Source organism: Novosphingobium sp., assembly GCF_027486195.1.
GTDB lineage: Bacteria > Pseudomonadota > Alphaproteobacteria > Sphingomonadales > Sphingomonadaceae > Novosphingobium.
This window is the reverse complement of record NZ_JAIXPP010000087.1, coordinates 1-57,362: the sequence shown is the minus strand read 5'-3', so window position 1 is coordinate 57,362 and position 57,362 is coordinate 1. Positions and strand designations below refer to the sequence as shown.

The 57,362-nt window shown below is 65.6% G+C and carries 50 protein-coding genes; 30 read left to right on the top strand and 20 right to left on the bottom strand.

All coding sequences use genetic code 11. From position 1 onward, the window contains the following. Nucleotides 1-31 precede the first annotated feature (31 nt). Nucleotides 32-1,675 (top strand): lysine--tRNA ligase, encoded by a 1,644-nt coding sequence (locus tag Q0071_RS16170; RefSeq protein ID WP_298171732.1) that lies wholly within the window; start codon nt 32-34, stop codon nt 1,673-1,675. A gap of 361 nt (nt 1,676-2,036) precedes the next feature. On the opposite strand, the gene Q0071_RS16165 is transcribed toward Q0071_RS16170, so the two are convergent. Further along, nucleotides 2,037-2,714: a 2OG-Fe(II) oxygenase gene (locus Q0071_RS16165; RefSeq protein WP_298171729.1), complete on the bottom strand. Its 678-nt coding sequence runs from the start codon at nt 2,712-2,714 to the stop codon at nt 2,037-2,039. Between the two features lie 381 nt (nt 2,715-3,095). On the opposite strand from Q0071_RS16165, the gene Q0071_RS16160 reads away from it, so the two are divergent. After that, nucleotides 3,096-3,410 carry a winged helix DNA-binding protein gene (locus Q0071_RS16160; protein WP_298171727.1) on the top strand — a complete coding sequence of 105 codons (315 nt, stop codon included), beginning with the start codon at nt 3,096-3,098 and terminating at the stop codon, nt 3,408-3,410. Between the two features lie 4 nt (nt 3,411-3,414). Here the strand turns inward: Q0071_RS16160 and Q0071_RS16155 are convergent, their stop codons facing one another. After that, on the bottom strand, nt 3,415-4,857 hold the full coding sequence (locus Q0071_RS16155) for a Mur ligase family protein (protein ID WP_298171724.1): 1,443 nt from the start codon (nt 4,855-4,857) through the stop codon (nt 3,415-3,417). 54 nt (nt 4,858-4,911) lie between these two features. Here Q0071_RS16155 and Q0071_RS16150 point away from each other — a divergent pair, with 54 nt between their 5' ends. The 7 genes from Q0071_RS16150 (at nt 4,912) to Q0071_RS16120 (ending at nt 11,520) form a co-directional block, all read left to right on the top strand. Further along, nucleotides 4,912-5,736, top strand: coding sequence for an LD-carboxypeptidase (locus Q0071_RS16150; protein WP_298171721.1), 825 nt, complete (start codon nt 4,912-4,914; stop codon nt 5,734-5,736). 29 nt (nt 5,737-5,765) lie between these two features. Then, nucleotides 5,766-6,701: an ACP S-malonyltransferase gene (gene fabD / locus Q0071_RS16145; protein ID WP_298171718.1), complete on the top strand. Its 936-nt coding sequence runs from the start codon at nt 5,766-5,768 to the stop codon at nt 6,699-6,701. A gap of 51 nt (nt 6,702-6,752) precedes the next feature. After that, nucleotides 6,753-7,139 (top strand): GxxExxY protein, encoded by a 387-nt coding sequence (locus Q0071_RS16140; RefSeq protein ID WP_298171715.1) that lies wholly within the window; start codon nt 6,753-6,755, stop codon nt 7,137-7,139. Nucleotides 7,140-7,203: 64 nt separating this feature from the next. Then, nucleotides 7,204-7,968, top strand: coding sequence for a 3-oxoacyl-[acyl-carrier-protein] reductase (gene fabG, locus Q0071_RS16135; RefSeq protein WP_298171711.1), 765 nt, complete (start codon nt 7,204-7,206; stop codon nt 7,966-7,968). 5 nt (nt 7,969-7,973) lie between these two features. Then, entirely contained in the window at nt 7,974-8,510 is a 537-nt protein-coding gene (locus tag Q0071_RS16130; protein ID WP_298171708.1) for a hypothetical protein, read from the top strand. Nucleotides 8,511-8,725: 215 nt separating this feature from the next. Further along, nucleotides 8,726-9,853: a DNA polymerase III subunit beta gene (gene dnaN, locus Q0071_RS16125; protein WP_298171705.1), complete on the top strand. Its 1,128-nt coding sequence runs from the start codon at nt 8,726-8,728 to the stop codon at nt 9,851-9,853. A 251-nt stretch (nt 9,854-10,104) separates the two neighbouring features. Then, a complete protein-coding gene (locus Q0071_RS16120; protein WP_298171701.1) occupies nt 10,105-11,520 on the top strand; it encodes a methyl-accepting chemotaxis protein in 1,416 nt (471 codons plus the stop codon). 5 nt (nt 11,521-11,525) lie between these two features. Here Q0071_RS16120 and Q0071_RS16115 read toward each other — a convergent pair whose 3' ends face one another. The 3 genes from Q0071_RS16115 to Q0071_RS16105 all read right to left on the bottom strand — a co-directional run bounded on the left by Q0071_RS16115 (nt 11,526) and on the right by Q0071_RS16105 (nt 15,215). Further along, entirely contained in the window at nt 11,526-12,539 is a 1,014-nt protein-coding gene (locus Q0071_RS16115; protein ID WP_298171697.1) for an NAD(P)-dependent alcohol dehydrogenase, read from the bottom strand. Then, complete coding sequence (locus tag Q0071_RS16110) at nt 12,536-14,284, bottom strand: D-aminoacylase (protein WP_298171694.1); 1,749 nt, start codon at nt 14,282-14,284, stop codon at nt 12,536-12,538. The genes Q0071_RS16115 and Q0071_RS16110 overlap by 4 nt, the downstream gene beginning before the upstream one ends. Before the next feature lie 112 nt (nt 14,285-14,396). Further along, nucleotides 14,397-15,215 (bottom strand): alpha/beta hydrolase, encoded by an 819-nt coding sequence (locus tag Q0071_RS16105; RefSeq protein WP_298171691.1) that lies wholly within the window; start codon nt 15,213-15,215, stop codon nt 14,397-14,399. Between the two features lie 158 nt (nt 15,216-15,373). On the opposite strand from Q0071_RS16105, the gene Q0071_RS16100 reads away from it, so the two are divergent. Further along, nucleotides 15,374-18,079: an EAL domain-containing protein gene (locus tag Q0071_RS16100; protein ID WP_298171688.1), complete on the top strand. Its 2,706-nt coding sequence runs from the start codon at nt 15,374-15,376 to the stop codon at nt 18,077-18,079. 9 nt (nt 18,080-18,088) lie between these two features. Here Q0071_RS16100 and Q0071_RS16095 read toward each other — a convergent pair whose 3' ends face one another. Beyond that, entirely contained in the window at nt 18,089-18,856 is a 768-nt protein-coding gene (locus Q0071_RS16095) for a DUF4197 domain-containing protein (protein ID WP_298171684.1), read from the bottom strand. 122 nt (nt 18,857-18,978) lie between these two features. Here Q0071_RS16095 and Q0071_RS16090 point away from each other — a divergent pair, with 122 nt between their 5' ends. Beyond that, nucleotides 18,979-19,986: an NADP-dependent oxidoreductase gene (locus Q0071_RS16090; RefSeq protein WP_298171681.1), complete on the top strand. Its 1,008-nt coding sequence runs from the start codon at nt 18,979-18,981 to the stop codon at nt 19,984-19,986. Between the two features lie 15 nt (nt 19,987-20,001). On the opposite strand, the gene Q0071_RS16085 is transcribed toward Q0071_RS16090, so the two are convergent. After that, nucleotides 20,002-21,423: a M20/M25/M40 family metallo-hydrolase gene (locus Q0071_RS16085; RefSeq protein ID WP_298171678.1), complete on the bottom strand. Its 1,422-nt coding sequence runs from the start codon at nt 21,421-21,423 to the stop codon at nt 20,002-20,004. Nucleotides 21,424-21,649: 226 nt separating this feature from the next. Here Q0071_RS16085 and Q0071_RS16080 point away from each other — a divergent pair, with 226 nt between their 5' ends. Both Q0071_RS16080 and Q0071_RS16075 read left to right on the top strand, forming a co-directional pair. Next, on the top strand, nt 21,650-24,052 hold the full coding sequence (locus Q0071_RS16080; RefSeq protein ID WP_298171675.1) for a TonB-dependent receptor: 2,403 nt from the start codon (nt 21,650-21,652) through the stop codon (nt 24,050-24,052). Between the two features lie 14 nt (nt 24,053-24,066). Then, nucleotides 24,067-25,122 (top strand): hypothetical protein, encoded by a 1,056-nt coding sequence (locus Q0071_RS16075; protein ID WP_298171672.1) that lies wholly within the window; start codon nt 24,067-24,069, stop codon nt 25,120-25,122. Between the two features lie 6 nt (nt 25,123-25,128). Here Q0071_RS16075 and Q0071_RS16070 read toward each other — a convergent pair whose 3' ends face one another. Continuing rightward, on the bottom strand, nt 25,129-25,656 hold the full coding sequence (locus Q0071_RS16070) for a hypothetical protein (protein ID WP_298171669.1): 528 nt from the start codon (nt 25,654-25,656) through the stop codon (nt 25,129-25,131). Between the two features lie 112 nt (nt 25,657-25,768). Between Q0071_RS16070 and Q0071_RS16065 the strand changes: the two genes are divergently transcribed. Next, the gene (locus Q0071_RS16065) at nt 25,769-27,649 is read left to right on the top strand and encodes an FAD/NAD(P)-binding protein (protein WP_298171666.1); all 1,881 of its coding nucleotides are present in this window, start codon (nt 25,769-25,771) and stop codon (nt 27,647-27,649) included. Between the two features lie 4 nt (nt 27,650-27,653). After that, nucleotides 27,654-28,274, top strand: coding sequence for a glutathione S-transferase family protein (locus tag Q0071_RS16060; RefSeq protein ID WP_298171663.1), 621 nt, complete (start codon nt 27,654-27,656; stop codon nt 28,272-28,274). A 79-nt stretch (nt 28,275-28,353) separates the two neighbouring features. Here the strand turns inward: Q0071_RS16060 and Q0071_RS16055 are convergent, their stop codons facing one another. Next, nucleotides 28,354-30,615, bottom strand: a complete 2,262-nt coding sequence (locus tag Q0071_RS16055) for a TonB-dependent receptor (protein ID WP_298171660.1) — start codon at nt 30,613-30,615, stop codon at nt 28,354-28,356. Between the two features lie 365 nt (nt 30,616-30,980). Between Q0071_RS16055 and lepA the strand changes: the two genes are divergently transcribed. Next, the gene (gene lepA, locus Q0071_RS16050; protein ID WP_298171657.1) at nt 30,981-32,783 is read left to right on the top strand and encodes a translation elongation factor 4; all 1,803 of its coding nucleotides are present in this window, start codon (nt 30,981-30,983) and stop codon (nt 32,781-32,783) included. 18 nt (nt 32,784-32,801) lie between these two features. Here lepA and Q0071_RS16045 read toward each other — a convergent pair whose 3' ends face one another. The 5 genes from Q0071_RS16045 to Q0071_RS16025 form a co-directional block, all read right to left on the bottom strand. Next, entirely contained in the window at nt 32,802-33,575 is a 774-nt protein-coding gene (locus tag Q0071_RS16045) for a glucose 1-dehydrogenase (protein WP_298171653.1), read from the bottom strand. An 81-nt stretch (nt 33,576-33,656) separates the two neighbouring features. Then, entirely contained in the window at nt 33,657-34,979 is a 1,323-nt protein-coding gene (locus Q0071_RS16040; protein ID WP_298171650.1) for an MFS transporter, read from the bottom strand. Nucleotides 34,980-35,026: 47 nt separating this feature from the next. Next, complete coding sequence (locus tag Q0071_RS16035) at nt 35,027-36,019, bottom strand: hypothetical protein (protein WP_298171647.1); 993 nt, start codon at nt 36,017-36,019, stop codon at nt 35,027-35,029. Nucleotides 36,020-36,022: 3 nt separating this feature from the next. Continuing rightward, nucleotides 36,023-36,673, bottom strand: coding sequence for a 5-oxoprolinase subunit PxpB (gene pxpB / locus Q0071_RS16030; RefSeq protein WP_298171644.1), 651 nt, complete (start codon nt 36,671-36,673; stop codon nt 36,023-36,025). Between the two features lie 2 nt (nt 36,674-36,675). Then, nucleotides 36,676-37,542 (bottom strand): 5-oxoprolinase subunit PxpA, encoded by an 867-nt coding sequence (locus Q0071_RS16025; protein ID WP_298171641.1) that lies wholly within the window; start codon nt 37,540-37,542, stop codon nt 36,676-36,678. A gap of 128 nt (nt 37,543-37,670) precedes the next feature. Here Q0071_RS16025 and Q0071_RS16020 point away from each other — a divergent pair, with 128 nt between their 5' ends. Next, on the top strand, nt 37,671-38,786 hold the full coding sequence (locus Q0071_RS16020; protein ID WP_298171638.1) for a CaiB/BaiF CoA-transferase family protein: 1,116 nt from the start codon (nt 37,671-37,673) through the stop codon (nt 38,784-38,786). A gap of 6 nt (nt 38,787-38,792) precedes the next feature. Here the strand turns inward: Q0071_RS16020 and Q0071_RS16015 are convergent, their stop codons facing one another. Both Q0071_RS16015 and hppD read right to left on the bottom strand, forming a co-directional pair. Further along, on the bottom strand, nt 38,793-39,338 hold the full coding sequence (locus Q0071_RS16015) for a VOC family protein (RefSeq protein ID WP_298171636.1): 546 nt from the start codon (nt 39,336-39,338) through the stop codon (nt 38,793-38,795). Then, nucleotides 39,335-40,450, bottom strand: a complete 1,116-nt coding sequence (gene hppD / locus Q0071_RS16010) for a 4-hydroxyphenylpyruvate dioxygenase (protein ID WP_298171634.1) — start codon at nt 40,448-40,450, stop codon at nt 39,335-39,337. Before hppD ends, Q0071_RS16015 begins: the two co-directional genes overlap by 4 nt. A 209-nt stretch (nt 40,451-40,659) precedes the next feature. Here hppD and kynB point away from each other — a divergent pair, with 209 nt between their 5' ends. The 6 genes from kynB (at nt 40,660) to Q0071_RS15980 (ending at nt 46,067) form a co-directional block, all read left to right on the top strand. After that, nucleotides 40,660-41,298 carry an arylformamidase gene (kynB, locus tag Q0071_RS16005; protein WP_298171631.1) on the top strand — a complete coding sequence of 213 codons (639 nt, stop codon included), beginning with the start codon at nt 40,660-40,662 and terminating at the stop codon, nt 41,296-41,298. Continuing rightward, complete coding sequence (kynU, locus tag Q0071_RS16000) at nt 41,295-42,536, top strand: kynureninase (protein ID WP_298171628.1); 1,242 nt, start codon at nt 41,295-41,297, stop codon at nt 42,534-42,536. The genes kynB and kynU overlap by 4 nt, the downstream gene beginning before the upstream one ends. Before the next feature lie 82 nt (nt 42,537-42,618). Continuing rightward, nucleotides 42,619-43,437: an SDR family NAD(P)-dependent oxidoreductase gene (locus tag Q0071_RS15995; RefSeq protein WP_298171625.1), complete on the top strand. Its 819-nt coding sequence runs from the start codon at nt 42,619-42,621 to the stop codon at nt 43,435-43,437. Nucleotides 43,438-43,502: 65 nt separating this feature from the next. Further along, entirely contained in the window at nt 43,503-43,793 is a 291-nt protein-coding gene (locus Q0071_RS15990; protein WP_298171622.1) for a DUF1330 domain-containing protein, read from the top strand. A 41-nt stretch (nt 43,794-43,834) separates the two neighbouring features. Beyond that, nucleotides 43,835-45,127, top strand: coding sequence for an MFS transporter (locus tag Q0071_RS15985; protein WP_298171617.1), 1,293 nt, complete (start codon nt 43,835-43,837; stop codon nt 45,125-45,127). Nucleotides 45,128-45,158: 31 nt separating this feature from the next. Then, nucleotides 45,159-46,067, top strand: a complete 909-nt coding sequence (locus Q0071_RS15980) for a CmcJ/NvfI family oxidoreductase (protein WP_298171614.1) — start codon at nt 45,159-45,161, stop codon at nt 46,065-46,067. 1 nt (nt 46,068) lies between these two features. Here the strand turns inward: Q0071_RS15980 and Q0071_RS15975 are convergent, their stop codons facing one another. Beyond that, nucleotides 46,069-46,764 (bottom strand): hypothetical protein, encoded by a 696-nt coding sequence (locus tag Q0071_RS15975; RefSeq protein ID WP_298171611.1) that lies wholly within the window; start codon nt 46,762-46,764, stop codon nt 46,069-46,071. Between the two features lie 57 nt (nt 46,765-46,821). Next, a complete protein-coding gene (locus Q0071_RS15970) occupies nt 46,822-47,916 on the bottom strand; it encodes a LuxR family transcriptional regulator (RefSeq protein ID WP_298171608.1) in 1,095 nt (364 codons plus the stop codon). Between the two features lie 65 nt (nt 47,917-47,981). On the opposite strand from Q0071_RS15970, the gene cysD reads away from it, so the two are divergent. The 5 genes from cysD to Q0071_RS15945 all read left to right on the top strand — a co-directional run bounded on the left by cysD (nt 47,982) and on the right by Q0071_RS15945 (nt 53,244). Beyond that, nucleotides 47,982-48,920: a sulfate adenylyltransferase subunit CysD gene (gene cysD / locus Q0071_RS15965; protein ID WP_298171605.1), complete on the top strand. Its 939-nt coding sequence runs from the start codon at nt 47,982-47,984 to the stop codon at nt 48,918-48,920. 123 nt (nt 48,921-49,043) lie between these two features. Further along, entirely contained in the window at nt 49,044-50,996 is a 1,953-nt protein-coding gene (cysN, locus tag Q0071_RS15960; RefSeq protein WP_298171600.1) for a sulfate adenylyltransferase subunit CysN, read from the top strand. Between the two features lie 30 nt (nt 50,997-51,026). Next, complete coding sequence (locus tag Q0071_RS15955) at nt 51,027-51,761, top strand: 3'(2'),5'-bisphosphate nucleotidase CysQ (protein ID WP_298171595.1); 735 nt, start codon at nt 51,027-51,029, stop codon at nt 51,759-51,761. A 34-nt stretch (nt 51,762-51,795) separates the two neighbouring features. Then, the gene (locus Q0071_RS15950) at nt 51,796-52,281 is read left to right on the top strand and encodes a flavin reductase family protein (RefSeq protein ID WP_298171592.1); all 486 of its coding nucleotides are present in this window, start codon (nt 51,796-51,798) and stop codon (nt 52,279-52,281) included. Nucleotides 52,282-52,548: 267 nt separating this feature from the next. After that, entirely contained in the window at nt 52,549-53,244 is a 696-nt protein-coding gene (locus Q0071_RS15945; protein ID WP_298171589.1) for a Crp/Fnr family transcriptional regulator, read from the top strand. Nucleotides 53,245-53,248: 4 nt separating this feature from the next. On the opposite strand, the gene Q0071_RS15940 is transcribed toward Q0071_RS15945, so the two are convergent. Further along, nucleotides 53,249-54,268 (bottom strand): proline iminopeptidase-family hydrolase, encoded by a 1,020-nt coding sequence (locus tag Q0071_RS15940; RefSeq protein ID WP_298171586.1) that lies wholly within the window; start codon nt 54,266-54,268, stop codon nt 53,249-53,251. Between the two features lie 171 nt (nt 54,269-54,439). After that, nucleotides 54,440-55,126 carry an OmpW family outer membrane protein gene (locus tag Q0071_RS15935; RefSeq protein WP_298171583.1) on the bottom strand — a complete coding sequence of 229 codons (687 nt, stop codon included), beginning with the start codon at nt 55,124-55,126 and terminating at the stop codon, nt 54,440-54,442. A 263-nt stretch (nt 55,127-55,389) separates the two neighbouring features. Here Q0071_RS15935 and ccoN point away from each other — a divergent pair, with 263 nt between their 5' ends. Further along, on the top strand, nt 55,390-57,033 hold the full coding sequence (gene ccoN / locus Q0071_RS15930) for a cytochrome-c oxidase, cbb3-type subunit I (protein ID WP_298171580.1): 1,644 nt from the start codon (nt 55,390-55,392) through the stop codon (nt 57,031-57,033). A 24-nt stretch (nt 57,034-57,057) separates the two neighbouring features. Further along, a partial coding sequence (locus tag Q0071_RS15925; RefSeq protein ID WP_298171577.1) for a cbb3-type cytochrome c oxidase subunit II occupies nt 57,058-57,362 on the top strand: 305 nt, incomplete at its 3' end.

Sequence of the window (57,362 nt, the reverse complement as noted above, 5' to 3'; positions counted from 1 at the left end):
TTGGGGGGCCATCCGCAAAAGGAACCCCGCTATGGAAAACGCTGAAACCGCCGCCCCGCTTGATGTCTTCACCGCCAGCCAGACCTCCAAGGCCTGGCCGTTTGAGGAAGCACGCAAGCTGGTCAAACGCTTCCCCGGCGGCAAGCGCGATGCGAGCGGTGATCTCGTCCCCGTGCTGTTCGAGACGGGCTACGGCCCCTCGGGCCTGCCGCATATCGGCACGTTCCAGGAAGTGCTGCGCACCACGCTCGTGCGCCGCGCTTATGAGACGCTGACGGGCGGCCACCCCACGCGCCTGATCGCCTTCTCCGACGACATGGACGGGTTGCGCAAGGTGCCGGACAACGTGCCCAACAAGGCCGTCCTTACCGCGAAGCTCGGTCATCCGCTCACCCGCATCCCCGATCCCTTTGGCACGCACGAAAGCTTCGCGCACCACAACAACGGGATGCTGTGCGATTTCCTCGATCGGTTCGGCTTCGAGTACGAATTCGTCTCGGCGAGCGATCGCTACAACTCCGGCGCGTTTGACGAGGCGCTGAAGAACGTCCTGCGCAAGTTCGATGCGATCATGGGCATCATGCTCCCCACCTTGCGCGAAGAGCGCCGCCGCACCTATTCGCCCGTCCTCCCGATCAGCGACAAGACCGGCGAAGTGCTGCAGGTGCCCGTTGAAGTCGTCGATGCCGAGGCTGGCCTCGTGCGCTTTGAAGATCAGGGCGAGATGGTCGTCCAGTCGATCCTCGGCGGCAAGTCCAAGCTGCAGTGGAAGGTCGATTGGGCCATGCGCTGGTGCGCGCTGGGCGTCGATTACGAGATGTGCGGCAAGGATCTGACCGATAGCGTCACCCAGTCGGCCCGCATCACGCAGGTCCTTGGCGGAAAGCGTCCCGAAGGCCTGATCTACGAGCTGTTCCTCGATGAGAACGGCGAGAAGATTTCCAAGTCCAAGGGCAACGGCCTCACCATCGAGCAATGGCTCGAATACGGCAGCGAGGAGAGCCTCGGCTTCTACCTGTTCCGCGAACCCAAGAGCGCCAAGTCGCTCCACGCCGGGATCATCCCGCGCGCGGTCGATGAATACTGGCAGTTCCGCGAAAAGCTGCCCAGCCAGCCCACAGAGCAGCAGCTCGGCAACCCGGTCTGGCACTTGCTGCGCGCCAATGGCTACCACGGCGGAGACGGCGATACGCTGCCCGTCACCTACGGCCTCCTGCTCAACCTCGTCGGCGTGCTCGGCGCGCAGGCGACGCGGGCGCAAGTCTGGTCCTACCTCGCCAACTATGTCGAAAACGCCGATCCCGCCGCGCACCCCGCGCTCGATACGCTGGTCACGTCAGCCTTGGCGTATAACCGCGATTTCGTCGCCCCGACGCTGAAGCGCCGCAAGCCCGAACCCAATGAGGCCGCCGCCCTCGCTGCGCTCGATGCCGAACTGGCCGCGACCGACGACAGCGCCACCGCCGAAGACCTCCAGACCATGGTCTACGAGATCGGCAAGGACCCGCACTACGGCATCGGCGCGCTGCGTGATTGGTTCAAGGCGCTCTACGAAACGCTGCTGGGTTCGAGCCAAGGCCCCCGCATGGGCAGCTTTATCGCCCTCTACGGGATCGAGGGGACGCGGCGGTTGATCGCGGAAGCGCTGGAAGGCGTGGAACTGCCGGAGGGGTGAGGGCGAGGCATACTGCGTCACCGCAATGACGCTAAAGGGGGGCGCGAATGGGCAATGGCATGGGCTTCGCGGGCATTTTGGCGATTGCTCTTGCAGGCCAATTTGCTTGGTTTGTGCTCCAGGCCCTGAAGACTGGCTCCATAGTGCCGATCCGTTACGTCGGCGCTCTATTTGGCACGCGTCAGGGTATTGCGAGGAGCCAAAACCCAATTCGCTTTTGGGCGGAACTTGGATGGGCCTCGCTACTTGCCGTGGCCATGCTTGGCGGAGGTGCCTGGGCTTTAGTTGGCGCCCATCTGGCACCGCGCTCCGACCAAAGCTCTAGTGTTGAAGGCTATCTGCGGCCCGCCAATTCACGCCCCTAACACCAAGGCCGCGCGCGGTACCACTTCGTCACGATATACTTGATGCCCTGCTCCACCGGCCGCCCGGCGTGCAAGGTCAGCGGGTTCGGTTTCCCGTCGCGGCCCATATTGTTCCACACCAGCAGCGCGCCCTTCTGCGGCGGGACCGAAATCGGCACTTTGGGAAATTCGGTCGCGCCGCCTGCCTCGACGTCCGAAAGGTAGCCCATCGCCGTCCACGTGCGCTGCCCGCCGCGGCCCTCCTCGGTCGGCCAATAGCTGGCCGAGGTATCGAAGTGATCGAAGTGCGCGCGGAATTGCTGGCCGGGCTCATAGCGCTGGCCCTGGATCACCTCACCATGCGCGTGCTCGATCCCCATGAGATCGTCGATCCTGCGCTCCAGCATGCGGATGAACGGATCATCGGGATCGACATCACCGGTGTAGCTCGTCCGGCCGCTATCGGCATTGCCATGATAGGTGGGGGAGGGCCGCGCCACCGCATCGACCATGCGGATCAGCCGCGCGCATTCTTCTGCGGTGAAGAAATCCGCCACGCCATAGATCTCGATTCCATCGACCGGCAGGCGATAGACGCTCGGATCAGCCTCAAGCCGCGCGCGCACCCGCTCGCCCACTTTGGCGAGTGCAGGGGCATCCTGGGTAGCGGGCTTGGGACGGCGAAATCCGATCATGCGCTGCTCATGCCGCAGCGGCCGTTCTCTGCCAAGTGGCAGGTGCTCAAACCCGGTCCGGATACCGTATCACCAACCTGACATCGATGAGTTATGAAAAATAACTAAAGTTGCAACCAATTTGGACCAGATTTCTTGGCGGCAGGCTTACCAATATTGGGCAACATGGTTACATATATAGCCTGATTGATAGCTGATTGATCATAAGATTCCCAAGGGTCGCGTAACGACAAGACTGACCGCGAAAACAGTCAGCGCCATGTTTCCGATAGCCCGGCGGCGGGGGCGAAAGAGCTTGGCGGCGAACGTCCCTTGGCATGCGAGGAGTTGGCATTGGACGGTCATGTCGATTTGGATGCGGAGACACTCCGCATTGCAAAATTGCTTTATGAAGCGCGCCGCCGCCGCGATGCGGCAAGCCCGGTCAAGGGCCTTTTCGGAGAGCCCGGCTGGGATATTCTTCTGGACTTGTTCATTGCCCGCAAGACCCGCACGGCCTTGCAGGTTTCCAGCGTCTGTGCAGGCGCGGGCCTGCCTTCGACCACCATTCTGCGCTGGATAGCCCGGCTTGAGCGTGAGGGGCTGATCGTCCGCGTGGCCGATCAGGAAGATGCCCGCCGCCGCTATGTCAGCCTGACAACGCGGGGCCTCCGGCTCACCACATCGCTGCTCGACGCGGTCGGTCCGCTGGGCTGATGGCCTAGGCCAGTTGCGCCAGCAGGTCGCGGGCGAAGGCCGACAAGGTGTCATCCCGCGCGCCCATGATCACGATGCGGTCACCGGGCGCAGCCAGTTCGGCAATGCGCAGGGCGCAGTCGGCGCGGGCCGGGATGTGCTCGGCAGTGCCGCCGTGGGCGCGGATCATGTCCACGATGCGCTCGCTGCCCACCGATCGGTCCACCGTGCCGCCGAAGTAGACCGGATCGCACAGGATCGCGGTGTCTCCGGCGCAGAGCCGCGTTGCCAGCACTTCCGCCAGTTCCGCCCCCATCTGGCGCAGCGGGCCATAGCCGTGCGGCTGGAAGAACGCGATTACCCGGCCGGGATGTGCTTTCAGCGTGGCCAGCGTCGCGGCGATCTTTTCCGGATTATGCCCGAAATCATCGATCACGGTCACGCCGGCCGGGCTTGTCCCGACCACGTCGAACCGGCGCGCAAGGCCTGCGTAGGTTCCCAAGGCCTGCACCGCATCGCCCAGCGGCACGCCCGCCGCGTGTGCCGCGGCCAGCGCCGCCAGCGCGTTGGAGAGATTGTGCCGACCCGGTACCCCCAGCGCCAGCGCATGGCGTTCGCCGGTGCGGCGCAGCTCGATCAAGGCTGAAATCCCAAGGGGCGATTCGGCCACGCTGCCCTCCACCACGCCGAGATCGGCCTCGCTCGCCCCTATGCCGAAAGTGAGCGCGTCGTCTAACGCCCGGCTGGCCAGCGCAGCGCTTTCCGCGTCGTCGAGATTGACCACCGCCGTACCGGACCGCGCCAGAAAATCGCCAAACAGGCCGCGCAGTTCCTCCAGGCTCTTGTGATCGAGGCTGACGTTGTTCAGCACCGCAATGCTCGGCCGGTATGCGGCGATCGAACCGTCGCTTTCGTCGACCTCCGAAACGAACGGGCCGTCCGGCGCGCCGACCCGCGCGCTGGCAAAGGGCGCGTCAGGCCCCGCGAAGTTCTTCATCACCGCGCCGTTCATGATCGTGGGATCGCGCCCGCAGGCGGTGAGGATCCATCCGAGCATGCCGGTCACGGTCGATTTGCCGCTGGTCCCGCCCACGGCAATGCTCATCGGCGCCGCGTTGAACAGGGTGGAGAGCAGTTCGGCCCGGCGCATGCGGCGGCATCCCAGCTCTGCTGCGCGCACCATTTCCGGCACGGTATCCTCCACCGCGGCGGAGGCGACGAGGATCTGCTCCGCCGACGTGATGCCGCTGCCGTCCTGCGGATGCAGCGTGAAGCCAAGGCTTTCCAGCCAGGCAAACTTTTCCGGCGTGCGCCCCTGATCGCGGCTGCGGTCCGATCCCGCGATCTGCGCGCCCTGGCCCTTCAGTATCAGCGCGAGCGGCAGCATGCCCGAACCGCCGATGCCGCAGAAGAACCAGGGCTGTGCGGTGAGGTTCACACTCTCGTTCGCCGTGTCGTCGATGCTCATGGCGCGAAGCGGTATGCGGCCTTGTGCCCGGGCGCAACCGGGTTAGGAAGCGCTATGCCAAGGATTGCCATCTGCGCGCCCGCCCGCCCGATCACGCAGCAGGACGCCGCAGCCGTTTCCGCGCTGGCGGCGGACATTCCGGGCCTTGCGCTTTCGTTTCATCCGCAGTGCTTTCTGGAAGCGGGGCATTTCGCCGGCACCGATGTGCAGCGCCTTGAAGCCTTGCTCGAATGCGCGAACGATCCTTCGTTCGATGCCGTCTGGTTCGCGCGGGGCGGCTATGGCTCCAACCGGATCGCCGCCGCTGCCGTCGCCGGGCTGGGCGAAGCTGCCCGCAGCAAGACGTATCTAGGTTATTCCGATACCGGCTACCTCCTCGCCGCGCTCTACCGCGCGGGTGTCGGGCAGGCCGTCCACGCCCCGATGCCCGGCGATATCCGCCGTGAGGGCGGGCATGAGGCCGTGCGGCGCACCTTGCACTGGCTTGCCGGAGACCGCTCCGGCGTCGAGCGGGCGCAGGATGGCCGCCCCCGCGCCGCCTTCAATCTCACCACGCTCGCCATGCTCTGCGGCACGCCGCTGCTGCCCGATCTTTCAGGGCACGTGGTGATGGTCGAGGAAGTCTCCGAGCATCTCTATGCAGTGGACCGGCTGTTCTTCCACGTGACCGCGCAGCTTCAGGGCATAGCCGGGTTGCGGCTTGGCCGCGTCGGCGATGTGCCCGAAAACGATGTCCCCTTCGGCGCCGACGAGGAGGCGATTGCGCGCGATTGGTGCGCCCGCAGCGGCATTCCCTATCTGGGCCGCGCCGATATCGGGCATGATGTTGATAACAAGATTGTCGCATTCGGGCTTGAGGGCACCCCCGCGAATCACTAGGCGCGCTCCGTCACAGCAGGAGTGTGTTGATGCGGGCATTCGTTTTTCCGGGGCAGGGCAGCCAGAAGCTGGGCATGGGCGCAGACCTCGCCGCCGCCAGCGCCGCCGCGCGTGAAGTTTTCGAGGAAGTCGACGACGCGCTCGGCCAGAAGCTTTTTGCGCTGATGACCGAGGGACCGGAAGACGAACTGACCCTCACCGCCAATGCCCAGCCTGCGATCATGGCCAATGCCATCGCCGTGCTGCGCGTGCTGGAAAAGGAATGCGGCCTCGTCCTGGCTGACAAGGCCCAGTTCGTCGCCGGCCACAGCCTCGGCGAGTACACCGCGCTCTGCGCCGCCGGAGCCTTCAGCCTCGCCGATACCGCCCGCCTGCTGCGCCTGCGCGGGTCCGCGATGCAGGCCGCCGTGCCGGTGGGCGAGGGTGCGATGTGCGCGCTGCTTGGCGCCGAGATCGATCAGGCCGCCACGCTGGCTGAAGCCGCCGCGCAAGGTGAGGTCTGCACCGTCGCCAATGACAACGCGCCCGGCCAGGTCGTGCTTTCGGGCCACACTGCTGCGATCGAGCGCGCCATCGGCATGGTCAAGGAGCACGGCATCAAGCGCGGCATGCTTCTCCCCGTTTCCGCGCCCTTCCACTGCCCGCTGATGCAGCCCGCCGCCGATGCCATGGCAGAGGCGCTGGCGCAGACCCCGCCAGGCCCTCTGCGCGTCACCCTCATGGCCAATGTCACCGCCGCCGCCGTGACCGACCCCGCCGAAGTCCGCCGTCTCCTCGTCGAACAGGTCACCGGCCGCGTCCGCTGGCGCGAGAGCATGGTCGCACTGGGCGCGGCGGGCGTGGAGCACTTCGTCGAGCTTGGCGGCAAGGTCGTCGGCCCGATGATCACTCGCACCGTAAGCGATGTCGCAGTTGCCAGCCTCATCGGCATGGCCGATATCGAAGCCTTCGCGAAGGAAATCTAGGCTGTTTCTCGCAGAGACGCTAAGGGAAAGAAGGTCGCAGAGAAGCAAGGAATGCGGGTTGATCAGATCAGCGCAACGGTTGTCGATGAGGCAATTCGTATCCATCGAGAGCTAGGCCCGGGATTGTTCGAGTCCGTCTACGAAAGCATCCTGGCGGGTCGGCTCGAGGCGAGGGGTTTGCGTGTTGACCGCCAAATGACCTTGCCTGTCGAGTTTGACGGTCAACGCTTCGATGCGGCATTCAGGATCGACATGCTGATCGAAGGGTGCCTTGTTTTGGAGATCAAGGCGGTCGAGCAACTGACCAAGGCGCATGAGAGGCAATTGATCACTTATCTGAGACTGATGAAGCAGCCCGTCGGGCTGCTTCTGAATTTTTCTGGCGCGACAATGAAAGAAGGGATTCGTCGGCTCGTAAACAACTACACGCCCGCGTGAGCTCTCCGCGATCTTCCTTCTTCTCTGCATCTCTGCGAGAAACAAAACCATTCAGGAGCAACCCATGGAACACCGCCTCTTCGATCTCACCGGCATGACCGCCCTCGTCACCGGCGCTGCCGGCGGCATCGGCTCGGCGATCAGCCATGCCCTCGCAAAGCAGGGCGCACGCCTTGCGCTTTCGGGCACCAACCCGTCCAAGCTGCGTTCGTTCCGCGAGGAACTGAACGACACCTACGGTCACGACCACGTCGAGATCACCTGCGATCTCTCGAACACCGAGCAGGTCGAGCATCTGGTGCCTGCCGCGATCGATACGCTCGGCAAGGTCGATATCCTCGTCAACAACGCCGGCATCACGCGCGATAACCTCGCCATGCGGATGAAGGACGAGGAATGGGACGCCGTGATCCGCGTCAATCTCGAAGCCGCCTTCCGCCTGATGCGCGCGGCCTCCAAGCCGATGATGAAGGCCCGCTTCGGGCGCATCATCACCATCACCAGCGTGGTCGGTGCCACTGGCAATCCGGGGCAGGTCAACTATGCCGCGGCCAAGGCCGGCCTCGTCGGCATGTCGAAGAGCCTTGCGCAGGAGCTCGCCACGCGCGGCATCACCGTGAACTGCGTCGCCCCCGGTTTCATCCGCACCGCGATGACCGATGTGCTCCCCGATGCACAGAAGGACGCGCTCAACGCGCGCATCCCGATGGGCCGCATGGGCGAGGGCAGCGATATCGGCGCGGCGGTCGCCTTTCTCGCCAGCCGCGATGCTGGCTACATGACCGGGCAGACGTTGCACGTGAATGGCGGCATGGCGATGCTCTCCTGATCGCCATGCGGCGCCCGTTGGCCTCTCTGGCGCCGCTCTTGCTGGCGCTGGCCGCCATGCCCTTTGCAGCGCAGGCCCGCGCGCCCCAGGCGCTTGCCTGCGCGGTGATTGCCGCGCCCGAAGGGCTCGATGCGCAGCTCGCCGACAGCATGCTCACGCTGGATGAGGCGCGCAGCAAGCCCGCGCTGGATACGCTCCATGCCCTCGTCGATCGCTGCGCGGCAGACCAGTTTCTCGGCGAGAAGGAGCGCGATGCCTATTTCGGCTACGTGCTCGGCCGGATGGCGCGCGATGGGCTCGATTCCCGGCTGAAGGCTGAGGGCATTCCGTCCGACCTCATCGACAAGGCGCTCGATATCGGCCCCGGCAATGCCAACAACCCGGCCACGCAAGTCACGCAGGGAGACTTGCGCCGCGTCTCCACTGCGCTCAGTGAGTCCGGCCGCGATCCGGCCAAGGTAACCCCTGTCGGCTGGGGCCTGATTACCGCATGGATTGCCGCCACCGCGCATATGTTCGATGCGTTGCGGGTGCTCGATTGAGGTTGCGGAGCAAGCCCGCCGTTTTCGCTGCATTTATGCACAGCTTCGCCGCTGCGAAGGCGGCTTGCGCTTGCCCGTGGCGGGGCGTGCGTTAAGGAAGATAGTCCAGTAACAACCCGTCTTCGCCCGCGATTCCTTAGGCGCGGAGACGCCAGCTACACAGCCCTCAACGGTCCCGTGCCGGGACCCGCAAGGGCGGGGGACACGAGACGAGAATGAAGGCCACGATCGAACGCGCGACCTTGCTACGCTGCCTGTCCCATGTGCAATCGGTGGTGGAGCGTCGCAATACCATCCCGATCCTCTCGAACGTGCTGATCGAGGCTTCGCCCGATGGCTCGGTCCGCCTCATGGCAACCGACCTCGATCTCCAGATCATCGAGACGATGCCTGCGCGGGAAGTGGAGCGTGGCGGCGCGATCACGGTTTCCGCGCACCTCCTCTTCGATATCGCGCGCAAGCTGCCCGATGGCAGCCAGGTCAGCCTTGATGCCGCCGATGGCCGCATGGTCGTCAAGGCCGGACGCAGCCGCTTCCAGCTGCCCACGCTGCCGCGCGATGATTTCCCGGTGATCGTCGAAGGCGATCTGCCGACGAGCTTCGAAGTGCCCGCGCGCGTCCTCGCCGAACTGATCGACCGCACCCGCTTCGCGATCTCGACCGAGGAAACCCGCTACTATCTCAACGGCATCTTCCTCCACGTGGCGGATGAGGCGACTCCGGTGCTCAAGGCCGCCGCGACCGACGGCCACCGCCTTGCACGCTACACCATTGCCCGGCCTGACGGCGCTGAGGGCATGCCGGACGTGATCGTGCCGCGCAAGTGCGTGGGCGAGCTGCGCAAGTTGCTCGATGATGTGCTTGATACCGCCGTGCTGCTTGATCTTTCGGCCAGCAAGGTGCGCTTCACGCTGGGCGGTGAACACGGCGTGGTGCTCACCAGCAAGCTGATCGACGGCACCTTCCCGGACTACAGCCGCGTGATCCCCACCGGGAACGACAAGCTGCTCCGCCTTGATCCGCGCAGCTTCTTCGAAGGCGTGGATCGCGTCGCCACGATCGCCACTGAGAAGACCCGCGCGGTCAAGATGGCGCTCGAGAACGACAAGGTCACGCTCTCAGTCACCAGCCCGGAAAACGGCACCGCAGCCGAAGAGATCGCCGCCGAATACCGCGCCGCGGGCTTCGAGATCGGCTTCAACGCCAATTATCTCAAGGACATCCTCAGCCAGATCGACGGGGACATCGTGGAACTCCACCTCGCCGATGCTGGCGCGCCGACGCTGATCCGTAAGGACGACAAGTCGCCCGCGCTCTATGTGCTGATGCCGATGCGGGTGTGATCGCGGGCGGTGCAGGGGCTTTTTCAAGGCTCCCGGCACCGACTCTGATCACGCGAACCTTCCCGAAAGGGCAGGCTTGGCCGATGGAAGTAACTCTTAATCGATAACGTCGCTGAATCTCGCGGGCAATTCGCCGGTCACCGACTGGCTGCTTCCATGGCCCGCTAGGCATTGGCGCGTAGCTGCTATTTTGGCGTTTCGAAGTGTTGCCAGTTTATCCGAACCGGACACAAACCGGATGGATAACGACGATGGACAACCGCGACATCGCAAAAAAGCTGGCCTTCTTCTCTATCGGCCCGGACGACACGGTCCGTCTTCCAGGAGTGGGGAAAGCCGTCGCCAGCGCGGGACCAGCTGCGCTTGACAAGCTTTACGACCGGATCGCCGCCACGCCCGAAACGGCCGGCTTCTTTGTTTCGAAAGCTGCCATGGGATCGGCCAAGGCCAAGCAGATCGCCCATTGGCAGGCCCTCTTCGCGGGCGGTGCGACGGCCGATTATTTCCAGCGCGCCGAACGGGTCGGCAAAGTCCACGCGCGCATCGGCCTTTCCCCGCAGTGGTACATCGGGGCCTATGCCAGCGTGCTCGAACCCATCATTGGCGCGATGGTCGGCCCGCTCTCGCGCGGCAGGGCAAAGCGGATCGCCACACTTATCAAGATGGCGCTGCTCGACATGGAAATCGCAGTCGAGACTTACTTTGCGGTGGAGGAGGAGCGCCGGCGCGCGGTTATCGATGCCCTTGGCGCGGCACTCCAGCGCATGACCGATGGCAACTTCAGCACGCCGCTCGAAGCGCTGCCGCCCGAATTCGCTGCGATCCAAAATGATTTCGAGACGATGCGCGCGCAGGTCGGCACCGCGCTCGGCGATGTCGCGCAGACTTCCCGCGCGGTCGACGTCGGCGCGCAGGAGATCCGGCAGGCGTCGGACGACCTCGCCCGGCGCACCGAGCAGCAGGCCGCCAGCCTCGAGGAAGCCTCTGCCGCGATGACCGCGCTGGCCGCCAGTGTCGGCAGTACGGCGGGCGATGCCGCGCATCTCCACGATTCCGTGCAGGCCGCGCATGGCGACGCGCAGGCTGGCGGCGGCGTGGTCGACGAAGCGGTCCAGGCGATGACCGACATCTCCGTTTCCGCGCAAGAGATCGGCAAGATCATCAGCGTGATCGATGGCATCGCCTTTCAGACCAATCTTCTCGCGCTCAACGCCGGGGTCGAGGCGGCGCGCGCCGGGGATGCCGGGCGCGGGTTCGCGGTCGTGGCCAACGAGGTCCGCGCGCTCGCTCAGCGCTCTGCCGAAGCTGCGCTCGATATCAAGACGCTGATTGGGCAGAGTTCGGTGCAAGTGGAACGCGGCGTCGCGCTTGTCGGCCAGACCGGCGATTCCTTCGCGAGGATCGTGCGCAAGGTCGGCGAAATCGCGCAGCTTGCCAGCAACATCGCCTCAGCCGCCAGCGCACAGGCCACCAACATCGGCCACGTCCGCGAGACCGTGCGCGAGCTTGACGTCATGACGCAGCAGAACGCAGCGATGGTCGAGGAAGCGACCGCCGCCTCGCGCAATCTGGCGGGCGAGGCGGATCGCATGGCCGCGCTCGTCGGCCGTTTTGCGCTAGCGGATGCCGGTCAGGTCGGCGCGGCGGAGCTTCGCCGCGCCGCCTGAGCCCGTCAGATATCGACGACGATCTTGCCGAAGTGGGTGTTGCTCGCCTGATGGCGGAAGGCATCGCCAAGGCTCGCCAGCGGGAAATGGCTGTCGATCACCGGGCGGATACCGTTCGCTTCCACCCCGGCGATCATGTCGAGCTGCATTGCCCGGCTGCCCACGGTCAGCCCCTGCACGCGCAGGTTCTTGGCCATCAGCAGCGCGGTCTGCACCGGCCCGGCAAAGCCTGCCAGCACGCCGATCAGCGCGACATGGCCGCCCACGCGAGTCGCCATCATCGATTGGTCGAGCGTGCCAGCGCCGCCGATCTCGACCACGCAATCCACACCCGCGCCGCCGGTCAGTTCCAGCGCCTTGAGGCCCCAGGCGGGCACCTCCTTGTAGTTGATCAGCTCGTCCGCCCCCAGCGCGCGCATCCGCTCCAGCTTGGCGTCCGACGAACTGGTCGCGATGACCCGCGCCCCCGCCGCCTTGGCGAACTGCAGCGCGAAGATCGAAACGCCGCCGCTGCCTTGCACCAGCACGGTCGAACCCGGTTTCACCGCGCCATCGAAAAACAGCGCGCGCCACGCGGTCAGGCCCGCGCAGGTCAGCGTTGCCGCTTCGGCGGCGGAATAGCCCTTGGGCACGCGAGTAAACCAGCCCTGCGGCGCGACGATTTCCTCGCGCGCATAGCCGTCGATGCCGTCGCCGGGCACCGTGGTGAAGGCGGTGGCTGGCGGAGTGCCGTCATCCCAGTTGGTGAAGAAGGTCGAGACGACAAGATCGCCCGGCGCATAAGCCGTGACGCCATCGCCCACCGCCACAACTTCGCCCGCGCCGTCCGACATCGGAATGCGCCCGGCGGGAGCTGGCAGCATGCCTGTCACCACCGCGAAGTCATGGAAGTTGAGCGAGGAGGCGCGCAGGCGCACGCGGATTTCGCCCGGACCGGGATCGCCGCAATCGGGCACCTGATCGAGGTAGAGGCTGTCGAGCGTCGCCGGGGCGCCGATACGGATCGTTGCATTGCTCATTCTGCGGCCTCCAGCATTTCGGCTTGTTGCGGCCCGCGCACGAGCACACCCGGCACCGCACCCGTCCAGGTGCCCTGCTCGAAGGTCACCTCGCCCGATTTGATCGTGTAGAGATAGCCGTCCGCCTTCTGCAGCAGCCGCTTGCCGCCTGCCGGCAGGTCGAACGCCAGCCAAGGCTTGCCCAGCTTCAGCGCCTCCATGTCGATCACGTTGATATCTGCGAGCGCGCCGGGCGCGATCACGCCGCGATCGTTCATGCCATAGAGCCGCGCCGTATCGTGGCACTGGCGCTTCACCGCCTGCTCAAGGCTGAGCCGCCCACCGCGTTTGCGATCCCGCACCCAGTGCTGGAGCATGAAGGTGGGCGAAGCCGCATCGCAGATCGTGCCGCAATGCGCGCCGCCGTCCGAAAGCGAGTTCACACAATCATCGCGCGACTGGAGTTCCTCAAGGAAATCAAGGTTTCCGTCAGCGTAGTTGAGGATCGGCAGATAGATAAACCCGGTGCCGCCATCCGCCAGCATCAGGTCATAGGCATAGCTTTCCGGCGTCACACCAGCCGCCGCCGCCCGCGCCGCGATGCTCGCGTCCGCCTGCGGCTCGTAGTCGAAGCCTTCGTCCATCTCGTACTGGTTCGCCCAGCCTTCGCCGATCACGCGGTAGAGGTGGACGATGTCGCTTTCGGGATAGACGTTGCTTTCCGAAAGGATGATCTTCTTGAAGACCGGATCGGCAAGGTGGGTGAGCTGGTCTTCCCACGGCATCGCCGCAAGCGCGGCCCAGGTCGGGCGGAACATGAAGGGATGCACCGTCCCGCGCCAGTTCATCACGATGCCGTTGCCGCGCAGCGCGATCTGCGCGACGATGTTTGCGCCCGCCGCGTTCTGGCGGGTCATTTCCTCGATCTGTTCGGAAAGCGGCAGTTCCTTGGCGATCGACTGCAGCGCGGCGAAGGTGACGGGGAGGCCCGTCTCGCGGCTCATCGCGCCCATCCAGCCGAACTCGTCCCATTCGCGCTTCATGTCGCTCGCCATCTCGAACACGCCGTGGCCCACGCGGCCCATGGCGCGGCCGATGCGGATCAGCTCCTCGGCGGTGGCGGTCGTGCCCGGCACCACTTCGCCGTCGATCGACTTGTGGATCACCGTGCGGCTGGTCGAGAAGCCGAGCGCGCCCGCGCGCACGCCTTCTTCGACAATTTTGGCCATGGCTTCGATGTCTTCGTCGGTCGGAATCGCACCCGGCTTTTCGCGGTCGCCCAGCACATAAGCGCGCACCGCGCCGTGCGGGACATGCGTTGCCACGTCCACACTGCGCGGCAACCGCTCCAGCGCATCGAGGTATTCGGGGAAGCTCTCCCAGTCCCACTTGAGCCCTTCGGCCAGCGCGGTGCCGGGGATATCCTCCACGCCTTCCATCAGCCCGATCAGCCATTCATGCCGGTCCGTTGCGGCGGGCGCAAAGCCCACGCCGCAGTTGCCCATGACCACCGTGGTCACGCCATGCCACGAGCTCGGCGCCATTTCCTGATCCCAGGTCGCCTGCCCGTCATAATGCGTGTGAATGTCGACCCAGCCCGGCGCAACGACCTTGCCGCCCGCGTCGATCTCGCGCTTCGCGGTGCCGGAGACCTTGCCCACGGCGGCGATCAGGCCGCCCTGCACGGCCACATCGCCGGTAAAGCGCGGACGGCCGGTGCCATCAACGATGGTTCCTCCCCGGATGATGAGGTCATAGGTCGGCATCAGCAGGCTCCTCTATCCCCGCGCAGCCGACTCATCGCGGAGGGCCGTCGCGTTTAACTGGCCGATTAAGTCAGAGGATCGTGCCGGGGTCAACGCCCGCGGCTATTCGCGGTTACGCGTCGAGAAACCCGGTCAGCTTTTTGATGAAAGCATCGGGGCGGGCCAGCATGAACAGGTGCCCGCCGCCCTCGCTCAACTCCAGCTTGCTGCCGGGGATCGCGTTGTGGAGGAAATGCAGGTTGGCGGGCGGGATGAGCTGGTCGTCTTCATCGCCCATGACCATGACCGGCATGCTCAGCAGCGGCAGGAACGGCGCGCTGCTCCAGCCCGCATAGGCCGCCAGCTGGCAGCTCCAGCCCAGCGGTGAGGGCGCCGTTGCGGCATTGAGCGAGACCCGGTCCGCTCCCCCGCCGTTGTAGAACATCGCAAGGTTGCGGCGCAGTGCCTTCTCGACAGAATATTCCATCGGATCAAGCATCTGGCTAAGCATGGAGGCATTGCCGGGGATCATCGTGCCCCCCGCCGAGGTTGCCGCAAGCACCAGCTTGCCGGTGCGCGCGCGGTGCTGGAAAGCAAACTGCTGCACCACCGCGCCGCCCCAACTGATGCCGAGCAGATCGACCGAATCGATCCGCAGCCGGTCGAGCAGCGCGGCGAGTGTCAGCGCCATGTGCGGGATCGTGTAGGGGAAGATCGGATCGGGCGACTGGCCGATTCCCGGCATGTCGAAGCTGATGATGCGGCGATCGGGCAGGCGGCTCGCAATCGGCTCGAGCATTTCCATGTTCATGCCGATGCCGCTCAGGATCACGAGCGGGCGCGGCGCGGCGCGCGCGGTCTTGCTCTGGGCTGCGGGCTGGACATGCCATTGCCCCACCCGCAGACGCCGCCCGGCGACGCCGATCATCGTAAAGCTGGCAGTCGTGGCCACGCGAATTCCTTGGTAATCAGGTAAATCAAAGCGTTGCCTGCGCCCTAGCACCGCACGGTGACGAGCAAAAGCAAACCTAAGGAATTCTGCGGAAAAAAGGTCCGATCTGGGTGGGTGCTTAACGGTTTCTCAAAGCAGTTAAGCGCAATTGACGGATGATGAGCCAATCGCCCGAGGACAACGCCGCATCGCAGGCCGAACCGACGCGCGCCGCGCGCGATTTCGCGCGTACGCAGCGTCGCCGCGAGCGCGTGCCGACCGCGGCCGTCAGCCGGGCCGATGTGGCCGGGGCGGCATTCCTGTTCGGCACCGGGCCTGGCCGCGGCCTGATCGCGCGTGAATGGCCGCACATGGCGCTGCCGATGGTGCTCGGCGTCTTGGGTCTTGCCCTCGCCAACTTCTCGATCCGCCCGATCATCGCGCCGCTGCTCGCGCTGCTGGCCTCTGCGCTGCTGTTCGTCGCGCGCTTCACCTCGAACTACGAGGAAAGCCGCGATCACTCGACCGCCGTGCGAATGGCGCTGATGGGGGCCTCGATTGGCATTCCGCTGTTCATTTATGGTTATGCCATCGGCATGTGGGCGGGCAGCGGCGTGGTTCCCTGGGTGCAGGCACTGGCGCTGCTGGTCACCATCTCGCTCCTGGCCACGGTGACCGAATCGGGCCGCCTTGCCGGCATGCTTACCGCCCAGGTCGCGATGTGGTCCGGCGTTACCTGGGTCTCCCATTTCGGGGCCGGCATCCTGTCGCTGCTCATTGGCGGCGTGATCGCGGTGGCCGCTTACCTGCGCCAGCGCGAGATCGATCTCAAGGTCCGCCTCGCGGTGGAAGAAGGCGTCCGCATCCAGACCCGCGCCGAGGAGATCCTCGCCGATTATGAGGAGACGGGGCAGGGCTGGTTCTGGGAAACCGACCGCCGCGGCCTTATCACCTACATATCGCGGCCGGTTGCGGACGTGCTCGGCCGCAAGGTCGATGATTTCATCGGCCGCCCCTTTGCGGAGCTGTTCAACCTTTCCGAGAAATCGGGCGAGGGTGAACGCACGTTGGCCTTCCATCTCTCGGCGCGGTCCAGCTTCTCCGAACTGGCGGTGCGCGCTGCGGTCTATGACGAGGAACGCTGGTGGTCGGTCACCGGACGTCCGACGTACGACGCCTTCAACAACTTCCAGGGCTTCCGCGGCTCGGGCACCGATCTCACCGAAAAGCGCCGCTCGCAGGAACATGCTTCGCGCCTCGCGCATTTCGATTCGCTCACCGGCCTCTCGAACCGATTCCAGATGTCGCAGACGCTGGAGAAGATCCTCACCGCGCCCAATGAGCAGAACCGCGCTTGCGCGGTGTTCCTTCTCGATCTCGACCGGTTCAAGCAGGTCAACGATACGCTCGGCCACCCCGCCGGCGATGCGCTGCTCAAGCAGGTCGCGCAGCGCCTTGAGCGCGTCATCGGCACCGTCGGCCGCGTCGGGCGCCTGGGCGGCGACGAGTTCCAGGTCATCCTTGCCGGCAAGATCGCGCGCGAACAGCTCGCCCATCTGGCAGAACGCATCATCGAACAGATCAGCCAGGCCTATTCGATCGATGGCAGCCGCGTGATGATCGGCGGCTCCGTCGGCATCGCGCTCGCGCCCGATGACGGCTTGACCAGCGAGGCGCTGATCCGCAACGCGGACCTTGCGCTCTATGCCGCCAAGGATGGTGGGCGCGGGCGTTTCCACTTCTACGCTGCCGATCTCCACAGCGATGCGGAAGAACGCCGCCAGCTGGAAGAAGACCTGCGCGATGCGATCACGCAAGGCGATCTTGAGCTCTATTATCAGCCCGTCGTGCAGACCGCGACCGAGCGGATCACCGGCTTCGAAGCGCTGCTGCGCTGGAATCACCCGCAGCACGGCTTCATTTCGCCAGCCAAGTTCGTGCCGATCGCGGAAGATGCCGGCCTCATCGTCTCGATCGGCGAATGGGCGCTGCGCACCGCCTGCCAGGATCTCGCCAAGTGGCCTTCGGACGTGCGCGTCGCGGTCAACGTATCGCCGCTGCAGTTTGCCAATCCGGCGCTGCCCTCGATGGTCACGAGCGCGCTGGCTTCGGCTGGGGTCGAGCCCGACCGGCTCGAACTCGAGATCACCGAAAGCGTCTTCCTCGGCGATGATACCGGGACCGAGGCCATGTTCCGCTCGCTCAAGGGTATCGGCGTCCGCCTCGCGCTCGATGATTTCGGCACCGGCTATTCCTCGCTCGGCTATCTGAAGCGCGCGCCGTTCGACAAGATCAAGATCGACCAGTCCTTCGTGCGCGGCGCGACGCAGGCCGGCAGCCGCAATGGCGCGATCATCGCCTCGATCGTCAGCCTTGCCGAAGCGCTCGGCATGGAAACGACCGCCGAGGGCGTCGAGACCCTCGACGAGCTCGATCTCGTGCGCATGCTCGGCTGCAGCCATGTGCAGGGCTATATCTACGAACGCCCGCTCTCCGCGCCTGCCACGCTGACCCGCCTTGCCACAGGCCTCATGGCCATCGCGCGCGGCCCCCGCTCGGCCCGCGCCGCGCGCCAGGCCATGCTCCGCCGCGTGGTGCTCGATCACGCCGGGCATCGCTACAACGGCACCGTGCGCAACATGTCGCTCACCGGCGCGCTGATCGAGGGGCTGTGGAACGTACCGGCCGGCACGATCTTCCGCATCCAGCTTTCAGACGGCCACATTGTCACTGCCACCTGCCGCTGGGCGAGCGACGACCGCATGGGTGTCGAATTCTCGCAGCCCCTTCGCCTCGACGAGGACGGCCGCATTGCTGCCGTGGCGATCAAGTCCACCTTGGCACCGCTGCCCGATCCCCTCGCGAACCAGCGCAAGGTTGGGTGAAGCCAGACTTCAACCGCGTCCGAAGATCTTCGCGATCAGCTTGCTGCCGGTCCCCAGCGGATTGCGCCGGATCTCGCGCTCCTGCTCGCCAAGGTAGAGGAACACCCCGTCGATCGCCTTCTGGGTGACATAGCCGGTCAGGTCCCGCGCGCCGAACTGGCCCGCGATCAGGCTGTTCTTCGCACTGAACCGGTCGAGCGCCTGAAACGCCTTCACGCCCGACAGGGACTTTGCAACCACCGGCGTCATCGTCTGCTGCAGGTCCGGCCCCATCGTGCGGCGGAAGTAATCGGTGGCAGAGGTATCGCCGCCGGTCACGATCCCCAGCGCGTCTGTCACCGTCATCCGCGAGATCGCACTCTTCAGTAGCGGCAGCGCCTTGCCCACCGCGCCTTCCGCTGCAGCGTTGAGCTTGCCCGAAAGTCCATCGGTCACGCCCGCACGGTCGAGCGCCCCGAGCAGCCCGTTGAGGCGGCCCAGCGGACCCGGCAAGCCGATACGCACGCGCGGATCATCGGCAAACCCGCCCGGCCGGCCCAGCTGCGCAACCACCCGCTCCGCTGCCTTGCCCAGCGCCAGCTTGAGCCCGCCCGAAGCCTCGCTGCTGGTCACCCCAGGCGGCGGCGCGGTGTTGGCCGCAGTGCTCGCCGGCGCGGACGGGCCGAGAATGCGCCCCAGCAAGGCACCCGCATCCTGCGCCGATTGTGCCGCTGCGGTTCCCGCCATCAGCGCCGCGATGGCCGCCCCCAGCCAGACTGTCCTCGTGCGCATGATCATGGTTTCCTCCTTCAGCCGCGCCCCCAGTCTGCGCCGCCGGGGCGAGCTAGTCAAAATGGCAATGGCGATGCCAGCGCCCGCCACCTAGCCAGAAGCTTCGTCCACCCGCCACGGAGTTTCCCATGCCGCACACCAACCGCCGCGTCTTCATCCGGCAGTACCGCGAGGGGATGCCGCTGCTCGAAGATTTCGGCATCGAGGATGTCGAGATCGCGAACGTCCCCGCAGGCCACGCGGTGGTGAAGGTCGATACGCTTTCGATGGACGCATGGATCCGCACCACGCTCACTCCGGGCAGCTTCCACGAGACCGCGCCGCTCGGCTCGACTGTCCGCGCGCTCGGCGTCGGGCAGGTCGTGGAAAGCGCCGATCCATCGCTCGCTGCGGGGGACTGGGTCTATGGCATGCTCGCCGCGCAGACCCGTGCGCTGGTGCCCGCTGCCGCGCTCACCAAGCTCGATCTTTCAAACAGCCTAAAGCCCGCGGACTATGTCGGCCCGCTCGGCCTCACCACCGGCCTCACCGCCTGGGTCGGCCTCATTGCGGTGGCGGAGGTCAAGGCGGGCGACACGGTCCTCGTGTCCGGCGCTGCGGGCGCGGTCGGCTCGATGGTGGTGATGCTCGCCAAGGCGCGCGGGGGCCGGGTGATCGGCATCGCCGGCGGGCCTGACAAGTGCCGCTTCCTCACCGAAAGGCTCGGCGCCGATGTCGCCATCGACTACAAGAATGCCGACCTCGCTGCCGAAGTGGCAGCGGCAGCCCCCGGCGGAATCGACGTGTTCTTCGACAATGTCGGCGGCGAAATCCTCGATGTCGCGCTGGCAAACCTTGCGCCCGCCGATGCGCGCATCGCGATCTGTGGGGCGATCTCGCAGTATTCGGACCTCGGCAACGTGCGCGGACCCAGGAACTACCTCAAGCTTGCCGAGCGCAACGCGGCAATGAAGGGCTTCGTCGTCACCCACCATGCCGCCCGCTTCGCCGAGGCGAAGGCGGAAATCGCCGCGCTGATGCAGGAGGGCAAGATCGACCTGCCCGAGCACGTCGTGGAAGGCATCGATCACTTCGCCGAGGCGCTGTTGCTGCTGTTTGCCGGCGGTCACACCGGCAACTTGCTGGTGCGGCCCTAGCGCGTGGGCCGCGGCTCATTCCTGCGCGGCATAGACCTTGACGAGATCGTGCAGGAAATCGCGCGCGATATAGGCTGATGCCACCGAGTGCCGCTCGTTGAGGCCGTGGAGGCCGTTGCCATCGGGATCGCCGAGCGGTCCGGGCACACCATAAGTCGGAATGCCGAGCGGCCCGAGGTAGGTCGCATCCGTCGCGCCGGTCATCATCGCGGGCACCAGCGGCACGCCCGGATAGTAGCGCGCGACCAGCTTTTCGGCAGGCCCGACGATCTTCGCATCCAGCGCTGGCGGCACCGCCACGGGCCGGATGCGGCCGGACGCGTTGATCAGGATATTCGGGTTGCCAATGGCCTTGCTCAGCGCCTCGCGGGTCGTTTCCGTGTCCTCTCCGGGCACGATGCGGCAATTGATCGTGGCCCTGGCGCGCTGCGGCAGAGCGTTGGAGGCGTGGCCACCTTCAATCAGGGTGGCCACGCAGGTCGTGCGCAGCATCGAATTGAGCGTGCGGTCGGTCGAAACCGCCGCTTCGGCCACATGATCGGCCGGATCAGCGGCGAGGCGGGCCATCGCGGCCCCCAGCGCATCGCCGCGTGCAGCGCCGACTTTGGCGAAATAAGTTCGCGTCGTATCGTTGAAATGCACCGGAAACTTGAGCGCGCGCACCCGCTGGAGCGCATCGGCCAGATCGTAGATGGCGTTGTCATCCACCGGGGTCGAGCTGTGGCCACCGGGATTGAGCGCTTCGAGTTCGAAGTTGCGATAGGCCTTCTCGCCGATCTGCATCGCCTGATTGAGCACCTTGCCGTGCCCGTCCGTCGTGCCGCCACCGCCTTCGTTGAGCGCAAACGCGGCAGAGAGCAGTTCGGGGCGGTACGTGGCCAGCCACTGCACACCGTTCATCCGCGCACCCGATTCCTCGCCGCAGGTGAGCGCCAGCTTGATCGTGCGCTTCGGCTTGAAGCCTTCGGCGCGAAAGCGCAGCAGCGTGTCGATCCAGATCGCATCAAGCACTTTCATGTCGGATGTACCGCGGCCGTAGAAGTAGCCGTCCTCCTCGATGAATTTGAACGGATCGCGCTGCCAGTCGATGCGCCGCGCGTTGACCACATCGATATGGCCGAGCAGCAGCATCGGCTTCGCCTTGGCAGACTTGCCCGGCACGGTGACAACCAGCCCGCCATCGAGCGGAAAGTCCCCGTCGCGGAACAGCGTGATCTGATCCTCTGCAAACCCGGCCGCCCGAAACCGATCGGCAATCTTCTGCGCAAGCAGCGTGCAACTGCCCGTCGCCACCGAGGTGTCGGTTTCTACCAGTTCGCGGTAAAGATCGCGGAAGGCTTGCTGTCCCGCACTCGGCGGCGCGGTTGGGGCGGGCGCGGCGGCATAGGAAGGTGCGGAAACCAGAGCGAGTGCCAACGCGGCGCCCAGAACGGTCATGCTTCTCACGAAAGTCGTCTCCAGTTGCAAAATAAGTTTTAATGCTTAATCCCACCATAACGGACCAAAGTCCACGCGCATTGATCTGGAACAACCGGCAGAGGCTTGGAAAATGCCCCTGCTCCTGCCGCGCAAACGGTCTGTGATCGTTGCGCAATTGCCCTGTAATCGCACCGTCATCACGGCTAGTTAATTCCGTAGGGGCCCGGCAAGGGGGAATGCGGCGATGATGGACAGGCGGATCTTGGCTGGCGGTGTTTCGCTGCTGGCGCTCGCTTCGGCAGTAACGGTGCGGGCACAAGGTGTTAACGGCCTGCCGCCGGAGGCTGCGGCCTTGCCCGCCGCGCCCGGCGAGATCGTCGTCACCGCGCAGAAACGCAGCGAAAAACTGCAGGACGTCCCGCTTTCGATCGTCGCGCTCACCACCGAAGCGCTGGCCGAACGAAACGTGCGCAATTTCAACGATTACGCCAAGTTCCTGCCCAGCCTCTCCTACACGAGCTATGGCCCGGGGCAGGCGGAGGTCTATTTCCGCGGCCTTTCCAACGGCAACCGGCTCTCCACCGGCTCACTCCCCACCGTCGGCGTCTATCTCGATGAGCAGCCCGTCACCACGATCGGCTCAACCATCGACGTCCATATTTACGACATCGCGCGGGTCGAGGCGCTGTCAGGTCCGCAAGGCACGCTGTTCGGCGCGAGCAGCGAGGCGGGCACCTTGCGCATCATCACCAACAAGCCCGATACCAAGGCCTTCTCGGGCTCGGTCGATCTCACCGCCAACACCGTCGCGCACGGCAAGTCGGGCGGAATCGCCGAAAGCTATCTCAACATCCCGCTCTCCAGCCGCGCTGCGCTGCGTGTCGTCGGCTTCTACCAATACGATGGCGGCTACATCGACAACGTCCGCGCCCCCGGCGGCGTCACCTATCCCACCTCGGGCGTGGTGCGCGACAACAAGGCGCTCGTTGGCCGGGACCAGAATTCGATCGAGGCCTATGGCGGGCGCGCCGCGCTCAAGGTCGATCTCGACGACAACTGGACGGCCACAGCCAGTGTCATGGGCCAGCGGCAGACCTCGAACGGAAACTTCGCGTTCAAGCCCTCGGTTGGCGATCTCAAGACCACCCGGTTCTTTCCCGAGGCACAGAAGGACGAATGGTATCAGGCCAGCCTCGCCATCGAAGGCAAGCTTGGCTCCTTTGACCTCACCTATGCGGGCGCATATTTCGAACGGAAGGCGGCCTATACCTCCGACTATTCGGATTACGCCTATCTCTACGATAGCTACTATGCCAGCACGCCCGATTATTTCGGCAACAATTTCAAGAACAACGCCGGGAACCTGATCAATCCCGCGCAGATCGTCAGCCAGGACGAGCGCTTCACCAAACAGAGCCACGAACTGCGCATCGCCTCGCCCTCGAGCGACCGGCTGCGGATCGTGGCGGGCCTGTTCTACCAGCGCCAGACCAACAACTGGCGCAATCTCTATACCGTGCCGGGTCTTGCCGATGCGCAGTCTGTCACCGGCCTGCCGGGAGTGAACTACGCCAACATCCAGTTCCGCACGGACCGCGACTACGCCGCCTTTGCGGAGGCCGCGTTCGATATCGTGCCCTCGCTCACGCTCACCGGCGGCCTGCGCGCCTACAAGTACGACAACAACGTGATCGGCTTCTTCGGTTTCAATGGCACCCGCAGCGCGGTCGGCGAAGCGCTGTGCTTTCCCGGCACCATTGGTTCGTACGGAACCCAGCGCCCCTGCGACAACATCGACGCCAAGGCCACCGGCTCGGGCGTGCGCCACAAGCTGAACCTCAGCTGGAAGGCCGCGCCCGGAAAGCTGCTCTACGCCACCTGGTCCACCGGCTTTCGCCCCGGCGGCATCAACCGGCGCCCCACCGCACCGGCCTATGCGGTCGAGCAGCTCACCAATTACGAGATCGGCTGGAAGACGAGCTGGCTCGGCGGCAAAGTGCTGTTCAACGGTGCGCTGTTCCTTGAAAAGCTCAATCAGGCGCAGTTTGCCGTCACCAGCGATCAGAACGGCATTACCGATATCGTCAATGCCGGCCGCGCGCGGTCGAAGGGTGTCGAGGCCGATCTGACCGTCCGCCCCGCACAAGGGCTCTCGTTCCAGGTTTCGGGCACTTATGCCGATGCGGTGATCACCACGGACCTCTGCAAATACACCAATGCCGCGTTCGATTGCACGATCCCCAGCGCATCGGGCAATCCCAATGCGCTGCGCGCGCCGGCGGGAACGCGTTTTGCCGGCAGTCCGCGCTTCAAGCTTTCCGGCCTGATGCGCTACGAGTTTACCCTCGGAAGGTTCGACTATTTCCTGCAGGCCGCCGCGTTCCACCAGTCCAGCGTCTCCTCCTCGCTCGACGTCGACGAGGCGCGCCTGATCGGCCTCCAGCCCGGCTACAGCACGGTCGACCTTTCCGCCGGCATCAGCCGCGACACCTGGTCCGCCTCGCTCACCGTGGAGAACCTGGGTGACAAGCGCGCGCAGCAGAGCCGCACGGCCACTTGCGCGATTTCGATTTGTGGGCGGGGCTCGGTGGTGGTCTACCCGCTGCGCCCCCGCTTCGTGAGCTTTCGCGTCGGGCGGCGCTTCTGATGGGAGACTTGGGTATGATCCGTTCGCTGATGGCGCTTGCGCTGCTGTTCGTTCCTACGCTTGTGCGCGCGGAAGCGCCTGCAGATGGCCAGCGCCTCATCCTCGTCACGATGGACGGCACGCGCTGGCAGGACGTCTTTCGCGGGCCGGACAAAGCGCTGGTGGCGGAGCCGAAGTTCACCCATCCCGATTGGAAGGAAACGGTCGAGAAGGCGTGGGGGACCGGGCCTGCGGTCATGCCTTTCGTCCACAGCTTGCCCGCGCAGGGCGGCGTGCTGCATGGCAACCGCGATGCGGGCCAGTGCATGCGCGTCACCAACCCGATGTGGTTCTCCTACCCCGGCTACAACGAACTGCTCACCGGCCGCCCTGATCCCGCGATCACCACCAACGACAAGAACTGGAACCGGAACGTCACCTTCCTCGAATGGCTGAACCGCCGACCCGGCTTCGCGGGCAAGGTGCGCATGTACGGCACGTGGGACGTATTCCCCTACATCATCAACGACAAGCGCAGCGGCGTGCCGGTCAACGGGGAAAGCCCCGGCGCGCATCCCACCGAAACCCGCACGATGCGCGATGCGCAGGCGGCTCTGCGCTCCGCGGCTGATATGCGCGTGCTCTATGTCGCGCTCGGCGATACCGACGAGTTCGCGCACGAGGGCGATTATGCGCAGTATCTCGCCTCAATGAACCGCGACGATGATTTCATCGCCGAGCTCTGGCGCATGGCGCAGGCAGACCCAGCGTGGCGCGGGCGCACCACGCTGATCGTCACCACCGACCACGGGCGCGGCGCCAAGCCCGGCGCGGCCTGGACCGAACACGGCAGCGCCGCCGCGTGGAAGCTTGCTCCGGCTGACTACACGATTGCCGATCCGGAAGGCTTCCCCGGCTCGGACGCGATCTGGCTCGCCGCCGTCGGTCCTGGCGTCCACGCCGCGGCGCCCGGCAGCGCGTGCCTCACCCAGAGCCAGATCGCCGCCAGCGCGCTCTCCGCGCTGGGCGAAGACTGGAAGGCCTTCGACGCCGGGGCAGGGGCTCCGCTGCCATTCTTCGCGGGGCGCTGAAGCCGGTTACTTCCGCCGCACCCACTTGAGGTCATAATCCGTCGTCCACGTCTTGCCGCCATCTTCAGTGCCGATGGCCAGTTCGCGGACGGTGCCATCCGGCATCGCATAAAGCGTCCAGTGGCGCAGCCGCACCTTTCCCCCCGGCAGGGGCTTCTCGGTCACGTAGCGCATCTCGCCCGGCTTCACGAGGTTGCCGCGAAACACCGTGGCCGCCCCGTCATCGGTCGCCCAGGTATAGCCCCACGAACCCAGCAGCCGCGAATAGTTGAACAGGCCGATCCCGTTGCCGGTGGGGTGGCCGTCGGTCTTCTTCCAGTGCTCCTCGATCGCGCAATCGTTGAGGATCAGGCTCATCGTCACTTCGTCGGTCTTCTTCTCGCCGGTATAGACGTCCCAGCTGCCCAGCGTGAAATCCTGCTCGCGGAACTTGGGGTCGTTGCGGCAGGTATCCGCCGGAGATGCAGGCGCCTGGGCTGCAGCGGGGGCGGCGAGAAGCAGGGCGAGGGCGGTGGCAAGCAGCGGACGGTGCATCGGCGGTCTCCTGTGGGGTCTGCTGCGATGAGGCCGCAAATTGGGCGATTGCGCAAGGCCGCGTTGCGATTACAAACCATGGCCTGACGCGTGACGAAACGGGGGCGATGCAATGGGCGAATGGTCTGACAAGGAATTGGGGCTCCATCTGCCGATTGCGCGGCGCGATTTCATCGGCGGCGTTGCGGCGGGCGCGGCTTTGGCTGCTGCGCCCAAGGTCATGGCGCAGGCGGCAGCATCCGCTTCCAGCACGGCGGACTATCCCCCTGCGCTCACAGGCCTGCGCGGCCAGTATCCCGGTTCGTTCGAAGCCGCCCACATGGCGCGCGATGGTGATTTCAGCGGGTCCCTCGCGGCGGACGATAGCGGCGAGCATTATGATCTCGTCATCGTCGGCGGCGGCATCTCGGGCCTCGCGGCGGCCTGGTTCTACCGGCAGGCGCTGGGCGACGACCGCAAGATCCTCATCCTCGACAACCACGACGATTTCGGCGGCCACGCCAAGCGCAACGAGTTCACCTACGAAGGCCGCAAGATCCTTGCCTACGGCGGCACGATGAGCATTGAATCGCCGTTCCCCTATAGCTTCACCTCGAAGAAGCTCATGGCGGACCTCGGCGTCGATCTCACCAGCTACCACCGCTATGAAACCAAGGCCTACGATGGCCTCGGCTCGGCCACCTTCTTCGACAAGGAGCACTTCCTTGCCGACAAGCTCGTCACCGGTACGGGCCAAAAGCCCTGGCCGCAGTTCTTCGCCGAAGCCCCGCTGACGGGCGCGGTGCGCGCAGACCTCAGCCGGATCTACACCGAAAAGGTCAACTACCTGCCGAACCTGACGCCCGATGCGCGCGCCGAATACCTGCGCCACATCAGCTATCAGGATTACCTCCTCAAGCACGCGAAGATGCTGCCCGAAAGCTTGCCGTTCTTCCTCGGCCACTATTTCCGCAACAACAAGCGCGTCGATACGCTCCCCGCGTGGGAAGCCGCGCTTGGCGGCCGCATGCCGGGCTTTGCGGGCATGGACCTGCCCGAGCAGATCACTGCCGAAGCGCAGCATTTCCACTGGCCCGATGGCAACGCCACCGTCGCGCGGCTACTCGTCAGCCGGCTCATTCCCGGCGCATTCCCGTCAGACAAGCTCGATCAGGAAAGCGTCGTCCTCGCCCCTGCGCGCTACGCCGCGCTCGATAATCCGGCCAACCCCACGCGCATTCGCCTCTCCAGCATGGTCATCCGCGCCGAACATATCGGCAAGCCCGCGCGCCAGACTGAAAAGGCCGTGCGCGTCATCTATGTGAAGGATGGCAAGCGCGTCTCCGTCACCGGCGCGAACGTCATCATGGCCTGCTTTAACATGGTGATCCCGTTCATCGTGCCCGATCTGCCGCAGGCGCAGAAGGAAGCGCTGCACTACGCATCCAAGGTGCCGATGCAGTACACCAACGTGCTGGTGAAGAACTGGCGCCCCTGGGCCAAGCTCGGCGTCAAGTCGATCGGCGCGCCCAACGGCTACCATATCGGCGCCTCGCTCGACACGCCGATGAACATCGGCGGCTATGCCAGCGCGCTCACGCCGGATGAGCCGGTCGTGATCCACATGGTCCGCAATCCCAATCAGCCCGGCCTGCCGCGCAAGGAGCAGAACCGCCTCGGCCGCGCCGCGATGCTGGCCGAGGAATACCCCACCATCGAGCGCGAGATCCGCAGCCAGCTCCAGCGCATGCTCGGCGGCGCTGGCTTCAACGCCGCGCGCGATATCGCCGCGATCACGGTCAACCGCTGGCCCCACGGCTATGCCTATACCTATGATACGCTGGGCGATCCCGATGTGCCCGATGAACTGCGCCCCCACGTGATCGGCCGCCAGACTTTCGGCCGCATCGCCATCGCCAATGCGGACGCGGCGGGCAGCGCCTTCACCAACACCGCGATCGACATGGGCGAACGCGCCGTGCAGGAATGCCTCATCAGCCGCGGCCTGATCTAGGGCCATGATCGAACTCTACCACTGCAAAGACGCGCGCTCCTTCCGCGCGCTCTGGGCGCTCGAAGAGCTGGGTCTGCCCTACAAGCTCCACACCATGCCGTTCCCGCCGCGCGTCCGCGTACCCGAATATCTGGAGCAGAACCCGCTCGGCACGATCCCGCTGCTGGTCGACGGCGAAACGCGGATGACCGAATCCAGCGCGATTCCGCAGTATCTCGCCACGCGCTACGGACCGACGCCGCTGGCAGTATCGCCCGAGGAAGCGGACTACGGCCTCTGGCTCGACTGGATGCACCGCAGCGAGGCGACGCTCACGTTCCCGCAGACCATCGTCCTGCGCTACACGCGCTTCGAACCCGACGAGAGGAAGCTGAAACAGGCGGCGGACGACTACACCCAGTGGTTCTTCTCGCGGCTCAAGCACCTCACCCGCGCGCTGGAGGACGGCCGGGAGTGGCTCTGCGCCGGGCGCTTCACGATGGCGGACATCTGCACGGCCTACGCCCTCCTCCTCGCGAGGGACTTGGGGCTCGATTACAAGTTCAGCCCGGAAATTGCCGCCTACTGGGATCGCGCCAGCACCCGGCCCGCCTTCCTTGCGGCCAAGGCGGCGCAACAAGCCTGAATCGCACTTCCTGAAAACGCAAAGCGGGGCGGCGACCCTTCAGCCACCGCCCCGTTTTCAGCCCGGCAGCTTCAGCCGATCAGAACTTCACGCTGCCACGCACACCAAACGTGCGCGGGGCCTGGAACTGATAGGTATTGGCGCCCGCGTTGAAGTTCTGCGTCGCATAGGCCAGCACCTGCTTGTCAAACACGTTGCGCACATAGGCCTGCACTTCCCAGAAGCTGTTTTCCGGCGCGAACTTGAGGCTGGCATTGGCCAGCACGTATTCCGGGCTTTGCGTGTCGGCAGTGTTGAACACCGAGTAGTAGAATGCCGAGGAATACTTGGCATCGATGCGGGCCGTGAACGTGCCGAACGAGACCGGGAGCTCCTGCTCGATCCCGCCCGATGCCGTGAAACCCGGCGCGTTGGGCAGGCGGTTGCCGCTGATGTTGATCGCCGCAGGCGGGGTCGCGCCGTTGTTGATCGTGATGCCATCGCCGAACTTCGTGTGCAGGTACGTTGCGTTGAAGTTGATCCGCGTGGCCTTGCCGACCAGCGCGACCGCACTGCCTTCGATGCCGAAAATCGAGGCATTGCCGACGTTGAACACGCCGGAACCGCTGCTCGTTGCCGCAGTGAACTGGCTGCCCTGATAGCCCTTGTACTTGAAGTAGAACGCCGAGGCGTTGAGCTGCAGGGTGTTGCCCATCAACGAGTTCTTGGTGCCGACCTCGAACGAATCCAGCCGCTCAGGGCCGTAATCGACCGAAGGCGCGCTGCCGTTCGAGTTGAACCCGCCCGATTTGTAGCCGCGATCATACTTGGCATAGATCAGCGAGCCCGCAGCAGGACGGTAGTTGAGCCCCACGTGCCAGGTCGGCTCGCCCTTGCTGAGGTTGCCGTTGCCGGGCGTGGTGAGCGGGAAAGGCGGGCACGTGCCCGGTGCGGGGAAGCCGTTGCCACACAGCGGGAAGGCGAGCGCGGGCAGGCTCAGCACGGCATTGCCGGTACGCACCTTCTTGTCCCAGGTATAGCGGCCGCCCACGCTCAGCTGCAGCTTGTCGGTCAGGTCATACTCGACCTGACCGAACAGCGCCTGCGAACGGGTGAGGATGTTGTAATCGAACTTGATGCCATATCGGTTCGACTGGTCGGCATTGGGCACTCCGGTCAGGAAACCGCCGGGGCCGAACAGCGGGCCGGTCATGTCGAGGTTGTAGATCCCCGAATTGACGACGTTCTTTTCCTGGAAATAGAAATATCCCGCCTGGAAAAACAGCTTGCCGCCCTTGTCGTTGCTCACGCGGAATTCGTGGTTCCAGGTCTTGGGCGTTTCCTGCTGGCGGAACTGGCGGTTGGCCGGATAGCCGCCGGTGGCATCGAGCTGGTTGCGCCAGTTGGCGCTGTCATAGCCGCCCGAGTAGATGAAGTTGAGGCCCATGTCGGCGCTATAGGCCAGCTCCCAGCGCGCACGGTCGCTTGTCAGCTTGGTCATGGTCGGCGCGTTGCTAGTGAAAACCTTGGCCTTGCCGAAGTCCGGCGTCGGCCCGCCCAGCGTCCCGCGGAACTGCGCATCGCCGTTCACGTCACGGCTGTCATGCTGATACGAAACCCACGCTGAAAGACCATTGTCGCCCTTGTAGAGCGCCTGAATGCGGCCCGACTTGAAGTTCTCGTCGTCGCCGTCGAAGGCGGGGCCAGTCGAAGTGCGGTAGCCCTTGTGGCTCAGCACGGTGCCCGAGGCGCGGACCGCGAAGCCCGGCGCGAGCAGCACGTTGACGCCCGCTTCTCCGTTGAAGGTCTTGTAGTTGCCGGCCTCGGCGCTTGCATAGCCGCCTGTGCGCAGCTCCGGGCGGACGGTGACGATGCTGACAAGACCGCCGGTCGAGTTGCGGCCCTGCAGCGTGCCTTGCGGCCCCTTCAGCACTTCGATGCGCGCCACGTCATAGAACGAGGAACTGATGGCGAACGAGCGGTTGGTGAAGAACCCGTCGCGCGTGATCGGCACCGAAGGATCGCCGATTTCGGTCACGTCGGTCGAGGCGATGCCGCGCACCGCGACATAGGCCGAGCCGGTCGAGTTGGTGACGTTGACGCTGGGATCGATCTGCGAAAGGTCGCGGACCGTGTTGACGCCTTGATCTGCGAGCGCAGTGCCCGTGTAGACGTTGAGCGCGATCGGCGTGTCCTGCGCGCTCGAGGCGACGCGGTTGGCGGTGACGACGATTTCGCCAAGGCCTTCAGCGGGCTTGGTCGCATCGGTGGCGGCGGCACCGCTGTCCTGCGCCAGGGCAGGCGCGGCGAGCGCGAACAGGCTCGCGCCCAGCAGGAATGCAGCAGCAGTGGTAGACTTCATGGCTCTCCCCTTGAATTGGAATCTTTTGACGGAATTAGATTAGTAATGATCATTCTAATATTAGGAACCAAAGCCGACGTCAATATCGCCCCGAAATGGTGGGTTATCGGGCGGACAGGGGGCGCCGCCCCGCATCAACCTGTCCTACACGCCGCGAATCTGTCAGGGTTCGCGCATGGTCCCGAAGCTGCCCTGTCTCGAAGCAACAAGCCTGAGGTGGCTGATCGCCCTGATCGATCAAAGGCGCTCTATTGATCGATTGCAATTATCGCTCAGGACAGTGTCAACTGTGTCAACTTGCCGCCCGGCCCCCCGTCCGATTGGCCCTGATGACACCGCGCGCCTGCGCTGCTAACGGCGGGCGCATGACCGAACTCTCGTTGATCCGCAATTTCAGCATTATCGCTCACATCGACCACGGCAAGTCCACGCTGGCTGACCGCCTGATCCAGTTCACCGGCGGCCTTTCGGCGCGCGAGATGAGCGAGCAAGTTCTTGATAACATGGATATCGAGCGCGAGCGCGGGATCACGATCAAGGCGCAGACCGTCCGGCTCGACTACACCGGCAAGGACGGCAAGACCTATCAGCTCAACCTGATGGACACGCCGGGGCACGTCGATTTCGCCTACGAAGTCAGCCGCAGCCTCGCCGCCTGCGAGGGCGCGCTGCTGGTGGTCGATGCGGCGCAGGGCGTTGAGGCGCAGACGCTTGCCAACGTCTACCAGTCGATCGAGCATGATCACGAGATCGTGCCCGTCATCAACAAGATCGACCTGCCCGCCGCCGAGCCAGAAAAGGTCCGGCACGAGATCGAGGAAGTCATCGGCATCGACGCCAGCCAGGCGGTGCTGACCAGCGCCAAGTCCGGCATCGGCATCGAAGAAGTGCTCGACGCCATCGTCGCGCGCATCCCCCCGCCGGGCGGCGACCGCAACAAGCCGCTCAAGGCCATGCTGGTCGATTCGTGGTACGACCCCTACCTCGGCGTCGTCATTCTGGTCCGGGTCATCGACGGGGTCATCAAGAAGGGCCTCTCGGTCAAGTTCATGGCCGGCGGCACCGAACACCTGATCGACCGTGTTGGCTGCATGCGCCCCAAGCTGCAAGTGCTCGACGAACTGGGTCCGGGCGAAATCGGCATCATCACCGCGCAGATCAAGGAAGTCGCGCAGGCCCGCGTGGGTGACACGATCACCACGGTGAAGCAGGGCGCGACCGAGGCCTTGGCGGGCTTCAAGGAAGTGCAGCCGGTGGTCTTCTGCGGCCTGTTCCCGGTCGATGCGGCAGACTTTGAAAAGCTGCGCGAAAGCATCGGCAAGCTGCGCCTCAACGACGCGAGCTTCTCGTTCGAGATGGAAAGCTCCGCCGCGCTCGGCTTCGGCTTCCGCTGCGGGTTCCTCGGCCTGCTCCATCTGGAAATCATCCAGGAGCGCCTCAGCCGCGAATACGACCTCGACCTCATCACCACCGCGCCTTCGGTTGTCTATCGCCTCTCCATGACCGACGGCACGGTGAAGGAACTCCACAACCCCTCCGACATGCCCGATCCGGTCAAGATCGCGGAAATGGAAGAGCCGTGGATCAAGGCGACGATCTACACGCCCGACGAATACCTCGGCTCGATCCTCAAGCTCTGCCAGGACCGCCGCGGCATCCAGACCGGCCTGACCTACGTCGGCGGCCGCGCGCAGGTGACCTATGAACTGCCGCTCAACGAAGTGGTGTTCGATTTCTACGACCGCCTGAAATCGATCAGCCGCGGCTACGCGAGCTTCGACTACGAACAGATCGGCCTGCGCGAAGGCGATCTCGTGATGATGAACATCCTCGTCAACAACGAACCGGTCGACGCGCTCTCGATGGTCGTCCACCGCAGCCAGGCCGACCCGCGCGGGCGCCATCTGGTCGAGCGGCTGAAAGACCTCATCCCGCGCCACATGTTCAAGATCCCGATCCAGGCCGCGATCGGCGCCAAAGTCATCGCGCGCGAGACGATCAGCGCGATGCGCAAGGACGTCACCGCCAAGTGCTACGGCGGCGACATCAGCCGCAAGAAGAAGCTGCTCGACAAGCAGAAAGAAGGCAAGAAGCGCATGCGGGAATACGGCAATGTGACCATCCCGCAGGAGGCGTTTATTGCAGCGCTCAGGATGGGTGAGGAGTGACGAGCGCCCGCGTTAATCTCAGCTTGCCGTAAAGCCGCCGTCCACCACCAGTTCCGAGCCGGTCATGAAGGCGGCGCGGTCTGAGGCGAGGAAGGCGACGGCGTCGGCCACGTTGTTCGGTACGCCGAAGTGGCCCAGCGGGTGGAGATTGGAGAAGTTGGCGCGGGTGTCGTTTTCGCCGCTGCCGGTTGCCGCGGCGAACTGAGAGACGAGATCGCGGCCCATGTCGGTTTCGATGATGCCGGGGTGGACCGAATTGCAGCGGATGCGCAAGGGCGCGACTTCCATGGCAACGCCCTTGGTGAACAGCCGCACGGCGCCCTTGGTCGCGTTGTAGCAGCTGACCAGCGCGGTGCCGACGAGGCCGGCGACCGAGGAGAGATTGATGATCGAGGCCCCGCCGGGCCATTGGATCGCGCGTTCGGCCATGAGCGGGACGGCGTGCTTGCAGCCGAGGAACACACCTTCGACATTGACGCTGTGGAGGCGGCGCCAATCTTCGAGCGTGGTTTCGGTGAGGGGCTTGGCCATGAACAGCCCGGCGTTGTTGACCAGAATATCGAGCCCGCCGGCAGCTTCGCGGGCGAAGGCCATCGTATCGATCCAGCTCTGCTCATCGGTGACGTCGTGCGCGCGGGCGAGGCCGCCGAGCTGCTCGGCGAGGGCCTCGGGCGCGGCAAGATCGGTGACGATGACGCGCGCGCCAAGCGCAGCGAGGGCGCGGGCGCAGGCCTCGCCTATGCCGCGCGAGGCGCCGGTGACGAGGGCAATGCGGCCGGCTAGTTCAGTCATGGGCGTCTCTCTCCATCGGTTCTGTTTGTGCAGCATCCTAACGCCGATTTTGCCGATGGCTACTGGTACGGGGAGGACTGATCAGGCGCTCTTTCGTGGGCGCACCGCCAGGACCGCGATGCCGATGGCCAGGCAGGACAGGCCGAGCACGGCGAAGAACGGCACGATTCCGGCCGCCACGATCACCGCGCCCATGCCGGAACCGGCGACTGCGCCGATGCGGCCGAGCGATAGCGTGATGCCCACGCCCTGCGCGCGGATGGGGGCGGGAAAGGCGTTGACGGCGAGCGAGAACAGCATGATCTGGAGCCCGGACATGAAGACACCGGCAGCGGCGAAGCCCAGCACGACCAGCGAAGTCGCGTGCAGGCCGCCAGACAGCATCGGGCCGATCGCGAAAGTGCAGGCGGTGCCGAGGATCGCCATTACCACCATGGGTATGCGCGGGCCGAAGCGGTCCATCATCCGCGAGCCAACCAACGCGCCGACGATCCCGCCCAGATTGAATGCGCCGGCGCCAAGCGAGGCGACCGCCAGATCATAGCCAAGCGCCGCGAGCATGGTCGGGCCCCAGTTGAACACGAGGTAATTGCCGAGCAGGCCGAACAGGAACGCCGCCGAGAGCGCGAGCGTATCGCCAAGCAGCGGGGGGCGGAACAGCGCCTTGATGCCGATGGCAGGTTCGGAAGCGGCAGATGTTTCGGGCGCAAAGCGGGCCGGAACATCGAAGCCCGACGCGCGCAGCACGCGCCCTAGCTCTGCGCGGCGGCGCGGGCGGTGCATGAGGAACCGCGGCGATTCCGGCAGAAGTGCGAGGAGGGCGCCGGTCACCAAGATGGTCAGCCCACCAGCGGTAAGGAACAGCGCGCGCCAGCCATAAACGGGCAGCAGCCACGCGGACAGTGCTCCGCCGACGAGACCGCCGAGCACGACCGCGAGCATGCTGATCGAGACCGAAAGGCTGCGGCGATGCGCCGGGGAGAATTCGGAGACCAGCGCGGTCGCGTTCGGAAGCGCGGCGCCAAGCGCAAGGGTGGAGATGAAGCGGCAGGTGGCCAGCATGGGCAGGCTATCGGCAAAGGCCGAGGCGGCTGTGGCCAGACCGAACAGGCCCGCCGCGCTGACCAGCGTGGGGCGCCGCCCGGCGCGATCACCCAGCCAGCCGCCAAGACCGCTGCCGATCGACATGATGAGCAGGCCTGCGACCACCACCGGCACGAAGCTTTCACGCGGGAGGTGCCACGCCTTCATCAGCGCGGGCATGGCAAAGCCGAGGATCTGGTTATCCAGCCCATCGAGCAGGATCGCGGCGGTGCACAGCGCGAGCACGCGCTTCTGGTAGCCGCTCCAGCGGCCCGCATCGATCAGGTGCTCGATGTCGATGCGCGGAAGATCAGTGTCCACGTCGTCTGGCATGGGTTCAGCGTCCAATTCCAATCTCCTCCTCGCCTTCAGGCCCCGTTTGCATCGATCACGCCATCGACGAGATTGCTGGACCACAAGCGTTCGTCCAGCCGCCTGGGCGCGGTGAGACTGCGCAGCCAGGCTGCGTTGGCCGCTGCGGCGGTGCGGCTGCGGCGCAGGGCTTCGTGGGGATCGATGAGGTCGAAGCGGAAAGTATGCCCGGCCGGCATCTGTGCCAGCCGATCCACATCAGGGCCGATCAGGGTGGCGATCTTCGGGTAGCCGCTGGTGGTCTGGTGATCGGCGAGGAGGACGGTGAGGCCGCCATCGCCATCGGCCTGCAGGCAGCCGCGCAGCGCCGGTTCGCTGGGCATCGAGATCGAGGTGGGCACGAGTGGCGGGCCGCCGAGTACGCGGCCCATCCGGTCGAAGCGGGACGTCGCGGTGAAGCGCACCTGCTCCAACTGGCGGACAGCGTCTGCCGGGAAGTGGCGATCTTGCGGCCCGAGCACCACGGCAAGGCTGTCCGGCGGTCCGGATGGGGGAGGTGGTGCCAGCGTGCGGGGTTCAAGCGCGCGCGGGGCATCGAATGCGTAGGCCGATCCCGCCTCTATCAGGCCGCCGCCGAGCCCGGACGAGGCATGGGTCGCACTGCTGCCGAGCCAGCGCGGCGCGGCATGCTGGCCTGCGAAAGCGAGGTAGGCCCAGTTGCCCGATCCGGCGCGGATACGCAGGCGCTGGCCGGTGTGGAGCGTGCCCGCGCGCCAGGCCGTTGGTTCATCGCCGTCGATATCGGCGAGGAACCCGCCGCCGCACAGCGCGAAGCCGATTGCGCCTTCGTGGCAGGTGATGAGACAGCCGCCGTGCGAGAGTTCGAAGGCCCAGCCATCGGCGGCCCCGGTCGCGGTGAGCGCGGCGGCGAAGGCGAGGCGGTCGACCGGCCCGGACGGCGGCACGCCGAAGCGCATCGCGCCGGTGCGGCCGCGATCCTGGATCGTGGTCAGTGGCCCGGCGGCTTCGAAGAGGATGCGCGCTTGCATCAACTAGCGTTCCCGCTCGAAGCGGATCACATCACCGGGATCGAACAGGAAGGGCTGCGCGCGGGCGGGATCGAGGATCACTTGCGCGGTGTGGCCGATCACCCACCAGCCGGTCGGCATCGGCAGGGAGGTGATCAGGCACTGCGCGCCCGCGATGATCACGCTGCCGGCGGGGTGGCCGCGCTGGGCGCGGGGCTTGCGCGGCAGGTGCAGCGCGGGCGGGACGCCGCCGAGATAGGCGTAGCCGGGCGCGAAGCCGTACATGAAGACGCGGTATTCTCCGGCGAGGTGCTGGGCGACGACTTCGTCCGGCGTGAGGCCGGTTGCCTTGGCCACGGTTTCCAGATCGGGGGCCGAGGCCGCGTCGTAGCGAACGGGGATCACGTGTTCGCGCGGTGGCCGCGTCGCTATCTTGGCGCTTTCAAGCAGCGCGAGTGCGTGGGCGGCGATCCGGTCACACTCGGTTTGCAGCGGATCGAACACGATCATCAGCGAGACATAGGCCGGCACGGTTTCGATCATGCCCTGCGGCGGCTGTCCGGCCAGCGCACGATCGAGCGCCACGACGCGCTCATTGGTTGCGGTGCTGATTTCTCCGCCGAAATCGATGAGGACGGCGCTCTCGCCGATCGGCCGGACGGATACCGCGCTCATGCTCACCGCAGGAAGGGCGCGACCGTGACCCCGCGTCCGCCGAGCGCGACGCGGATCGCGCGGGCCATGACCACGGCATGGGGATCATCGCCGTGCACGCAGATCGAATGGCCTGCCAGCCTCACCGGTTCGCCCCCTACGGTTGGCATCATGCCGTTTTCGAGCCAGCTGAGCAGGCGTGCGGCGGCGGCGCCATAATCGTCGATCATCGCGCCGGGCTGGCCGCGCGGGACAAGGTTGCCGGCGGGCGTGTAGCCACGGTCGGCGTAGATCTCGCTGAACACTTGGCAGCCCGCATCGCGCGCCACCTGTTCCAGCACGGTGCCGGAGATGGCGAGCACGGCAAGCTTGCTGTCGATCGCGCGCACCGCGCGCACGATGGCTTCGGCGATGGCGCGGTCTTCGCTCGCGACATTGGCGAGCGCGCCGTGGGGCTTCACATAGGACACGCGCGTGCCCGCCAGCGCGGCGATGGCCATGAGCGCGCCGGTCTGCGCGGCGACAAAGCGCTCCACCTCGGGCGGCGGGAAGGGCAGGCGGCGGCGGCCGAAGCCTTCCTTGTCGGGGTAGCTCGGGTGCGCGCCCACGGTGATCCCGCGCTCACGTGCAAAGGTGAGCGTGCGAAACATCGTTTCGGGATCGCTGGCGTGGCCGCCGCAGGCAATGTTGGCGCTGGTGACGATATCCAGCATGGCCTTGTCATCGCCCATCACCCACGGGCCATAGCCCTCGCCAAGGTCGGAATTGAGATCGATCATGCGGAGCTTGAGATCAGGCATCAGCGCTTTTCCGGACTTCGAGGACGACACCGCAGCAGGGGCCGCATCGAAATAGGTGAAGCCGCTGCCATTGTCTCGCCTTGCGCGCATCAAGGGGAGGAAATCCCGCTGAGCTTGCGCTAAAGCCTCTCTGATATGAACGTCGAACGCACCAGTAAGCCCAAATGGCCCAGCCCGCGCGCCTGCCGGTATGCGGGTGATCGAGAGGTCTGTTCCTGATGGCGGGCGCGCTGGACGGCCTGCTGGTGGTGGCGCTGGAGCAGGCGGTGGCGGCGCCGCTGTGCACGCGCCAGCTGGCCGATGGCGGCGCGCGGGTGATCAAGCTGGAGCGCGCCGGCGGCGAGACGGCGCGGCACTATGACACTACCGTCCACGGCGCATCGGCCTATTTTGCCTGGCTCAACCGGGGCAAGCAGAGCGTCGTGATCGATGTGAAGGACGCAGGTGACCGGGCCATGGTCGAGCGCATGGTGGGCAAGGCGGATGTGTTCATCCAGAACCTGGCGCCGGGAGCGGCGGCGCGGCTGGGGCTGGATGCGGCCGCACTGGTGGAGGTCCATCCCCGTCTCATCGCGGTCGACATCTGCGGTTATGGGCAGTCCACTGCTGCCCACGCGATGCGCGCCTATGACATGCTGGTGCAGGCCGAAGCGGGCATCTGCGCCGTTACCGGCACGCCCGAAGCCATGGCCAAGGTGGGCGTTTCGATCGCGGATATCGCAACGGGCATGAACGCGCATGCCGCGATCCTCGAAGCGCTGATCGGGCGGGGGAGGACCGGGCAGGGCGCGGCCATCGAAATTGCGATGTTCGATACGATGGCGGACTGGATGGCGGTGCCGCTGCTGCATCTGGAGCATGCCGGGCGTGTTACCGGGCGGCATGGCCTCGAACATGCGGCGATCTATCCTTATGCCGCCTATGCCTGCCTTGACGGCTCGCTGATGATCTCGATCCAGTCGCCCGACGAATGGCGGCGGTTTTGCGCTGGCGTGCTAGGCGATGCCGCGCTGGCGGATGATCCGCGCTTTGCGACCAACCCTGACCGCGTGGAGAGCCGCGAGACACTGGGGCGCATCGTGGGCGATGTGCTGGCCGCCATGACCATTGCTGACGCCAGCGCGCTGCTCGATCGGCACCGTATCGCGTGGGGCCGCGTATCGACCGTGGCGGACGTCTCCGCCCACGCCGCGCTGCGCCGCGTACCCGCCGAAGTGGGCGGCGAGGCGTTTGACCTGCCGCGCCCGCCGGGGCGTTCCGGCGCGCTGCCGACCACTATCCCCGCGCTCGATGCAAACGGGGCCGACCTGCGCTGTGAGTTCGGCGCAGGCTGAAGCGTCTCAGGCGCTTGCGGCGGGGTCTTTGTGCAGCCATTCGGCATGGCGCGGCGCGCGTTTGGTGCGGCTCCATTCCTCGAGCATCACGGGGGCGAGTGTCTCCAACTCCTCATACTGCGCGGGCGTGCCAATATTGCAGGCGAGTTCCAGCCGGTGGCCGTTGGGATCGAAGAAATAGATCGAGCGGAAAATGCCGTGGTAGGTCGGCCCGAGGACGTCGATGCCCTCGGCTTCGAGATGCGCCTTGGCCGCATGGAGCGCGGCTTCGTCCGCCACTTCGAAGGCGAGGTGCTGCACCCAGGCGGGGGTGTTCGGATCCTTGCCCATTTCTGGCTGGTTCGGCAGCTCGAAGAAGGCGAGCACATTGCCGCCGCCGCAATCGAGGAACACGTGCATGTACGGATCATGCTCGCCGGTGGAGGGCACGGTGTCTTCGGCAAAGGCGGTGGTGTAGCGCATGCCCATCACGCGCTCGTACCACGCGACCGTTTCCTTGGCGTCGCGGCAGCGATAGGCGACGTGGTGGATGCGCTTGATCTGGGGGATCATGCTGCGGTCTCCACATTGAGGACGCCGCGGCGCATCTGGTCGCGTTCCATCGACTGGAAGAGGGCGGTGAAGTTGCCTTCGCCGAAGCCCTCGTCCTTCTTGCGCTGGATGAATTCGAAGAAAACCGGGCCGATCTGCGTTTCGGAGAAGATCTGCAGCAGCAGGCGCGGATCGCCCGCTTCGGTCGAGCCATCGAGCAGGATGCCGCGCTTCTGGAGTTCCTCGACCGGCTCACCGTGGCCGGGCAGGCGCTCGGCCAGCATCTCGTAATAGGTCGCGGGCGGCGGGGTCATGAACGGGGTGCCGAGCACCTTGAGGCGGTCCCATGCGCCGAGGAGGTCGTCGCAGGCGAAGGCGATGTGCTGGATGCCCTCGCCGTTGTAGGCGCGCAGGAATTCCTCGATCTGGCCGCCGCCCGCTTTCGCTTCCTCGTTCAGCGGAATGCGGATCTTGCCGTCTGGCGCGGTCATCGCGCGGCTGGTGAGACCGGTATACTCGCCCTTGATGTCGAAATAGCGGATCTCACGAAAGTTGAAGATCCGTTCGTAGAACGCGGCCCAGTGCGCCATGCGGCCGCCGTAAACGTTGTGGGTGAGATGGTCGATCGTGTGGAAGCCCGCGCCTTTGGGCTGGCGATCCACGCCCGGCAGGTAGACGAAATCGATGTCGTAGATCGAGAGATCGCCCAGCGGTGAGCCTTCATAGCGGTCGATCAGATAGATGATCGCGCCGCCGATGCCGCGGATGGCGGGGAGGCTGAGCTCCATCGGGCCGGTGCGCACCTCGACCGGCTCCGCGCCGCGTTCGAGCGCCTTGGCGTAGGCTTCGGCGGCATTGCGCACGCGCCAGCCCATGCCGCAGGCCGAAGGGCCATGCTCGGCCGCGAACCAGGCGGCTGGGCTCTTTGGCTCGTAATTGGCGATGAGGTTGATGCCGCCCTGCCGCCAGAGCTGCACCGCCTTGGAGCGATGGTTGGCGATATGGGTGAAGCCCATCGCGGCGAACACAGGTTCGAGCAGGCCCGGTTGGGGCGCGGAAAACTCGATGAATTCGAAGCCATCGAGGCCTAGCGGATTTTCGAACAGATCGGTTGTCTTCGCCACTGCGTTCACCGCGTGTCTCCCATGGTTCCGGTTGGGGCATAATAGCGCAAGGGGCGCGCGCTGTCCGCGCAAAGTGCGCGCCATAAGCACTCTGATATGCGTCTAAGGAGCGATATTCCGCAGTTCTATGCATGATTGTGGCATATTGCGGGACCGCAGAGGGAACATGCCCCATAATTCCGGTGCATTGTTCCCCGCGCTTGGCGATAAGGCGGGGCATGAGGATTTTCGACATTACCCAGCGGCTCGATGCGCGGACGCCGCTCTGGCCCGGCGAGCCGCCTTTCGTGCTGAGCCACCATGCGGTGATCTCTGCGCAGTGCCCGGTGAACGTGGGTGCGCTCTCGTTTCCGCTCCACGCCGGAACGCATGCCGATGCGCCGTTTCATTATGACGCGGCGGGGCAGACGAGCGCCGAGACGGCGCTGGAGCCCTATATCGGGCGCTGCGTTGTGGTCGATGTGCGCCATGCCTCCGGGCTGGCGGTGCAGGTGGAAGATATCGACTGGGCGGCGCTGGAGGCGGCTGGCGCGCAGCGGGTGCTGCTGCGCACCTACGAACGCTTTCCGCATGAGGCGTGGGATAGCGGATTTCGCGCCGTTTCCGCAGCGGTGATCGCGCGGCTGGCGGCGCTGGGTGTGGTGCTGATCGGCACCGATGCCGCCTCGCTCGATCCCGAAACCTCGAAGACGATGGATGCGCACCATGCCGTGCGCGCTGCTGACATGCGCATTCTGGAGGGGCTGGTGCTCGATGCGGTGCCGCCGGGGGTCTATGAACTGATCGCGCTGCCGCTGCCGCTGGCCGGGGCCGACGCGAGCCCGGTGCGCGCAGTGCTGCGGGAGATCGCGGCATGAGCGATTGGAGCCGCGCGGCGCTGGAAGCGCTCGATGAAAGCGATCCGCTCGCGTCCTTCCGCGCGGCCTTCCAGCTGCGCGAGGGGCTGATCTACCTCGATGGCAATTCGCTCGGCGCGCTGCCCCGCCGCACCACGGCGCGGCTGGAGCGGGCGGTGGCGCAGGAGTGGGGCGAAGGGCTGATCACCTCGTGGCTCGGCGCGGACTGGATGAATGCCCCGCGCCGGGTGGGTGACAAGATAGGCCGCCTGCTGGGTGCAGCGCCCGGCGAGGTGATCGTGGCGGATTCGACCTCGATCAACCTGTTCAAGGCGATGACGGCGGCGCTTTCCTTGCGGCCGGAGCGATCGGTGATCCTTTCCGAGACCGGCAATTTCCCCACCGATCTCTACATGATGCAGGGGATAGCGGCGTTTTCGGGCGGGCGGGTGCGGGCCGAGGCGGTGCCGGGCGACATGGTGCTCGACCGGCTCGGCGAGGATATCGCGGTGCTGCTGCTGACACAGGTGCACTACAAGACCGGAAGGTCACGCGACATGGCGGAGGTGACCCGGCGCGCGCATGAAGTTGGCGCGCTGGTGGTGTGGGACCTCAGCCACAGCGCGGGGGCGATACCGGTTGACCTCAATGCGGCGCATGCGGATTTCGCGGTGGGCTGCGGGTACAAGTTCCTGAATGGCGGGCCGGGCGCGCCGGCGTACATCTTTGCGGCGCAGCGGCATCAGGCGGCGGCTGTGCCGGTGCTTTCAGGCTGGTTTGGCCATGCCGAGCCGTTCGCCTTTGAGGATCTTTACCGCGCGGCCGAGGGGATCGAGCGCTTCCTCTGCGGTACACCATCGGTGCTGGGACTGACTGCGCTCGAATGCGGGGTGGACCTGATGGCCGAGGCCGACATGGCGGCCGTGCGTGCGAAATCGCTCCAGCTCGGCCGCGTGTTCATGGACCTGATGGACGAACTGTGCGGCGGCCACGGCTTCACGCTCGTAAGCCCGCGCGAGGATGTGCAGCGCGGGAGCCATGTCTCCTATGCGCATCCCGAAGGTTACGGGATCATGCAGGCGCTGAAGGAGCGCGGCGTGATAGGCGATTTCCGCGATCCCGATGTGCTGCGCTTCGGCCTGACGCCGCTCTATCTGCGCCATGTCGACATGCTGGAGGCGGTCCTCGCGATCCGCGAGGTGTGCGAGACGCGTGCCTGGGACGATCCGCGGTGGGCGGTGCGCGCTGCCGTGACCTGAAGCAGGCCTATCACTTTTACCTGATGAGGCGCAGGCGGCGAGAGGCCATGCTTCGTGCCGTGTGAGGCGAGGGGAAACGGGCATGGGCGGGCTTTCGGGCAAAGTGGCAATCGTGACAGGCGCGGCGCGCGGGCAGGGGCGGGCGATGGCGCTGGCCTTGGCTGGCGCAGGCGCCGATGTTGCGATCTGCGACGTGGGCGAACCGGCGATGCCGAGCGTGGGCTATGCCCTCGGCGGCGCGCTCGATGCCGTGGCGCGCGAAATCGAGGCGCTTGGAGTTCGCGCGCTTTATGCCACTTGCGATATCCGCCGGCAGGCCGAGATCGACGCCTTCGTCGGGCGGGTGCTGGGTGAACTGGGCCGGATCGACATTCTGGTGAACAACGCGGGTATCCTCACCGGCAACACGCCGATGCACTTGCTCGATGACGAGACTTTCGAGACGACCATCGCGGTCAACCTCACCGGCAGCTGGCGGATGAGCCGGGCGGTGGTTCCGGCGATGATCGCAGGAGGCAGCGGCGGGCGCATCATCAACATCGCCTCGGTCGCGGGGCTGATCGGCACGCCGGGCTTCGGCCACTACAGCGCGACCAAGCACGGCCTGATCGGGATGACGAAGACGATGGCGGCGGAGCTGGGCGCTTATGGCATTACGGTGAATGCGGTCTGCCCCGGTTTCCTGCCGACCAGAATGGTCGAGCATACCGCCAGCGAGATCGGTGCGCGGGCCGGGCTGACGCAGGACGAAGTCTATGCGCAGTACCTCAGCGTGGCGCATGTGAAGGAGCCGATCCAGCCCGAGCAGACCGCCGCGTCCGTGCTCTATCTGGCGAGCGAAGCGGCGCGGGTGGTGACGGGATCGAACCTCGTGATCGATGCCGGATGGTCGGCCACTTGAAAGCCTTGCGCGGCGCGGGATTGCGACCCTAGGCTGCAAATTCATAAAACGGAGGGAATGCCCGAATGACTGCGTATGTTGTGTTCATCAAGGATGGCGTGAACGATCAGGCTGAGCTGGATCAGTACAACGCCAAGGCGGGCGCTTCGATTGCGGGCCATCCGCTCAAGCCGCTGGCGTTCTATGGCCCCAACGAGACGTGGGAAGGGCCGACCGCAGAGGGCCTCGTGATTATCGAATTTCCCGACATCGACGCGGCGAAGGCCTGGTACAACAGCCCGGCCTATCAGGACGCCAAGGTGCACCGCCTCAAGGGCGCGTCGTACCGCGTGATGGTGACCGAAGGGGTTGGCTGAAAGCGGTTTGCAAGCGCGGAGGCTTGCGGCATGATGGCCTGATGGTCGCCGCGCATCAGACTATTTCGCTCCGCTCGATGCTGATCGCGGGTTTCTCGACAGTCGTCGAGTGGTACGATTTCACGCTCTATATCTATGTCGCTACGATCCTTTCGCGCGTGATGTTCGGCGGCGGCGAGGGCTCGCTGGCAGCGGTGCTGGCGGGCTTTGCCGTGTCGTACTTGATGCGACCGCTGGGCGCGATTGCCATGGGCCACTATGGCGACCGGCACGGGCGGCGGCGCGCGATGCTGCTCTCGATGGCGGTGATGACCGCGGCGATGCTGGGCTGCGCCTTGCTGCCCACGCACGCGCAGATCGGCCCGGCGGCGGGCTTCCTCCTGCTCGCGCTGCGCTGCGTGATGGCCTTTGCGGTGGGCGGCGAATACACCGGCGTGGTCGCCTATCTCATCGAAGGCGCGGGGCCGCACCGGCGCGGCCTGATCACCAGTTGCGCTTCGGCGGCGAGCGAGATCGGCGCGCTGCTCGCCGTGGGCGTGGCGGCGGTGACGACCTGGGCCATGCCAGCGGAGACGCTCGATGCCTGGGGCTGGCGCATTCCTTTCTTTGTCGGCGCGGCGCTCGCGGGCGGGGTGCTGCTGGCCCGCGCAAACATGGACGAATCGCCCGAGTTCGAGCGCCAGCGCGCGGCAGGGACGGTGCCGGAGAACCCGCTGCGCCATGCGATCACGCACCAGCGTGCGGGGATCATCCGGGGCTTTGCGATCTCGGCGCTGGGCTCGATCAGCTACTACGTCGGGATTACCTATGTGCCCGCCTTCCTCGCCTCGGTCGGCGCGGTGGGCGAGGGCGCGGCGCTGACGCTTTCGACCGTGGCTGCCTTCGTGGTGATCGCGGTGACACCGCTGGTTGGTGCGCTTTCGGATCATGTCGGGCGGCGGCCAGTGCTGATCGGGATTGCGATTGCCTGCGCGGCGGGGCCGATCACGCTGTTTTCGCTGATGGCGCATGGCGGTGTCTGGCCGGCGCTGGTGGGTGCGGTGCTGCTCGCGGCGCTCGGCGGTGCATGGAGCGCGGTGGGCGCGGTGGCGACGGCCGAACAGTTTTCCGGCGAGGCACGGCTTTCCGGCCTCGCGCTGGGTGTGACGAGCGCGACAGCGCTGTTTGGCGGGGTCACGCCTTTGGTGGCGCAAATGCTGCTTGAAGGGACCGGCTGGCCGGCGGTGCCCGGCGCCATGATCGCGGTGGTGGCCCTGGTGATCCTGCCGGTGCTCTGGCGCATCCCCGAAACCGCTCCGCGCGCAGGGTGGACACCCGAGCCGCAGCCGATATAGTTCGTATCCCTAACGATAATGGGAGAATGCGATGGCAACGGCTGCGCTGGACGATATCGAGGAAACCGCGCGGCAGGCTCCGGCGCTGATCCGCTATCTCGACGAGGGCGAATTCGTCACCCGGCGTTATGTGAGCCAGGGCGCGGAGATGAACACCGGCGACTACCGCGACTATGCTGTCGTAGTGCGCGACGGGATGCCGCTGCGCGATCATTTCAGCCTCGACATGCACGGTTTCGTGATCGCCAAGCATGAGACGGCGATTGCCGATTTCCACGACAAAGGGGCGGTTGATGCCAGCTACCAGCGCGAGGTCGAGGCGCTTGTGGCGCGGCTGACGGGGGCGGACAAGGTATCGACGCAGGGCTGGATGATCCGCACTTCGGGCGACCTTTCCAGCCGTGCGCAGGAGAAGGTGGCAGGCTATGTCCATTCGGGCGGGATCCAGCCGCCGGCGGGCGAGGCGCATGTCGATTACAACGAACTGACCGGCAAGCGTGCCGCAGCGCGGGTCTATGGGCAGACGTTTCCCGATGGACCGGGGTACAAGCGGTACATCTGCTTCTCGCTGTGGCGCACGTTTTCACCCGGCCCGCAGGACTGGCCGCTGGCGGTTTGTGACGGGCGCACGGTGAGCGATGAGGAGACCGCGTCCAACACCCTGTTCGTGGTCGATGAATTCCCGGTTGGCGACGCGCTGACTGCACCGGTCGAGGGCGAGGATCAGATGATCGCGGCGACGATCTTCCGCCACCGGGAGCGCCACCGCTGGTGGTATTTCTCCAACATGGCGGCGGACGATGTGCTGCTGTTCAAGTTTCAGGACAGCGACCATGCGGTGACCTGGCGCTGCCCGCATACCGCGTTTCACGATACCAGCCTGCCGGATGCGAAAATCCGGGAGAGCATCGAAGTGCGCGGGGTGGCGTTCTTCGAGTAGGTCAGGTGCCGACCGCGATCAGCCAGCAGGCGGCGAACAGCGCGATGCCGCCCAGCGTGACGGCGGCGGGGCGGCGCATGGTTGCCACGTCGTAGGCAAGGAGCGAGGCGAAGAAAGCGCTCCAGATCCCGAGGAAATAGGGCCAGAACATCGTTTCGATCGCGCTTTCGGGCCAGCCTTCGATGAAGGGCACGAACAATGGATCGAACGTGCGCGCCAGCACCGGGCCGAGCATGCAGAACGAGCCGAGCAGGATCAGTCGCTTGTGCAGCGCGGGGCGGTGGCGGTTGGCGAAAGCGAGCCCCACAAGCAGCGCATAAGCGGGCAGCAGCAGGCGGTTTGCCTTGGCTTCCGCACCCATGTGATCCCAGCCTTTCCACAGCACCACAAAGAGATAAAGCGTGCTGAGCGTGACGCCCAGCGCGATGATCAGCCCTGCAAGACCCAGTTTGCGGTGCAGGCGGGGATTTCCTGCGCCGATCAGCGTTGACTGCACGACCAGCAGCACCATCCAGGCAAGGCTGGTAAGGCCGTGCGCGATGAACTTGGGGTCGAAATTGCTGGGCTGGCCGACATTCGTGAAGAGGTTGTCGCCAAACCCGACGAGTGTCAGCGCAAGCATGGCGCAGGCGGCGACGGAGAAATAGGCGATGCGGCGGCGCGCGCGATCAAGCGATGATCCGGTTTCGGCGTTCATGGTCTCCCCCCTGCCTGCCGCGATGAGGATATCAGCGCTGGGCCGCGCGTCCAGCCCTCAGCAGAAGGGTGCGAGGCCGCCCATTAGCAGGCGGACGAGATCGGCCTGACCGGTGGTGCTGGTCTTGGCGTAGATACGCTTGGAGTAGTTCCGCGCCGTTTCCTGGGTGAGGCCGAGGCGGGTTCCGGCTTCGACGATGGTCTCGCCCTGCATGAGGCCGCAGGCCAGCGCAGCCTCTCGCGCGGAAAGGCCGTGGGTACTGGCGATGACCTCTGGTGCGGACCGCGCAACCCGCCCGGATGGGCTGCGGATCAAGCCGATCGCAGCAGCAGAATGGCCAGCATCCTGACCTGCCGGGCGCAGCAGCAGATCGCGGCGCGGATCTTCGCCAAGCCGAACGAGGCGGCGTGCCTCGGGTGTGGCAGTGCCGGCGAGTGCGGTGCAGGCGGTTTCGAGCGCACGCGCGGTTTCGGGGAGAAGTTGGAGGCGGCGTGCGGGGCCGGGTTCGGCGGAGAAAATGAGGAGGCTTTCGGCCACCGGATCGGCGGCGAGGACATGTCCGCTGGCGGTAAGCGCAATCTCGCCGGTGCCGAGTAGGGCCAGCGTGCTTTCCGCCATCGCGGCGCGCATTCCGGCCTTGCCGAGCGCGGCGCGCACGGCAAGCGCGGCGGCAAGATGCGGGGCCAATGCAGCAAGGAGCGCGCTGTCCGCCGCGCCGAGGTCCTCGCGCTCGCGGGTGAGGAGCAGCCAAGCCTCGCCGGTGCCGGCACTGCCGACGCGGACGGCACGCGCGTGGTTGATCCGCATCGCGCCGAGCGCGGACCGCTGCGCGCCGAGGCGGGCGGGTACGTCGAAATCGAGCATCTCGCCCAGCGTGTAGACGCGGCCCGTGCGCATGGCGGTGCCGGGGAACAGACCGAGTGCGGCGAGGCGCGCCAGATCGAGCGGGGGATCGAGCGCGGCGCGGGCGGCGTCGGCGCGGACGGTGAGCGTGGGCTCCGGCGATCCCGGCTGCGCGAGCGCCAGCGCCGCCCGCCGCGCGCCGGTGCGCTGGAGCAGATTGCCGAGGAAGCGCTGCCACGGCGGATCCTCCAGCAGGCCCTCCATGAGCGGCAGGTAAAGCTCGCGTTGATCGGTCGAAAGGAATGCCATGGCGTTGTGCTCCCATATGGGAGCTTTGCGCCAGTGCGCAAGAGGCCATCTGGAGCCCGCAATCCATGAGGCGCGAGAACGCGATGTCTGAACTGTCCACCCTGACCCACATCCAGCGGCTCGAAGCCGAGGCGATCCACATCATGCGCGAGGTGGTGGCTGAGGCGACCAATCCGGTGATGCTCTATTCGGTGGGCAAGGATAGCGCGGTGATGCTGCATCTTGCGCGCAAGGCGTTCTATCCCAGCCCGCCGCCGTTCCCGCTGCTCCATGTCGATACGACGTGGAAGTTCAAGGCGATGTACGAGCTGCGCGAGCGGATGGCGAAGGAGAGCGGCATGGAGCTGCTCGTCTACCAGAACCCGGAAGCGGCGGAGCGCGGGATCAATCCGTTCGATCACGGCGCACTCCACACCGACATGTGGAAGACCGAAGGGCTGAAGCAGGCGCTCGACAAGTGGGGCTTTGACGCGGCCTTCGGCGGCGCGCGGCGCGATGAGGAGAAGAGCCGCGCGAAGGAGCGCATCTTCAGCTTCCGCACCGCCAGCCACGGCTGGGACCCCAAGAACCAGCGGCCCGAGCTGTGGAACATCTACAACGCCCGCAAGAACAAGGGCGAGAGCATCCGCGTGTTCCCGATCTCGAACTGGACCGAGCTCGATATCTGGCAGTACATCCGGCTGAACGATGTGCCGATCGTGCCGCTCTATTTCGCGGCGAAGCGGCCGACCTTCGAGTGGGAAGGCGGGTTGTTCATGGCCGACGACTTGCCGCGGCTCGAGAAGGTGCTGGGCTATTGCCCTGAAATCACGGAACGTTCGATCCGCTTCCGCACGCTGGGCTGCTTCCCGCTGACGGGTGCGGTGGAGAGCAATGCGACCACGCTCAACGAAGTGATCCAGGAAACGCTACTGACGACCACCAGCGAGCGGCAGGGCCGCGTGATCGACAAGGATGCCGGCGGCGCGGGCATGGAAGTCAAGAAGCAGCAGGGGTACTTTTGACCCGCCACGGAATGCGCAGCGTTCCGAAGGGTCAACCCCGGACTTGATCCGGGGCTGGGCTGCCTTCGGAGCAAGAGAAAAGCCCAGCCCCGTGTCAAGCACGGGGCGACGAGGATCAAGAGAATGACCGACCCCATCTATCAGACCGAGGCCCTGATTGCCGAGGATATCGAGGCCTACCTCGATCTGCACCAGCACAAGTCGATGCTGCGCTTCATCACCTGCGGCAGCGTGGATGATGGAAAATCGACGCTGATCGGTCGTTTGCTCTACGATTCGAAGATGATCTTCGAAGATCAGCTCGCAGCGCTTGAGAATGACAGCAAGAAAGTGGGCACGCAGGGCGGCGAGATCGATTTTGCGCTTCTGGTCGACGGCCTCGCCGCGGAGCGCGAGCAGGGCATCACCATCGACGTTGCCTACCGCTTCTTCAGCACCGAAAAGCGCAAGTTCATCGTGGCGGATTGCCCGGGGCACGAGCAGTACACGCGCAACATGGTGACCGGTGCGAGCACAGCCGACCTTGCCGTGATCCTGATCGACGCGCGCAAGGGCGTGCTGACGCAGACGCGGCGGCATTCCTACCTCGCGCACCTTATCGGCATCCGCCATATCGTGCTCGCGGTGAACAAGATGGATCTGATCGGCTACGATCAGGCGCGCTACGATGCGATCGTGGCGGATTATTCCGCGTTCGCCGCCAGCATCGGGATCGCGGGCTTCACCGCGATGCCGATCTCGGGCTTCAAGGGCGACAATATCACCGCGCCGAGTGCGAATACGCCGTGGTATTCCGGCCCGACGCTGATGGGGCATCTGGAAGCCGTGGATGTGAACACCGCGGCCGAGGCGGCGGGCGTGTTTCGCATGCCGGTGCAGTGGGTGAACCGCCCGAACCTCGATTTCCGGGGCTTTTCCGGCCTGATCGCGAACGGCACGGTGAAGCCGGGCGATGCCGTGCGCGTGCTGCCTTCGGGCAAGACGAGCACGGTGACGCGCATCGTGACGATGCCAAGTGCCGGTTTCGCAGGCGAAACCGCTGGCGACGGCGATCTTGAGCAAGCGGTGGCCGGCCAGTCGGTCACGCTCTGCCTGGCGGACGAGATCGACTGCTCGCGCGGGGACGTGCTCGCGGCGTCCGACGCCCCGCCGCAGGTGGCCGACCAGTTCGAGGCGAACCTCGTGTGGATGGCCGACGAGCCGCTGGTGCCGGGCCGCGCCTATTGGCTCAAGCTGGCCAGCCAGACCGTTTCGGTCACCGTCTCGCAGCCAAAATGCACCATCAATGTCAATACGATGGAGCGGCTTGCGGCCAAGACGCTTGAACTCAATGCGATCGGTCTGGCCGAGATCACCACCGATCGCCCGATCGTGTTCGAGCCCTACACCGAGAGCCGGACATTGGGCGGCTTCATCCTGATCGACAAGATCAGCAACGCGACCGTCGCGGCCGGCATGCTCAACTTCAGCCTGCGCCGCGCGCAGAACGTGCATTGGCAGGCGCTGGATGTGACGCGTGAGGCCCATGCGCGGATGAAGGGCCAGAGCCCCGCCGTGCTGTGGTTCACCGGGCTTTCGGGCTCGGGTAAATCGACCATCGCCAATCTGGTCGAGAAAAAGCTCCACGCGCTCGGCAAGCACACGTTCCTGCTCGATGGCGACAACGTGCGCCACGGGCTCAACAAGGATCTGGGCTTTACCGAGGCGGACCGGATAGAGAATATCCGGCGCGTTGCGGAAGTTGCCAAGCTGATGACCGATGCCGGCCTTATCGTGCTCACCGCGTTCATCAGCCCGTTCCGTGCCGAGCGCGACATGGTGCGCGCGCTGTTGCCGGAAGGCGAGTTCTTCGAGATCTTCGTCGATACGCCGCTGGAAGAAGCCGAACGGCGCGATGTGAAGGGCCTCTACAAGAAGGCCCGCAGCGGCGCGCTAAAGAACTTCACCGGGATCGACAGCCCCTATGAAGCGCCGGAAGAACCCGAAATCCGCGTGGACACGATGGGCGAAAGCCCCGAAGAAGCGGCAGAACGCATCGTGGCGCTGATTATCGGCGACTGGATGCCGGTGATCTGAAGACGTGATTTGACGAGCTTAGGGGCGTTGATGGACGATATCGAACTGGCGCGGCATCTGGCGGCGGGTGCGGCGCGGATCCTGATGGACTTGCGCGGCGCAGGTACGCACGAGGGCAAGGCGCTGGGCGCGGAGGGCGACCTTCGTGCCAATGCCTGGCTTATGGCCGAAGTTGCCGCGCACCGGCCTGATGACGGCGTCCTTTCCGAAGAGACGCAGGATACGCCCGAGCGCCTCGGCAAATCCCGCGTGTGGATCATCGATCCGCTCGATGGCACGCGCGAATATGGCGAGGGGCGCAGCGACTGGGCGGTGCATATCGGCCTCGCGGTGGACGGCGTGGCGACGCTGGGCGCGGTGGCGCTGCCGGGGCTCGATCTCCTGCTCGACAGCGGCGCGCCGCCGCCCCTGCCGCCGATGGCCACGCCGCCGCGCCTGCTGGTGAGCCGCACGCGGCCCGCCCATGAAGCGGTCGAAGTTGCGAAGATGCTTGGCGGCGAACTGGTGCCGATGGGGTCGGCCGGCGCCAAGGCCATTGCGGTCGTACGCGGGGAGGCGGAAATCTACCTCCATTCGGGCGGGCAATATGAGTGGGACAACTGCGCGCCGGTGGCCGTGGCTGCTGCTGCGGGTCTGCATGTGTCCCGCATGGACGGGTCGCCGCTGGTCTACAACAACCGCGACACCTACTTGCCGGATCTCCTCATCTGCCGCCAGGAATGGGCAGAGCAAGTCCTTAGTGCCGTTACGGCAATCGAGGCTTGACCCTGTTTCGGTTTGCAGACACGGGTAGGAGGCAATGATCGATCCCCGCTTGTTCCGTGATGTGCTCGGCGCCTACCCGACCGGCGTCTGTGTGGTGACTGCGCTTGCCGCCGGCGGCGAGCGGCACGGCCTCGTCGTTGGCTCGTTCACCTCGATTTCGCTCGATCCCCCGCTCGTCGGGTTCTTTCCGGACAAGCGTTCCGGCACCTGGCCGCGGATCGAGGCGACGGGGCGATTCTGCGTCAACGTGCTCGGCGCGGATCAACTCTCGCTATGCCGCCGCTTCGCCGCGCGCGCCGATGACAAGTTTTCGCAGCTGGCCCACGGGCAAAGCCCGGCAGGCCTTCCGGTGCTCGACAACGCGATTGCGTGGATCGATTGCACGATTGAGCGCGTGACCGAAGTGGGCGATCACTGGCTGGTGGTCGGCGCGGTGGAGGCGCTGGGCAAGCAGAACGAGGGCAATCCGCTGCTGTTCTTCCGCGGGCAGTATCACGACCTCACGCTGCTGGCCGACTGAGTCGCTTCCAGACGCAGCTTTTTCTACCAAACAGTAGAATTTTTTCGTCCGGGCTTGCTGGTTTGATCTCGGTCAAGGATCGCTGCGCCCGCCGCTGCCAGAAAGATGGGGCGCGGAAGGATCAGGCTGTCATTCCCCCTTCCGCCGATTTCTCCCCGACTTCGGGCGGCCAGCACCCCTGGCCGCCCACTTTTCGTGATGCTTTTTAGCGGGCTAGCACGGATGCATGATTGCCGCAGACCGTTCCGACTGGTAGAACCGGAATGGATGAGCGCCTGTGATACCTGCATAGTCCGTAATCGGGCCATTTGCGCCGGTCTCGAACACCCCGAGATTTCGGCACTCAGTGTCATGGGTCGTCGCCGCTCCGTTTCCGCCGGAGAACCGCTGATCTGGGAGGACGACGACTCGCTGCTCGTCGCCAACGTGATCGAAGGTGTTCTGAAGCTGACGACCAGCACCGCCGATGGGCGCGAGCAGATCGTCGGCGTCGCTTACCCTTCCGATTTCATCGGCCGCCCGTTTGGCCAGACCAGCGCCGCCAGCGTGGTCGCGCTGACCGATGCGCGCGTCTGCGTCTTCGCGCGCAACGATTTCGACCGCTTTGCGCGCGAACACCCTGAGCTCGAACACAAGCTGCTGGAACGCACGCTGGCCGAGCTTGACCGCACCCGCGCGTGGATGATGCTGCTGGGCCGCAAGAGCGCGCCCGAAAAGATCGCAACCTTCCTGCTCGACATGTCCGAGAGGCTGGCTGACAACGGCTGTATGGCGCACACCGGGCCGGCGCGGCAGTTCACGCTGCCGTTCTCGCGCCAGCAGGTCGCGGACCTCCTCGGTCTCACCATCGAGACGGTCAGCCGCCAGTTCACCAAGCTGAAGGCCGATGGCGTGGTCGCGTTGCCGGGGCGGCGCGATGTCGAGATTCTTGACCGCAGCTCGCTGGTGATGCTCGCCGGTTAGGCACTCAGCCGCGCTCGTTGCGGCGGCACCATTCACTGATGATGGGCAGATAGCTTTCGGGCTTGTCGCGCAGGATCGCGTGCGCGGCGCCGGAAATCGTGCGGTACTGTGCGTGGGGCACGCGGCGGGCGAAACCGGCGACGGTCTGGGGCCGCGCTTCGTCATACTCTCCGGCAACAAACAGCGTGCGGCGGCCATCGAGGCGCGCCAGCAGCGGCTCGCCATCATAGTCGCGCAAGGTGCCTGTCGCACGGAATTCGACCGGGCCCCACATCCCGTTATAGACCGCTTCCCCCGCGTGGGGCGGCATGGATTTGCGGTAGGCGGCCACGCGGGGATCCCCCGGAGCGCGCCAGACATGGCGACTGAGATAGGCCTCGTCCGCTGCCGCGCATTGTTCACTGCCCGGCGGTGCAGCGCTCTCGCACGCGTCCAGCGTTGCGCGCCACTGGGCGGGGAGTTCGCGGCGCAGGGCAGCAGCGTCGGCAATCCAGCTGCGGGTTGAAACCAGCGGGGACTGGATGATCAGACCCGCCAGCGCTGCAGGCCGCCGCGCCCCGTATTCCAGCGCCAGCGTGCCGCCCCAGCTGCCGCCGCCGAGGTGCCAGCGTTCCACGCCGAGCGCGCGGCGAACCGCCTCGATCTCGTCGACAAAGCGCTCCACCCGCCAGTTGCGCGGATCACCGGGTGCATCGGAGCGGCCACTATCGAGCTGGTCATAGAGGATCACCGGGCGCTCCTCCGCCAGCGCGGTGAGCGCGAGGAGCCCGGCGTGGCCGCTTCCAGGGCCGCCGTGGAGATAGACCAGCGGCAGGCGCGGACCGGATAGTTCACCGTTCACGCGGACATAGAGCCGTCCGCCTTCGACCGGGACCATCAGTTCGCGATCAGGCGCAACACGCAGGGGCAGACCAGGGATGGGCTGGGCAGGGATGGACTGGGCGCGAACGACCGGTGCCGTGCAGGCGGCAAGGCCGGCGGCGAGAAAGCTGCGGCGAGTCCAGTTCGGGATGGGTGCGGTCATGTGCGGCATAGTGCCGGGTACCTGGCGCGATGCAAGCACAGCACACGAGTCAAAACGACGGGCGACCGGCGGGGCCGAAGCCCTGCCTGCCACCCGCCGCCCCTCCGCTGGGGAGGTATGCACAGCCGCGCGGGGAGGGTCGGAGGCCATCCGCGCTGACGGTGCAATGGGTCAGAAGCGGTAAGAGACGCCCGCGCTGAGGATCCAGGCGTTGATCTTGTGGCGCGTTGTCAGCGCCTCGACCCCGCCGGCAGTGGTGAAGTGGGCCGTGGTGTTCACCCAATACTTCTTGGCATCGAGGCTGAGGCCATAGCCCTTGTTGCCGAGCGCGATATCGACACCGCCCTGGACCGCTGCGCCCACTTCATTAGACAGGCGCACGCGGGCCGCGCCCAGCGACGCGGCGGCAGCGCCGGGGCGTTCACCCAGCCACAGGTAGAGCGCCGGGCCAGCGCCGATATAGGGCTTGATCCCGCCGGCAAGCGGCAGGTGATACTTGAGCGTGAGCGTCGCGGGGATCAGCACGGCGTGATCGACGATCGCCGCCCCCGCGAGTGCGCCCGCGCCCGTGACGTGATGCGAACTGGTGCAGCAGATCGTTTCTGCCGAGATGTTTTTCGTGAAGAAGTATTCGACCGCCAGCGTGGGCACTACGTTGTCGCTCGCCTTGGTCTGCGAACCGGCGGGCAGGCCGATGAGGTCCTTGTCGACACGGCTGATCTTGCCATCGGGCAGCACGGCCGAGCCGAGCACCTTGATCTGCCATTTGCCCTCGGTGGAGCCTGCATGAGCGGGAGCCGCGATGAGCGCGGTGGAGGCGAGCGCCGCGCCGATGGCGGCCAGTTGGACAATCTTCATGAGCAGAGCTCCCAAGCTGCGCGGGTCCTGCCCCTTGCAGGACTGCCAAGCCTCGCAGCACGAGTGTCCAATGATCCGGCGGGACGTCATCAACATTGACGGAGCGCAAATTGCGAAGAGAAAAAATAACCGGAAAGGCAAATGATTTCAGCGAAGGCACGATTGCCGGCTGCAAATTGACACCGGTCAATGTTGCGGGGGCGAAGGCCGGGCAGGGACGGTCCAGGACTTGATCCCATCATCCGTTTGGAAGGGTGCTTTCCATGGACTCCGTACTCCCGCGCACTGGCCTCTGGCTCGGCGCGTTGTTCTTCACGGTGATCGCCACCGCGCTGGCGGCCGATACCGGCTTTGCCGTCCACATGATGATCTGCGGCCTCGCCGCGCTCATCGGTCTTGTCGTCACGGTGCGGGGCTGGGACCCCGTAGCCGCGATTCGCCCGGTTGATACAGGACGTTACGATGACGATCTGATCCGCCTGGGTGTCATCGCCACGGTGTTCTGGGGCATGGCGGGGTTCCTCGCAGGCCTCTGGATCGCGCTTGAGCTGGCCTTCCCGCAGCTCAATCTCGGGCTGCAGTGGATCAATTTCGGGCGGCTGCGGCCTTTGCACACGTCCGCCGTGATCTTCGCGTTCGGCGGCAACGCGCTGATAGCCACCTCGTTCTACGTGGTCCAGCGCACCTGCCGCACGCGGCTTGCCTTGCCGGACCTCGCGAAGTTCGTGTTCTGGGGATACCAGCTGTTCATCGTGCTGGCGGCCACCGGCTACCTCATGGGGATAACCCAGGGTAAGGAGTACGCTGAACCGGAATGGTACGTTGACTTGTGGCTCACGGTGGTCTGGGTCGCCTATCTCGCGGTCTTCGTCGGCACGCTGCTCAAGCGGTCGGAACCGCATATCTATGTGGCCAACTGGTTCTACCTCGCCTTCATCCTGACGGTTGCGATGCTCCACCTCGTCAACAACGCTAACATTCCGGTGAGCTTCTTCGGATCGCGCAGCTACCCGGTGTTCGGCGGGGTGCAGGGCGCGCTGGTGCAGTGGTGGTATGGCCACAACGCGGTGGGCTTCTTCCTCACCGCCGGCTTCCTAGCGATGATGTACTACTTCGTGCCGAAGCAGGCCGAGCGGCCAGTCTATTCCTACCGGCTTTCGATCATCCACTTCTGGGCGCTGATCTTCCTCTATATCTGGGCCGGTCCGCACCACCTTCACTACACCGCGCTGCCGGATTGGGCGCAGACGCTGGGCATGGTCTTCTCGGTCATGCTGTGGATGCCGAGCTGGGGCGGGATGATCAACGGCCTGATGACGCTCAACGGCGCCTGGGACAAGATCCGCACCGATCCGATCCTGCGCATGATGGTCCTCGCGCTCGCCTTCTATGGCATGAGCACCTTCGAGGGGCCGATGATGAGCATCAAGTCGGTCAACTCGCTCAGCCACTATACCGACTGGACCATCGGCCACGTGCATTCGGGCGCACTGGGCTGGAACGGGATGATCACGTTCAGCTGCCTCTACTACATGGCGCCGCGCCTGTGGGGCCGGACACGGCTCTACAGCCTGCGCATGGTAAACTGGCACTTCTGGCTCGCGACCCTGGGCATCGTTTTCTACACCGCCGCGATGTGGGTGGCGGGGATCACCCAGGGGCTGATGTGGCGCGAATACGGGCCGGACGGCTATCTGGTGAACTCCTTCGCCGATACCGTCGCCGCGCTTCACCCGATGTATGCGCTGCGGGTCTTCGGCGGGCTGCTCTACCTCTCGGGCGCCACGGTGATGACGATCAACATCACCCGCACGATCCTTGGCCACTATCGGCAGGAAACACCGCTGCACTCGGCCGCGTTCGATCCGGCGCGCGACGTGCCGCTCGTCCCCGCGACCGCCATCTGACCCGGCCTGACAGGAGATACCGAAATGGCCACTTTCATGGAACGCCACCGCAAGCTGGAACGCAATGTCACGCTGCTGGCAGTGCTGGCGTTTGCGGCGGTGACAGTGGGCGGGATCGTCGAGATCGCGCCGCTGTTCTGGATCGATAACACCATCGAGAAGGTGCAGGGGATGCGCCCCTATACCCCGCTCGAGCAAGCCGGGCGCGACATCTATGTGCGCGAGGGCTGCTACGTCTGCCACAGCCAGATGATCCGCCCCTTCCGCGACGAAGTGGAGCGCTACGGCCACTACAGCCTCGCGGCGGAATCGATGTACGACCATCCGTT

Coding starts and splice junctions, on each gene's coding strand:
- Q0071_RS16170 (WP_298171732.1), top strand. CDS start 32: ATGGAAAACGCTGAAACCGCCGCCCCGCTTGATGTCTTCACCGCCAGC.
- Q0071_RS16165 (WP_298171729.1), bottom strand. CDS start 2,714: ATGATCGGATTTCGCCGTCCCAAGCCCGCTACCCAGGATGCCCCTGCA.
- Q0071_RS16155 (WP_298171724.1), bottom strand. CDS start 4,857: ATGAGCATCGACGACACGGCGAACGAGAGTGTGAACCTCACCGCACAG.
- Q0071_RS16150 (WP_298171721.1), top strand. CDS start 4,912: ATGCCAAGGATTGCCATCTGCGCGCCCGCCCGCCCGATCACGCAGCAG.
- fabD (WP_298171718.1), top strand. CDS start 5,766: ATGCGGGCATTCGTTTTTCCGGGGCAGGGCAGCCAGAAGCTGGGCATG.
- Q0071_RS16140 (WP_298171715.1), top strand. CDS start 6,753: ATGCGGGTTGATCAGATCAGCGCAACGGTTGTCGATGAGGCAATTCGT.
- fabG (WP_298171711.1), top strand. CDS start 7,204: ATGGAACACCGCCTCTTCGATCTCACCGGCATGACCGCCCTCGTCACC.
- Q0071_RS16130 (WP_298171708.1), top strand. CDS start 7,974: ATGCGGCGCCCGTTGGCCTCTCTGGCGCCGCTCTTGCTGGCGCTGGCC.
- dnaN (WP_298171705.1), top strand. CDS start 8,726: ATGAAGGCCACGATCGAACGCGCGACCTTGCTACGCTGCCTGTCCCAT.
- Q0071_RS16120 (WP_298171701.1), top strand. CDS start 10,105: ATGGACAACCGCGACATCGCAAAAAAGCTGGCCTTCTTCTCTATCGGC.
- Q0071_RS16115 (WP_298171697.1), bottom strand. CDS start 12,539: ATGAGCAATGCAACGATCCGTATCGGCGCCCCGGCGACGCTCGACAGC.
- Q0071_RS16110 (WP_298171694.1), bottom strand. CDS start 14,284: ATGCCGACCTATGACCTCATCATCCGGGGAGGAACCATCGTTGATGGC.
- Q0071_RS16100 (WP_298171688.1), top strand. CDS start 15,374: ATGAGCCAATCGCCCGAGGACAACGCCGCATCGCAGGCCGAACCGACG.
- Q0071_RS16095 (WP_298171684.1), bottom strand. CDS start 18,856: ATGATCATGCGCACGAGGACAGTCTGGCTGGGGGCGGCCATCGCGGCG.
- Q0071_RS16090 (WP_298171681.1), top strand. CDS start 18,979: ATGCCGCACACCAACCGCCGCGTCTTCATCCGGCAGTACCGCGAGGGG.
- Q0071_RS16085 (WP_298171678.1), bottom strand. CDS start 21,423: ATGACCGTTCTGGGCGCCGCGTTGGCACTCGCTCTGGTTTCCGCACCT.
- Q0071_RS16080 (WP_298171675.1), top strand. CDS start 21,650: ATGATGGACAGGCGGATCTTGGCTGGCGGTGTTTCGCTGCTGGCGCTC.
- Q0071_RS16075 (WP_298171672.1), top strand. CDS start 24,067: ATGATCCGTTCGCTGATGGCGCTTGCGCTGCTGTTCGTTCCTACGCTT.
- Q0071_RS16070 (WP_298171669.1), bottom strand. CDS start 25,656: ATGCACCGTCCGCTGCTTGCCACCGCCCTCGCCCTGCTTCTCGCCGCC.
- Q0071_RS16065 (WP_298171666.1), top strand. CDS start 25,769: ATGGGCGAATGGTCTGACAAGGAATTGGGGCTCCATCTGCCGATTGCG.
- Q0071_RS16060 (WP_298171663.1), top strand. CDS start 27,654: ATGATCGAACTCTACCACTGCAAAGACGCGCGCTCCTTCCGCGCGCTC.
- Q0071_RS16055 (WP_298171660.1), bottom strand. CDS start 30,615: ATGAAGTCTACCACTGCTGCTGCATTCCTGCTGGGCGCGAGCCTGTTC.
- lepA (WP_298171657.1), top strand. CDS start 30,981: ATGACCGAACTCTCGTTGATCCGCAATTTCAGCATTATCGCTCACATC.
- Q0071_RS16045 (WP_298171653.1), bottom strand. CDS start 33,575: ATGACTGAACTAGCCGGCCGCATTGCCCTCGTCACCGGCGCCTCGCGC.
- Q0071_RS16035 (WP_298171647.1), bottom strand. CDS start 36,019: ATGCAAGCGCGCATCCTCTTCGAAGCCGCCGGGCCACTGACCACGATC.
- pxpB (WP_298171644.1), bottom strand. CDS start 36,673: ATGAGCGCGGTATCCGTCCGGCCGATCGGCGAGAGCGCCGTCCTCATC.
- Q0071_RS16025 (WP_298171641.1), bottom strand. CDS start 37,542: ATGCGCGCAAGGCGAGACAATGGCAGCGGCTTCACCTATTTCGATGCG.
- Q0071_RS16020 (WP_298171638.1), top strand. CDS start 37,671: ATGGCGGGCGCGCTGGACGGCCTGCTGGTGGTGGCGCTGGAGCAGGCG.
- Q0071_RS16015 (WP_298171636.1), bottom strand. CDS start 39,338: ATGATCCCCCAGATCAAGCGCATCCACCACGTCGCCTATCGCTGCCGC.
- kynB (WP_298171631.1), top strand. CDS start 40,660: ATGAGGATTTTCGACATTACCCAGCGGCTCGATGCGCGGACGCCGCTC.
- kynU (WP_298171628.1), top strand. CDS start 41,295: ATGAGCGATTGGAGCCGCGCGGCGCTGGAAGCGCTCGATGAAAGCGAT.
- Q0071_RS15995 (WP_298171625.1), top strand. CDS start 42,619: ATGGGCGGGCTTTCGGGCAAAGTGGCAATCGTGACAGGCGCGGCGCGC.
- Q0071_RS15990 (WP_298171622.1), top strand. CDS start 43,503: ATGACTGCGTATGTTGTGTTCATCAAGGATGGCGTGAACGATCAGGCT.
- Q0071_RS15985 (WP_298171617.1), top strand. CDS start 43,835: ATGGTCGCCGCGCATCAGACTATTTCGCTCCGCTCGATGCTGATCGCG.
- Q0071_RS15980 (WP_298171614.1), top strand. CDS start 45,159: ATGGCAACGGCTGCGCTGGACGATATCGAGGAAACCGCGCGGCAGGCT.
- Q0071_RS15975 (WP_298171611.1), bottom strand. CDS start 46,764: ATGAACGCCGAAACCGGATCATCGCTTGATCGCGCGCGCCGCCGCATC.
- Q0071_RS15970 (WP_298171608.1), bottom strand. CDS start 47,916: ATGGCATTCCTTTCGACCGATCAACGCGAGCTTTACCTGCCGCTCATG.
- cysD (WP_298171605.1), top strand. CDS start 47,982: ATGAGGCGCGAGAACGCGATGTCTGAACTGTCCACCCTGACCCACATC.
- cysN (WP_298171600.1), top strand. CDS start 49,044: ATGACCGACCCCATCTATCAGACCGAGGCCCTGATTGCCGAGGATATC.
- Q0071_RS15955 (WP_298171595.1), top strand. CDS start 51,027: ATGGACGATATCGAACTGGCGCGGCATCTGGCGGCGGGTGCGGCGCGG.
- Q0071_RS15950 (WP_298171592.1), top strand. CDS start 51,796: ATGATCGATCCCCGCTTGTTCCGTGATGTGCTCGGCGCCTACCCGACC.
- Q0071_RS15945 (WP_298171589.1), top strand. CDS start 52,549: ATGAGCGCCTGTGATACCTGCATAGTCCGTAATCGGGCCATTTGCGCC.
- Q0071_RS15940 (WP_298171586.1), bottom strand. CDS start 54,268: ATGACCGCACCCATCCCGAACTGGACTCGCCGCAGCTTTCTCGCCGCC.
- Q0071_RS15935 (WP_298171583.1), bottom strand. CDS start 55,126: ATGAAGATTGTCCAACTGGCCGCCATCGGCGCGGCGCTCGCCTCCACC.
- ccoN (WP_298171580.1), top strand. CDS start 55,390: ATGGACTCCGTACTCCCGCGCACTGGCCTCTGGCTCGGCGCGTTGTTC.